Raw genomic sequence first — 57,671 nt, forward strand, 5'->3', positions numbered from 1 at the left:
TCACATGAGCAAAACCCCTGGACTATCCACGATGTCCTGAGACACACTGTCCACGATGTCCTGAGACATAAATGTCCAAAATGTCTTGAGACTTCACACTCCCATCTCGGTACCCAACGTTAGTTATGTGACAGGTCGAGAGTGCTGCGAGTGACGTCTGCCAAACCGGCAGCGTGCGCAGAGTTCGAACCAGCGTCCAAACTGCCGCCGGCTGGAAGCTGGCCTCCGGCCTGTCCGGAATAGCTGGCAGAAGTCCGAACTGGCGTGGCACGTGACAAATGTGCCCCCAGGCAGATTCGAACTGCCGCCCCTGCCTCCGGAGGGCAGTGCTCTATCCCCTGAGCTATGGGGGCCCAGGAACCTCTAGGTTAGCATCCCTGAGCAGACGCTAATGCGCCAGCGACCCACTCGCCTAACCGTCCGGAACATCTGAGGGCTAGAACGGGGGAGCGCTATCGATCTCGGGCGGCGGAGTGGGGTTCGGGACTTCAGCCGGGCGCTTTTCTACCGTAGTTGGCTGTTGTGGAGGCGAGACCTCGGTTCGCACGGATGTGCCGCCGATGGGGTTGGCGGGTTCGCGAGTGTAGGTCTTGCCGCCGGGGCTGGTCCAGGTGAGCGCACCGGTCGGGGTTTGCCGGGTGCTGAAGCTGGATTGGTGTTTCAACCGGTGGCACGCCTTGCAGAGATGTACGAGGTTTCCGACGGCGGTCGGCCCGCCCTTGTTCCACGGCACGGTGTGGTCGATTTCACTGTGGGTGGCTTTGCGGTTGCAGCCGATGCCCTGACAGGTTTGATCCCGAATCTCGGTGTACCGCTTCATATCCGTCGGCGGGCTGTAGGAGTCCCGGCCGACGGAGAGCATGCACCCGGTCTCGGGGTGGGTGAGGATCCGGTCCCAACTGGGTGCGGTGCCCGCCAGCCGGCGGGCCGTTTCCGGGTCGATCGGCCCGTACCCTTCCAACATGCCGGGCTCGAAACTCTTCCCCATCAAGGTGAGGACGGGAACGGTGACGTGCACGGTGCCGCGGATGCCCCGGCCCATGCCGCCGGCGCACTCACCGTCCAGCAGCAAGTCCCGGAAGGCGTCTGCGCGGCGTTGATCCATCGTGCGCAGCACCACCTCGCCTCCGCCCTCTGCCCCGTCCGCGGGCTGATCGGTCGTGTCGGCGTCGTTGAGGCTTTTCGCGATTCGGGTCAAACGGTCATACCCGGCCTGGGCTTCATCGGCTTTGAGGTACGCGTTCAGCCAGGCCATCCCGTCCACATCGGGCTGCAGCACCACCCGCCGCAAGGATGCGCCGACGTCGGCGCGCTCCTGCAACGACACGGGATGCAACCGCTCCAGTTCCCGGGCGGCAACCCTGCCGAACTGGGTCGCCGTCAGCTTCTCCGCCTTCGGCAGCACAGCCGCTTCCAGGGCGGGCAGTACCTCGGCGGGGGCGCCGGTGACGACGTCCTGCATTCGCAGCACGTGTGCCCAGCTGATCCGGCCCTGCGCCAACGCCTTCTGAAAGCCGGGCAGTTTCTCAACCAGGTGGGCGGCGTTGAAGATCATCATCCGCGCCGTCGTGGAGTGCAACCGGAGCGCCCCGGCGACTTCGGTCGCGAGGGTGCGCTCGGCCAGTTCCACGTCGCCCCACGCCGGGCCGTGTGCCTGGGTGTCCGGGTCGTCGGCGCCGGTCTCGACGGGGTCACCACGCAGCCCGGCGATGATCCGGGGTTGCTGGCCGAGCCGGTGCAGTTCGGCCAGCAGCCGGGCCCGTTCGGCATGGATCGCGGACATCTGCCGGGCGTTCTCGGTCAGCGGATCGATGATCGCGGCGATCGCTGCGGAGGTGGCATCGACGCCCTCGGGTCGAGCCGAGACGGGCTCGTCTGGGGCGTCTTCGGGCGTGGCGTTTGAGGTGGCCATGGCTCTATAGAACCACCCACCACTGACACTGCCGATCCCAGTAAATCAGCGGTGGACAAGCCCGCAAGCATGCGGACTGTGGAGGAGCGGCACACCCGAAAATCGGGCCGTGCGCCGAACCCCTTAGAGGTTGGCGAGCACCGTGCTCATGACGCGCTCGGCGTCGCCGGGCTCGATCATGTCGGGGGAGCTGACGGCTACCCAGTAACCATTGGCGAACACCTGGGCGGTGCCGGTTCCGGGGCTGAAGTAACCCTCGACCTCGGGGGCGGTGCCGTAGGTGGGCACGATGTCGCCATTTGCGAGGGCAGCATCCTTGAGGTTGTTGGCGAGCGAGTCGTTAGGCATGGCGAGTGATACCTCGATGACCTCTCCGCTGGACTGGTTGATCCAGCCGCAGGAGATTCCGCTGTAGGTGGTCGCTGTGACCGCGGTGTCGCTCGTGGCGGCATAGCCCGGGTCGACGCTGAAGTTCGGGTTGAGCGCGTAGACATCGTCTGCCGTGAGCACCTGATCGCAGGACTTGTCCACTGCGGTTCCCTCTGGGGCAGGTGCCGGTGTTGCCGTCGCGGTGGGCTCGGCGGTGGCCGTTGCCGTGGCAGTGGGCTCCGCGGTCGCCCCGCTGCTCGCGGTGGGCGAAGCGGTCGGCTCCGTGCCGCCCTCCGGTGCGCATCCCGCCAAGGCAAACAGTGCGAGCGCCGCGCCGGTGAGAGCGAGTGCAGAGCGCAGTCGGCGGGGAGTGGTGAACGAAGACGAGCTGGAGAGGGTCACGCGTTGACCTTACCAACTGGGGCGACGGGTAGGATTGTTCGCCGTGACCCCTGCCGAACTTTCCCAGTCCCTGCTCGACCTCGTCAACTCCCTGGTCGAGCGCCGACGTGGCGAAGGCGCAGAGATCGCCGACCTCAATCTCACCCTCGCCGACGTGTCGCTTGAACGGCCGCGTAACCGCGACCACGGAGACTGGGCATCCAGCGTTGCGATGAAGATCGCCAAGCCGCTCGGTACCAACCCGCGCGCCGTCGCGGCAGAGCTCGCCACCGGCCTCGAAGCCATGCCCGAGATCGCCTCAGTGGAGATCGCCGGACCCGGTTTCATCAACATCCGACTCGAGGCATCCGCCGCCGGCGCCCTGGCGCAGACCATCGTCAACGCCGGCGAGGTCTACGGCACCGGCCACATGTACGACGGCATCAAGATCAACCTCGAATTCGTCTCGGCTAACCCCACCGGTCCCATCCATATGGGTGGCGTGCGCTGGGCGGCCGTGGGCGACAGCCTCGCCCGCGTGCTCAAAGCCGAAGGCGCGGATGTGACGCGCGAGTACTACTTCAATGACCACGGCTCGCAGATCGATCGGTTCGCCCGCAGTGTGCTGGCCGCCTACCTCGGTGAGCCCACCCCCGACGACGGCTACGGCGGAGCGTACATCGGTGACATCGCCGACAAGGTCGTCGAGATCTACTCCGGCGACATCGCCGCCCTGCCCCGCGACGAGCAGCAGGAGATCTTCCGCTCGATCGGTGTCGATCTCATGTTCACCGAGATCAAGGAGAAGCTGCACGGCTTCGGCGTGGACTTCGACGTCTTCTTCCACGAAGACTCCCTGCACGAATCCGGCGCCGTCAACCGCGCCATCGAGCGCCTGCGCGAGCTCGGCCACATCTTCGAAGCGGATGGCGCCATCTGGCTGCGCACCACCACCTTCGGCGACGACCGCGACCGGGTGATCATCCGCTCGAACGGTGAACCCGCGTACATCTCCGGCGACCTGGGCTACTACCTCGACAAGCGCGAGCGTGGCTTCGACCAGAACCTGATCATGCTCGGCGCCGACCACCACGGCTACATCGGCCGCATGATGGCCATGGTGCAGGCGTTCGGCGACGAACCCGGCGTGAACCTGCAGATCTTGATCGGCCAGATGGTCAACCTGCTCAAGGGTGGCGAGCCCGTGCGGATGAGCAAGCGCGCCGGCACGATCGTCACCCTCGACGACCTGGTCGACGCGGTGGGCGTCGACGCCGGCCGGTACTCGCTGGTGCGTTCCTCCAGCGACTCGCAGCTCGACATCGACCTCGACCTGCTCGGCAAGCGCACTAACGAGAACCCGGTGTTCTACGTGCAGTACGCCCACGCGCGCACCGCCTCGGTCGGCCGCAACGCCGCCGACTCTGGTGTCGACCGCAGCGCGTTCGCGCCGGAGCTACTCACCCACGACAGCGAATCCGCCCTGCTCGGTGTGCTGCAGGAGTACCCGCGGGTGGTGGCCCAGGCCGCCGAATTGCGGGAACCGCACCGCATCGCCCGCTACATCGAAGAGGTCGCCGGCTACTACCACCGCTGGTACGACAACTGCCGCGTCATCCCGCTGGGTGAAGAGCCCGTCACCGACCTGCACCGCACCCGGCTGTGGCTGAACGACGCCACCGGCCAGGTCATCCGTAACGGTCTCGGCCTGCTCGGCGTCTCGGCGCCCGAGCGTATGTAGCCATGAGTGAGACCGGCAGGTCCGGCCTGAGTCGCTTGAGCCGCCGCCTTCTCCTGACGCTGGTGGCTGTCGTGGTGCTCGTCGGTGCCTTCGTTGTGGCCGACGTTGTCCTCCGCGGCTACGCGCAGAACCGCATCGCCAGCGAGATCGACGCCGGCCTGCCGGAGAACGTCACGGGTGACGTCGACGTGGCCATCGGCGGCACCTCAGTGATCTTCCAGTTCCTCACCGGCAGCTTCGACCGGGTGGCGCTGACCGCGCCCGCCCTCACGGTCGACGGGGTGCCGGCATCCGTATCGATCGTCGCCACCGGCGTGCCCACTGACACCAGCAAGCCCATCGGCCACGTCACCGGTGCCATCGAGCTCGACCAGCCCGCACTCAACGCGTTGCTGCAGACCGCACTGGCCGAAGTGAATGCCGCCCCGGCCGCGCGCGACGCCGAAGTCACCCTCGGCACCAACGAGGTGACCTATGCCGGCGAGCTCAGCGGGTTCGGCCTCACCATCGGCTACCAGGCCACCGCCACCCCGAGCGTCACCGCCCAAGACCTGGTGCTCACACCCATCGACGCGCAGGTCACCTCCGGCGCCGGCAGCCTCGATGTGAGCGGCCTGATCGACCTGGTGCTCGGCGACGAGCCCATCAGCGTGTGCGTGGCCGGCTACCTGCCCCAGGGCGTCACACTGCGCGATGTGCAAACCACACCGGAGCGCGCACGCATTACGCTGGAGTCGAGCACATTGACGCTCACCGAACAGTCACTCACCACCCTGGGTACCTGTTCCACCGCTTGATTCGGCGTGCGCAACTCGCAGTCGCTAGAATTCCGGTAGATTCCCGCGCCCTTCGGCGCGTCTCTTCGCTGGCTTCAGGGACCAATCCGGGTTCGCTCGCCACTTCGTGAGACACCCACTTGACTCCTGTGAGGTTTTCACCCGTGGCCCATAATCCACTCGCCCCCGAGTGGCTCAGCTCCCCAGCTGACGCCAACACGCTCGCTTCCGGCCTCTGGCCTGCCTCGGCGCACCGCTCCGACGCCGGCGCCATCACCATCGGCGGCATCAGCGCCCCCGACCTGGCGGCTCGATTCGGCACCCCGCTCTACGTCGTCGACGAGACGGATGCCCGCACACGCGCCGCCGAACTGCGCGCCGCGTTCGACACCGAGTTCGCCCGCATCGGCACCACCGTCAAGGTGTACTACGCCGCCAAGGCCTTCCTCTCTACCGAGATCGCCCGCTGGATGGTCGACGCCGGCCTCAACATCGACGTCTGCAGCGGCGGCGAACTCGCCGTGGCCCTGGCCGCGGGGGTCGCACCCGCGCGCATCGGCTTCCACGGCAACAACAAGTCCCGCACCGAGATCGACGAGGCCACCCGGGTGGGCGTGGGCACGATCATCCTCGACAGCCCGATCGAGATCGTGCGCGTCGCAGAGGCTGCGCGCCGGCACAACACCGTGCAGAACGTACGGCTACGGGTGAACAGCGGCGTGCACGCCCACACCCACGAGTTCCTGGCCACCTCGCACGAGGACCAGAAATTCGGCGTGGTCTTCGAGGACGCCCCGTCGCTCGTCGCCGCGATCCGCGCCGAGTCGAGCCTCAACTTCCTCGGCCTGCACTGCCACATCGGCTCACAGATCTTCGGTGTCGACGGTTTCGCCGAGTCCGCCTCCCGGCTGCTCAGCCTGCACGCCGAGCTGTTGACCGGCGGACCCGTGCCCGAGCTCAACCTCGGCGGCGGCTTCGGCATCGCCTACACCAGCGTCGACGACCCCAGCCCGGTGGCTGACCTGGCCGCGGGCCTGGCCGACATCGTGGCCGCCGAGTGCGCGCGCCGCGGCATCCCGCTGCCCGTGATCGCCATCGAACCCGGCCGGGTCATCATCGGACCCGCCGGCGTCACGCTGTATGAGGTGGGCACCATCAAGCCCGTGCGCGTCGGCGACAACACCCGCCTCTACGTGAGCGTCGACGGCGGCATGAGTGACAACGCCCGCCCCGCGCTCTACGGTGCCGAGTTCTCGGTGCGCCTGGCCGACCGGGTGACGGATGCGCCGCCCGCGCTGGTGCGCCTCGCCGGCAAGCACTGCGAGAGCGGCGACATCGTGGTGGATGCCGACTACCTGCCCGGGGATGTGGCGCCGGGGGACCTCGTGATGGTTCCGGCCACCGGGGCGTACTGCTGGTCGCTGGCGAGTAACTACAACTATCTGGGGCGGCCGGCGGTTGTGGCCGTGGCCGATGGGGAGGCGAGGGTGATCGTTCGGGGGGAGACGATTGAGGATCTGCTCGCCAGGGATACGGGGGTCTCGACAAGCTCGACCAGCGGGGTGGGTTCGACCAGCGAGGTCTCGACAAGCTCGACCAGCGGGGTCTCGACAACCTCGACCAACGATGATGTGAAGGAAACCACCCGATGATCGAATACCGCAATTTGCGCGTCGCCCTACTCGGCGGCGGTTCGGTCGGCGCCCAGGTGGCCCGCCTGCTGCTCGAGCACGGCGACGAACTCGCCAGCCGGGTGGGCGCGGGCCTTGAACTCGTCGGCATCCTGGTGCGCGACCTCGACGCGCCGCGTTCGGCCGACCTGCCCCGGGAGCTGCTCACCACCGACGCTGACTCGCTCATCCTCGGCGCCGACATCGTGATCGAGCTCATGGGCGGCATCGAACCGGCCCGCAGTTACATCCTCTCGGCGATCAACTCCGGCGCCGACGTCGTGACCGCCAACAAGGCACTGCTCGCCCAGCACGGCGCCGAACTCTTCGAGGCCGCCGACCAGGTGGGCGCCCAGCTCAACTACGAGGCGGCCGTCGCCGGAGCTATCCCGATCGTTCGCCCGCTGCGCGACAGCCTCGCCGGTGACAAGGTCAACCGCATCCTCGGCATCGTTAACGGCACCACCAACTTCATCCTCGACCGCATGGATGTGGCCGGCGACACCCTCGAAGAGGCCCTCGCCACCGCCACCGACCTCGGCTATGCCGAAGCCGACCCCACTGCCGACATCGGCGGCTACGACGCCGCGCAGAAGGCGGCCTTGCTCGCCAGCCTCGCCTTCCACACCACGGTTCCGCTGGAGAAGGTCTACCGCGAGGGCATCACCGCGGTCACCCAGCAGCAGATCGAGTCCGCCCGCAAGGCCGGCTACGTGGTGAAGCTGCTCGCGATCTGCGAACGCCTGGTCGACCCCGAGACCGGCCTCGAAGGCGTCTCGGCCCGCGTCTACCCGGCCATGGTGCCGGTCAGCCACCCGCTCGCCTCTGTGCACGGCGCGAACAACGCCGTCTTCGTCGAAGCCGAAGCCGCCGGCCCGCTGATGTTCTACGGCGCGGGTGCCGGGGGAGTGCAGACCGCATCCGCCGTTCTCGGCGACCTGGTCTCGATCGCCCGTCGCCACGTGGTCGGCGGCCCGGGCTTCGCCGCCTCCAGCCATGCCGACCTTCCGGTGCTCGACATCGGCAAGGTCACTACCCGGTACGCCGTCACCCTCGAGGTCACCGACGAACCCGGCGTGCTGGCCACCATCGCCGGCGTGTTCAGCAAGAACCAGGTCTCCCTGGCGCTCGTCGAACAGTCGATGACCCCCGCGCAACCCGTGACGAACAGTCACGCCGCCGTGTCGGGCACAGCTACCCTAGTCATTGGAACGCACGAGGCCACGGAGGCTGCGCTTGCCGCGACCGTGATCGACCTTGCCGCCAACAGTGTCGTCACCAATGTCGCATCCGTATTAAGAGTTGAAGGAGTCTGATGTCCAGCGAACGAGAGACCGGTCAGCAGCAGTTGGTCAAGACCCAGTCCCGTCAGTGGCGCGGTGTGCTGCGCGAATACGCCGACCGGCTGAACGTCACCGACGCCACCCCGATCATCACCCTGGGTGAGGGCGGCACCCCGCTGATCCCCGCCGCCGCGCTCTCCGCGCGCACCGGCGCCAAGGTCTGGGTCAAGTACGAGGGAATGAACCCCACCGGGTCGTTCAAGGACCGCGGCATGACGATGGCGATCTCCAAGGCCGTCGAAGACGGTGCCAAGGCCGTCATCTGCGCCTCCACCGGCAACACTTCGGCGTCCGCCGCCGCCTACGCCACCCACGCCGGCATCAAGGCCGTCGTGCTGGTGCCAGAGGGCAAGATCGCCATGGGCAAGCTCAGCCAGGCCATCGCGCACAACGCGCAGCTGCTGCAGGTGCAGGGCAACTTCGACGACTGCCTCGACATCGCCCGTGACCTCGCCAAGAACTACCCGGTGCACCTGGTCAACTCCGTCAACCCCGACCGCATCGAGGGCCAGAAGACCGCTGCCTTCGAGGTCGTCGAGGTGCTCGAAGACGCCCCCGACATCCACATCGTGCCCGTCGGCAACGCCGGCAACTACACCGCTTACTTCCGCGGTTACAGCGAAGAGCTCGCCCGTGGCGCCACCACCAAACTGCCCCGGATGTTCGGCTTCCAGGCCGCCGGCAGCGCCCCGATCGTGCTCGGCCACCGGGTTGAGCACCCCGAGACCATCGCCAGCGCCATCCGCATCGGCAACCCGGCCTCATGGGACCTCGCGCTGAACGCCCGCGAGGTGAGCGACGGCTACTTCGGTGCCATCAGCGACGAGAAGATCCTCGAGGCCTACCGCATCCTCTCCGCCGAAGTGGGCATCTTCGTTGAGCCCGCGTCCGCGATCAGCGTTGCGGGCCTGCTCGAGCGCGCCGACGCCGGCAAGATCCCCGCCGGCGCCACCGTGGTGCTCACCGTCACCGGCCACGGCCTGAAGGACCCGCAGTGGGCCCTCCGCACCGCCGACGGCAGCGACGTCAAGCCCACCATCGTTCCCGTCGACACCGCGGCCATCGCCGAGCTGCTCGGCCTGGGCCAGAAATGACCAACGTGCTCCCCGTCGAAGAGCGCGACCTGCTGGCCGGCCGTTCGGTCGTCGTCAAGGTTCCGGCCACCACCGCGAACCTCGGCCCCGGGTTCGACACCCTGGGCCTCGCACTCGCGCACTACGACCACCTGCAGGTGGAAGTGACGGAGGAGCCCGGCGTATTCGTCGAGGTGCACGGCGTCGGCGCCGGCGAAGTGCCCACCGATGAATCGAACCTGGTGGTGCGCGCGATCGCGCACACCTTCGCCGCCTACGGCATCCCCCTGCCCGGGCTCAAGCTGATCGCCGAGAACGTGATCCCGCACGGCCGCGGCATGGGGTCATCCGGCGCCGCCATCGTCTCGGGCATCATGGCCGCCAAGGGCCTCCTCGAGGGCATCGTCGACATCGACTCCGACGCGCTGCTCGTGCTCGCCACCGAGATGGAAGGGCACCCGGACAACGTGGCGCCCGCCCTGTTCGGCGGACTCACCATCGCCTGGATGACTCCCGAAGGCCCCCGGCACAAGAAGCTGATGGTGCACCGCGGGGTGTCACCGCTGGTGCTCGTGCCGCAGCACGCCATGTCGACGGCGCTGGCCCGCAGCCTGCAGCCGGAATCGGTGCCGCACGAAGACGCCGTCTTCAACCTGTCCCGCTCCGCACTGCTCATCGCCGCGCTGATCCAGAGCCCGGAGCTGCTGCTCGCGGCCACCGAAGACAAACTGCACCAGAGCTACCGTGCCGCGGCCATGCCCGAGACCAGCCGCCTGATCACCATGCTGCGCGAGAACGGCCACCCCGCCGTTGTTTCCGGCGCCGGGCCGTCGATCCTCGTTCTGGCCAGCGACCCCGGCCAGCGCCTGGTGGCTGCCGAGCTCGTGGCCGAGCGGAGCGAGACGCCCTGGCAGTCGCTCATGCTGGCCGTCGACTTCAAGGGCGCTACGGTCATCCGCACCGACGCCACTGACACCGCGGCCTGAGAACCGAATCAGCTGAAGAGCCCCATCCCCTTGCGGGACGGGGCTCTTCTCTGTGTGGCGATGAAGTAGCGCTCCCTGAACCTGCTAGAGTGGTTGGGCACCCGATAGAAACCGCCACTCGCGGATCTGTTCTCTGGTGTATTCCCTGTAACTCACTGCTATCGCGTCTTTGTGCGTGGCTGTGTGTGTTCACTCCAATCCGCCACTGCGTGGGACTGGATCACCCGCAGCCCACCGGCGCTGCAATCTTCTCTGGCCAATTCGTAAGAGCCAGGGGAAAGGACAAAACTTCGTGACCGACGTCAACATCCACGCCAACGGCGTGGACATCTCTCGCCTCTCCACCCTTCGTGTCGCCGAGCTTCAGGCTCTGGCGGGCGAACTGGGTATCCAGGGCGCATCCAAGCTTCGTAAGGGGGAGCTCGTGGACGCAATCACCGCGAACCAGTCCTCCACCACCGAACCTCCCGCCGCCGACGCCATCGTGCTCGACGCCCCCGTCGAGGTCGCAGCCGTCGAGACTGCTCCGGCCCAGACCGCTCCCGTCGCGGATGCTCCCGCCGAGACCGCGCCGAAGAAGCGCGTCTCCCGCCGGGTCACCACCGCTGCCGCGGCTCCCGCCGTCGCCCACGTCAACGCCGACGGCGACCTGGGCCTCGGCCTGATCATCCCCGAGACCGCTGCGCGCAAGACCACCGCGCCCACCACCTACGCCGGTGCCGGCGCCACCGACGGCATCGTCGCTGACGCTCCCGTCGTGGAGAAGCCTGTTCGCCAGGCACGCAAGCGCGCCAGCACCGCCACCATCACCGAGGCCGCCATCAGCGAGGCCGTCGCCGCCGCGAAGACCGCCGAGGCAGCCGCCCCAGTCGTCGAAGCATCCGCGCCCGTCGCCGAGCCGGCCGCCGTTGAGACCACCGAGCAGGCCGGCACCGGCCGCAACCGTCGCGGCAACAACCGTGGCGAGGCTCGCAACAACGAGAACCGCAACGAGTCGCGCGGCGACGGTCGCAACAACAACAACCGTGGTGGCAACCGCAACAACAACGCCTCCACCGCGCGCAACGCCTTCGACGCCCGTGCGCTGATCGAAGCCCAGAACGCCGAAGACGGCTACGAGGCTCCCGCCGACGACACCTCGGCCGCCCCGGCCGAGGTCGAGACCGTCGACGCCGAGAGCACCGAGTCCCGCATCCAGCGTCCAGAGGGCGTCGTCCGTGCCGAGCGCAACGAACGCGGCGGCCGCCAGCGCAACCAGCGCGGCGCCCGCGCCGAGCAGGCCGAGCAGACTGAAACGGTCGAGCAGGCCGACACAGTCGAGACCACCGACACCACCACGGATGCCGAGCAGACCGACGAGCAGACCGAGCAGACCGAACAGTCCTCCGACCAGCCCCGTCAGGGCCGCAGCCGCAACCGCAGCCGCGGCGGCGACCGCAACCAGGGCGACCGTCAGCAGGGTGACCGCAACCAGAACGACCGCAACCAGGGTGACCGCGCGCCGCAGGCCGCGGATGACCGTGGTGACGACCGCCAGCCCAACCAGCGCCAGCAGAATAACCGCGGCCAGGGCCAGCAGGACCGCCAGAACGACCGCCAGCAGAGCGACCGCGCCCAGCAGGAGCGTCAGGGCCAGGACCGCAACCAGGGCCTGGACCGCAACTCCGGCCCCGAGGACGAATTGAACGGCCGCAACAACCGCAGCCGTTTCCGTGACCGCAAGCGTCGCGGCGCCACCACCAATGATGACTTCGAGCCCGAGCTGACCGACGATGACGTGCTCATCCCGGTCGCCGGCATCCTCGACGTGCTCGACAACTACGCGTTCGTGCGCACCTCCGGCTACCTGCCCGGTGCCAGCGACGTCTACGTCTCGCTCGGCCAGGTCAAGAAGTACAACCTGCGCAAGGGTGACGCCGTTGTCGGCTCGATCCGTCAGCCGCACGAGGGCGACCAGAGCGGCCGCCAGAAGTACAACGCGATCGTCAAGGTCGACTCCATCAACGGCCTGACCGTTGAGGAAGCCGCCACCCGCGTCGAGTTCCAGAAGCTCACCCCGCTCTACCCGCAGGAGCGCCTGCGCCTCGAGACCGAGCCGGGCAAGCTGACCCAGCGCATCATCGACCTCGTCGCCCCGATCGGCAAGGGCCAGCGCGGCCTGATCGTCGCGCCGCCCAAGGCCGGCAAGACCATCGTCATGCAGCAGATCGCCAACGCCATCGCCACGAACAACCCCGAGGTCCACCTCATGGTCGTCCTGGTCGACGAGCGCCCCGAAGAGGTCACCGACATGCAGCGCACGGTGAAGGGTGAGGTCATCGCCTCCACCTTCGACCGCCCCGCCGAGGACCACACCACGGTCGCCGAGCTCGCCATCGAGCGTGCCAAGCGCCTGGTGGAGCTGGGCCACGACGTCGTCGTGCTGCTCGACTCGATCACCCGCCTCGGCCGCGCCTACAACCTGACGGCCCCGCCGTCGGGTCGTATCCTCTCCGGCGGTGTCGACGCATCCGCGCTGTACCCGCCCAAGCGCTTCTTCGGCGCCGCCCGCAACATCGAGAACGGTGGCTCGCTCACCATCCTCGCCTCCGCTCTGGTGGAGACCGGGTCCAAGATGGACGAGGTCATCTTCGAGGAGTTCAAGGGCACCGGCAACATGGAGCTTCGCCTGTCGCGCCACCTGGCCGACAAGCGCATCTTCCCGGCCGTCGACGTCAACGCATCCGGCACCCGCCGCGAAGAAATGCTGATGAGCGCCGATGAGGTCAAGATCACCTGGAAGCTGCGCCGCGCCCTCGCCGGACTCGAGCAGCAGCAGGCGCTCGAGGTCATCCTGGGCCGGCTGAAGGAGACCTCGTCCAACGTCGAGTTTCTGATGCAGGTTCAGAAGTCGATGCCGACCCCGAACGGGTCAGACAAGGATCACTGATGTTCGAGTCTGTCCTGACTCTGCAGGCTGAGCACGACGAGCTGCAGTCCCAGTTGGCGGACCCGGAGTTGCACGCCAACCCCGCCCGTTCCAAGAAGGTCAACCGTCGGTACGCCGAGCTCAGCCGCATCATCGCCGCGTGGAACGAGTGGAAAGAGATTGGCGACAATCTCGAAGCCGCTCGTGAACTCGCCGACGAGGATGAGTCGTTCGCGGAAGAGATTCCGGGGCTCGTAGACCAGCTGGAGGCTGCAGCCGAAAAGCTACGCCGCCTGCTGATCCCGCGCGACCCGCTGGACGCCCGCGACGTGATCATGGAGATCAAGATGGGGGAGGGCGGTGCGGAATCCGCACTGTTCGCCGCCGACCTCCTGCGCATGTACCTGCACTACGCGGAGTCCAAGCGCTGGAAGACCGAGATCATCGAGCAGACCACGAGCGACCTCGGCGGCATCAAGGACATCCAGTTGGCCATCAAGGGCAACTCGGCTGACCCCGCCGAGGGCGTCTGGGCTCACCTCAAGTACGAGGGTGGTGTGCACCGCGTTCAGCGGGTGCCGGCCACCGAGTCGCAGGGACGCATCCACACCTCGGCGGCGGGCGTTCTCGTCTTCCCCGAAGTCGATGAGCCCGAAGAGGTCGAGCTGCACCCGAACGACCTCAAGATCGACGTGTACCGCTCCAGCGGCCCCGGCGGCCAGTCGGTGAACACCACCGACTCCGCCGTGCGCATCACCCACCTTCCCACCGGGATCGTGGTGGCGATGCAGAACGAGAAGAGCCAGCTGCAGAACAAGGAAGCGGGTATGCGGGTCCTCCGCGCCCGCGTTCTCGCCCGGCAGCAGGAAGAGATCGATGAGGCCGCCTCGCTGGTGCGCAAGGGCCAGATCCGCACCATGGACCGGTCAGAGCGCATCCGCACGTACAATTTCCCGGAGAACCGGATCGCGGACCACCGCACCGGCTACAAGGCGTACAACCTGGACACCGTGATGAACGGTGCCCTGGATGCCGTCATCGACTCGTGCATCACCGCCGACGAGGCCACCCGCCTCGCCGAGATCGGTGACCACGACTAGCTCCTGGTTCTGACAGGGCGCCCCGGCTTCGGCCGGGGCGCCCTTTCCCATTTCCCAGACGATCGCTGGTTGAGCTTGTCGAAACCTGGTGACCAGTCCTGCGGATGTCGTGGCAGAGTTCCCGAGTTCGGCCCACGGGGTCTCGACAGGCTCGACCAGCGGATGGCTGCGGTGGGACGCGCCCCGGTCGTTGGTTGAGCTTGTCGAAACGTGGTGACCCGGCCTACATGTGCCGCGGCAGGGTTCCCGAGTTCGGCCCACGGGGTCTCGACAGGCTCGACCAGCAGATGGCCGCGGTGGGACGCGCCCCGGTCGGTGGTTGAGCTTGTCGAAACCTGGTGACCCGTCCTGCGGATGTCGTGGCGGGGTTCCCGAGTTCGGCCCACGGGGTCTCGACAGGCTCGACCGGCATGTGGTGCGGCTCCGGGCTGACTCGCGACCGGCGAGGGGCGGCGGTCCAACTAGGCTCTTGGTTATGCCCGGGCTCACCTTTGTCACCACCGACCCGGGCTCGCCCGCTGCCGCCGCCCTGCTGCGGGAGTATTACAACGACATCGTCGGCCGGTACTGGGGCCGGGCCGCGCTGCCCGCCGAGGTCGACTCTGCGATGGCGGATGAGCCCAGCGACGACCTGCGAGGCGACACCGGCGTGCTTGTGGTCGGGCTGCTGCACGGCGCACCCCTGGCCTGCGGAGGGGTGCGGTTCGTCGGTGGCGGCATTGGCGAGCTGACTCGCGTCTACGTGGCCGCCGAGGCCCGGGGGACAGGCGCCGCCACCGGGCTGCTCGCCCACCTGGACAGCCTCGCCGTGGCAGCCGGACTCAACACTCTTCGCCTGACGGTGCGCAGCGATCTTGTCGAGGCCCGCCGCCTGTACGCCCGGTCCGGCTACGCCGAGGTCGACCCGTTCAACACCGAACCGTATGCCGAGCACTGGCTCGCGAAGGAGCTGCCCTGACCATGGTCACGTTACCCGCCGTCCTCGGCATGGCCCTGGTCGCCCTCGGCATGGTGCTCACCCCGGGCCCCAACATGATCTACCTGGTCTCCCGCAGCATCGGGCAGGGCTGGCGCGCCGGCATGGTCTCGCTGGCCGGCACCCTGGTGGGATTCCTGGTTTATATGACCATGGCCAATGTGGGGCTCGCCGCGGTGTTCCTGTTGGTGCCGTGGCTCTACACGGCGGTCAAGATCGCGGGGGCGGCCTACCTGCTCTACCTGGCCTGGAAGACCCTCAAGCCCGGCGGGATGTCGCTGTTCGAAGCCAGAGACCTGCCCGGTGACTCCCGGGCAAAACTGTTCCGCATGGGGCTGGTCACGAACCTGCTCAATCCCAAGGCGGCAATCATGTACCTCGCCCTGATCCCGCAGTTTGTGACCCCGTCCACCGGCAACGTCATGCTGCAGGGCTTCATCCTGGGCGGGGTGCAGATCACGGTGAGCATGCTGGTGAACGCCGCGATCGTGTTGGCCGCCGGCGCCATCGCGGTGTTCCTGCGCAGCCGGCCCACCTGGCTGGTCGTGCAGCGCTGGATCACCGGCACGCTGCTGGGCGCGGTGGGCGTCAAGCTCGCGCTCGACGCCCCCGCACCCGCAGCCTGATCCCTACTTGAGCAGGTCGGCGTGGTGGATCGCCGCCACGTCGGGGTGCGCGCGCATGCGGCTCTTGAGCGAGTTCTCGCCGTAGGTGGCGAAGATCGGGTTCTCGGGGTCCACCGTGATTCCGGGAGCGTGGAGCTCCTCTGGCAGGGTGAGCACCGGGATGGTGGCGTCCAGCGCCGGGCTGTAGAAGAACGGGATCGAGATGCGGTCGGTGCCGATCAACGGGGAGATCACGCGGTGCACGGTGGCCTTGAGGTAACCATCCGTCGCCACCTCGAGCAGTTCGCCGATGTTCACCACGAACGCGCCGTCGAGCGGGGGAGCGTCGATCCACTCGCCGTCCTTCTCCACCTGCAGGCCGCCCTTGCCGGGCTCGACGAAGAGCAGGGTGAGCACGCCGGAGTCCTTGTGCGCGCCGACGCCCTGCTTGGGCGTGGGGTCGGACTTGCCGGGGTAGCGCACGATCTTGATCAGGGTCGACGGCTTCAGGGCGAAGGCCTCGTCGAAGACATGCTGGTCGGCGCCGAGCGACAGCGCCCACGCCTGCATCAGGCGGAGGGCCACGCTGTTGAGCTCTTCGCGCCATTCGGTGATGACCTCTTCGAGCTCCGGCAGCGCGGTGGGCCACTGGTTGGGCCCCTCGAGGCGCAGGTAGTCGGCGTCGTCGGCGGTGAGGTCGAGCGCGGCGCGCTCCGGTCCGATGTCGATCTGCTCGCGCCAGTCCACCACACCCTGGGTGAGTTCGCCGCCCACTCGGGTGTAACCGCGGAAGTGCGGGCTCTTGAGGTTCTCGATGGCCATCTTGTCGGCCTCCGGCAGGTTGAAGAACGCCCGCGAGGTGGTCATCACCCGCTCGATCAGGTCGGCGGGAACGCCGTGACCGGTGAGGTAGAAGAAGCCATAGTCGTGGGTGACCTCGCGGAGCTCCGTGCGGAACGCCTCGGCCTCCTCCGGTCCGGCGTCGAGCCTGGACAGATCGAGCACCGGGAGGGAAGCAGCGGACGTTGCGGCGGCGGCAGCGGGGGAGGTTGTCATGACAACTATTCTGTCAAACGTCGGCGTGAATCCCGCTGTGTTACACCGGATTGCCGGGTTCGAAGATGCTGCGGATCAGCGGCCCCATGATGCCCTCGCGTCGCAGAAAACGGCGCCTGTCGCTCTCAGAGTTCGGATTTCAACAGACCGCGTGCGGCTTTGATCTCCTCGGCCGTGCCCGGCTGCATCCGCGCTGGCACTCCGAGCAGGATCGAGCGGGCCGGGGCATCCTTGGTGACGACGGCATTGGCCCCAACGGTGCTCCAGGCTCCCAGGGTGACCGGGCCTAGGATCTTGGCGCCGGCGCCCACGGTGACACCGTCGTGCAGGGTCGGATGCCGCTGGGCGCCGGGCACCAGACCGTGCCGGCTCTTTCCACCGAGGGTGACCCCGTGGTACAGCATCACGTCGTCGCCGACCACCGCGGTCTCACCGATCACCACACCCATGCCGTGATCGATGAACAGGCGACGCCCGATGCTGGCACCGGGGTGGATTTCCACCCCGGTGAGAAACCGCGCGAACTGGGAGAGCAGACGCGCGGGCAGACGGTATCCGCCGAGCCAGAGCTTGTGCGTGACCCGGTACGCCCAGACCGCGTGCACCCCGCTGTAACCGAGGAGCACCTCGGCCTTGCTGTGCGCGGCAGGGTCGTGCGTGCGCGCCATCGCAATGTCTTCGCGAATGCGGGCAAACACTCCCATGCCGGGCACCTGTCTGTTGTGGTTGGTAGTGGAACGAAACTCTAGACGAGGTCTTCGTAGAGCACGGTGCTGATGTACCGCTCGCCGAAGCCGGGCACGATCACGACGATGGTCTTGCCGGCGTTCTCGGGCAGCTTTGCCTGCTCGAGCGCTGCCCAGACCGCGGCGCCGCCGGAGATGCCGGCCAGGATGCCTTCCTGGGTGCCGAGCGCGCGGGCGGTGGCGATGGCGTCGGCCAGGGTCACATCGGTGACCTCGTCGTAGATCTCGGTGTCGAGCACGCTCGGCACGAAGTTGGCACCGATGCCCTGGATCTTGTGCGGGCCGGGGGCGCCGCCGTTGAGGATGGGGGAGTCCTTGGGCTCGACACCCACGATGTGCACGGACGGCTTGCGCTCCTTGAGCAGCTGGCCGGCACCGGTGATGGTGCCGCCGGTGCCGATGCCGGCGACCAGGAGGTCGACCGCTCCGTCGGTGTCGTCCCAGATCTCCACGCCGGTCGTGGCCTTGTGGATGGCCGGGTTGGCCGGGTTGTCGAACTGGCGGGCCCAGATAGCTCCGGGAGTCTCCGCGGCGATCTCCTTGGCCTTCTCGACCGCTCCGCGCATGCCGTCGGCACCGGGGGTGAGCACCAGCTCGGCGCCATACGCGCGCAGCAGGATCTTCCGCTCCTTGCTCATGGTCTCCGGCATCGCCAGGATCACCTTGTAGCCGCGGGCCGCGCCGACCAGGGCGAGCGCGATGCCGGTGTTGCCGCTGGTGCCCTCGACAATGGTGCCGCCGGGAAGCAGCTCGCCGGCCTTCTCCGCGGCATCGACGATGGCCACGCCGATGCGGTCCTTGACGCTGCTGGACGGGTTGTAGAACTCAAGCTTGGCGAGCACCGTGGCAGTGGAGTCGCCGGGCAGTCGGTTCAGTTTCACCAGCGGGGTGCCGCCGACGGTTTCGGTAATGTCTGAGTAAATCCGTGCGGACATCGATAGACCTTTCCTGTGGGCTCACCAGGGAGCCTGTGTGTTTCTGCGGACGGGCCGCTGGGGTGGGTGTCGCCGTGACGAGGTGCTCTGCGGAATGCCTCGTTCAGCCTAGAGCCCTGACGATACTCAGGGAGGTGCGTAAGATTTCACTTTGTGACAGCTCCCAGCAACACCCCAGCTACGCCGATCGGCGAACCCAGCACAGTCGACCGGATTCGCGCCCAGGCAGCGGCCGCACTCGGCCGAGCGGGCATCGACGACGCCGAAGTGGATGCCGACCTCCTGATCGGCCACGTGCTGGGGCAGAGCCGCGGCCAGGTGCAGGCTGCCGCGATCATGCGCAGCCCGCTCACCGCGGCCGACGCCGCCGCGATCACCGCACTGGTCGAGCGCCGGGAGAAGCGTGAACCCCTGCAGCACATCACCGGCCGCGCCCCGTTCCGCTCGCTCGAACTGAACGTCGGGCCCGGCGTCTTCGTGCCGCGCCCCGAGACCGAGGGTGTCGCCCAGATCGCCATCGATGCCCTGCGCTCCATGGCGGACCCCGAGCCCATCGGGGTCGACCTCGGCACCGGCAGCGGCGCCATCGCCCTGGCCATGGCCACCGAAGTGCCGCACGCCCGCGTGTTCGCCTGCGAGAACTCGCCGGATGCGTTCCCGTGGACCAGCCGCAACTTCGCCGAGATCGGCGCCGACAACGCCACCCTCGTCTTCGCGGACCTCGCCGAAGCGTTCCCCGAGCTTGACGGCACAGTCTCCGTGGTGGTGTCGAACCCGCCCTACATCCCGGCCGACGCCATCCCGCGCGACATCGAGGTTCGCCTCTTCGACCCGGCCCACGCCCTCTATGGGGGAGCGGACGGCCTGGATGTCGTTCGCCTGGTCTCCCAGACCGGCCTGCGACTGCTGCGCACCGGGGGAGTGCTGGCCATCGAGCACGGCGAACTGCAGGGCGCCGAGATCCGCGCGCTGCTCGAAACCGACGGCTGGCGGGCCACCGCCACCCACCGCGACCTCACCACGAGGGACCGCACCACCACGGCGCTGCGCCCGTGACGACTGCGCCCGTGCCCGTGACGGGCGCCCTCCGTCCTCTCGATGAGGCGGAACTCGCCGCCTGGCTGATCGTCAGCGTCGCGGACTACACCGACGACCTCGAGGCCTCCGGACTCAGCCGGGCTGCGGCCGAGAACAAGGCTGCCGACGCGATCCGGCGGGAGTTCCCCGGCGGGCGGCCCGCCGCGGGGCAGCATGTCTACGCCGTCACCGTCGCCGGCGAGCACGTCGGTGTGCTCTGGCTGGCCGCCGGGCCGGCCGACGACCCCACCAATTGGTGGATCCTGGACATCCTGGTCTTCGAACAGTTCCGGGGCCGCGGCCATGGCCGCCGGGCGATGCTGCTGGCCGAGACCGAGGCCGCCCGGCTCGGCGCGGCCAAGCTCACCCTGAACGTCTTCGCCCGCAACGCGCCCGCCCGCGCCCTGTACGCGTCCCTCGCCTACGAGCCCACCAAGATCGTGATGGAAAAAACCCTCACCCTTCCCGCGAGCTGAGAGTAAAGCACTCAAAAACCGCCCGAAGTGGGGCTTAGCTCACGGTTCGCGAGGTCGCGGGTGCATTCCGGGCCTCCCAGGGAGGCTGCACTAGAATTGGCCCCGATGACACGTATCTATGACTGCTCGGTCGACGAGGAATACGCGACCGGCATGCGCCTGGCACGCTCGGCAATCGGCCGCGGAGCGCTCGTTGTCATCCCCACCGACACCGTCTATGGCGTCGCCGCCGACGCGTTCAACGCCGAGGCCGTGCAGAAGCTGCTGGATGCCAAGGGCCGCGACCGGCAGTCACCGCCACCCGTGCTCATCCCCGGCATCCCCACCCTCGACGCCCTCGCCCAAGACATCCCCGAACCCGTTCGGGCGCTGGTCGCCGCGTTCTGGCCCGGCGGCCTGACCGTGGTGCTCACCGCGCAGCCGTCGCTGGTCTGGGACCTCGGCGAGACCCGGGGCACCGTCGCCCTGCGGATGCCGCGCAACCAGGTGGCTCTCGACCTTCTCTCCGAAACCGGCCCGCTCGCCGTCTCCAGCGCCAACATCAGCGGTCAGCCGTCGGCGATCGACGCTGCCGGGGCAGAAGACATGCTCGGCGGCAGCGTCTCGGTCTACCTCGACGGGGGAGTGGCGGGCCTCGACTACGACGCCATCGGCGACCGCCCGGGCGATACCTCGTCCACCATCGTGGATGCCACCGGCTTCGCGACCAACGGCGGCAAAATCGCGATCGTGCGCAATGGCGTGATCTCCCGGGCCGAGATCGAAGCCGTGATCGGCGATGCCCTCGCCCCGGAGATCGACCGATGACCCTGTTCGTACTGCTGGCCCTGGTGTCGGCGGTCGTCACCTTCCTGATGTCGATCGTGGTGCTCAAACTCACCCACAAGTACCGGCTCTACCCCAAGATCCGCGAACGCGACGTGCACACCCGGCCCACTCCGCGGCTCGGCGGAATCGCCATGTTCATCGGCATCCTGGTGGCCTTCGGGGTCTCCTACCTGGTGGCCTCGCAGTTCGCGCCGTTACGGCTGATCTTCGCCGATCCGCAACAGATCATGGCGATCCTCGGTGCCGCGCTGCTGATCGTCGCGCTCGGCGTGGCCGACGACATCTGGGACCTCGACTGGATGACCAAGCTGCTCGGCCAGTTCATCGCGGCCGGCCTGGTGGCCTGGCAGGGGGTGCAGGTCTTCTCGCTGCCCATCGGCGGTCTCACCGTCGGGTCGTCGTGGATGTCGATCGTGATCACCGTGATGGCGATCGTGATCGTGATGAACATGATCAACTTCATCGACGGGCTCGACGGTCTCGTCGCCGGAGTGGCCCTGATCGCCAACGGCGTGTTCTTCATCTACAGCTACCTGCTGGTGCGTGACACCTCACCCACCAACTACTTCAACCTCGCCTCACTGATCGCCGCGATCCTGGTCGGCGCCTGTATCGGGTTCCTGCCGCTGAACTGGCACCCGGCCAAGATGTTCATGGGCGACGCCGGCGCACTGCTGGTGGGCCTCTTGATGGCCACCTCCGCCATCGCCATCACCGGCCAAGTCGACCCCACCGCGGTCAACCGCTCCCAGCTGTTCCCGGCGTTCATCCCGCTGATCCTGCCGGTGGCGATCCTGATCATCCCGTTGCTCGACTTCGGCCTGGCCGTGTTCAGGCGGGTTCGGGCAGGCAAGTCCCCGTTCAGCGCCGACCGCAAGCACCTGCACCATCGATTGCTCGACATGGGGCACTCACACCTGCACGCCGTGCTGATCTTCTACGGCTGGACCGCCGCCGCCTCCGTGGGCTGCCTTCTCTACTACCTTCTGCCGGTGTTCTTCGGCCTGCCCACATGGTGGGCCACGATCTTCCTGGTCACGGCCCTGATCATCTGCACCATCGTGACGCTCGCCCCGCTCAGCCGCCGCAAGGCGATCGAGGCCGCCAGCCAGCTGGCGCCTCCCACCGCCGTCATCGGCACCGAACCCAGTGCCGTGCTCGACCCCCTCGACGAAGCGTCAGACAACGCCAAGGAGCCCGTATGACCACCCAGCACGCCCAGCCCACCTCCATCCCGGTCTTCCGGAAGGTGCTCGTCTTCGGCGGCTTCCTGGCCCTGGGCATCGCCATCGTCGGAATGGTGGTCGGCGGGCTCGTCGCCGGCGGCACCGGGGTGCTCAGCGCCCTGATCGGCACCGTGATGGCCGTGGTCTTCATGGGCATCACCGCCGCCAGCATCCTGCTCGCCAACCGCTACGCGGGGCGGGAGTCGGCCATCGGCGCGTTCTTCGGCATTGTCATGGGGGGCTGGCTGCTCAAGTTCGTGGTCTTCCTCGTGCTGCTGGTGCTGCTCAAGGACCAGCCCTGGATCAACACCATCGTGCTGTTCCTGAGCATCATCGCGGGCGTGCTCGGCTCCCTCGTCGTCGACGCGATCGTGCTCTTCAAGAGCCGGATGCCGTATGCCAGCGATGTCGTGCTGCCGCCGGCACCGCACGACGACTGAGGTTCGCCTAACCCACGACTCGCCGCAGGGCCCAATCCATGACTGGGATAGCCTGTCTCGATTCGTAAGGACGCCTCGTTTATTGCTAGGGTTATGAACGATTCACCCCGGACCGACGTTGCCCATGCTGGCACGACGCCCGGCATCTATATTCGTCGTTGCGAGAGCAGAGCTCCACGCCCCGAACCAGGAGAAAGCGCTGCTAGAAACCGCCGTAAACCTGCTCGTTCCGTTTGCGTCCGACGACGGTGAATTCCACGGTCCGACGATCAACGAGTTCTTCCCGCCCGCGATCTTCTTCCCGGACACTCCGTTCGAGATGAACCGCATCATCCTCATCCGCTTCATCGCGGTCGCGGTGATGATGCTGCTCTTCTGGGCCGGTACCCGTCGCATGCAGATCGTCCCGACCCGCCTTCAGAGCCTGGTCGAAATGGGCCTGGACCTCGTGCGCGTCAACATCGCGGAGGACCTGCTGGGCAAGAAGGACGGCAAGCGCTTCCTTCCGCTGATCACCACCATCTTCTTCATGGTTCTGTTCATGAACCTCACCGGTGTGATCCCGTTCCTCAACATCGCGGGAACGTCGGTCATCGGTGTCCCGCTGGTGCTCGCTCTGGTCGCCTACGCTGCGTTCCTCTACGCCGGCATCAAGAAGCACCCCGGCAAGTTCTTCCGCAACTCGCTCTTCCCGCCCGGCGTGCCCCCGGTGCTGTACATCATTGTGACGCCGATCGAGTTCGTCTCCACGTTCCTGATCCGCCCCGTCACCTTGACCCTGCGGCTCCTGATGAACATGGTCGTCGGTCACCTTCTGCTGGTGCTGTTCTTCGCGGCCACGCAGTTCTTCTTCTTCACCGCTGACGGCGGCTTCAAGCTGTTCGGTGTCGGTACCCTCGCGTTCGGCTTCGTGTTCACGCTGTTCGAACTCTTGGTGGCGACGCTCCAGGCGTACGTCTTCGCATTGCTCACCGCTGTCTACATCCAGCTCGCGCTGGCTGACGAGCACTAACCTCGCATTCGGCACTCGCCGGATACGTCACTACGGAAGGAAACACACGTGGACGCAGTTACCGTTCTCGCGGAAATCAACGGCAACATTGCCACCGTCGGCTACGGCCTCGCGGCTATCGGCCCGGCAATCGGCGTTGGTATCGTCGTGGGCAAGACCATTGAGGGCGTCGCACGTCAGCCTGAGCTGGCCGGCCGTCTCCAGGTGCTGATGTACATCGGTATCGCATTCACCGAGGCGCTCGCGTTCATCGGTATTGCCACGTACTTCATCTTCGTTTAGTCCTCTTTTCTACAACTAGTTAGGAGGCACGATGCTTCACTCAGTGATTGCAGCCGCCGCAGAAGCGGAAGAGGCGGTCAACCCGCTTATTCCCGCGATCTACGACATCATTTGGTCGTCCTTCGTCTTCGTCATCATTCTGTTGTTCTTCTGGAAGCTCGTTCTTCCTCGGATGCAGAAGCTGCTCGACGACCGCGCAGAGGCCATTGAAGGAAACATCGCGAAGGCCGACGACGCCCAGCGCAAGGCGGAAGCTGCTCTCGAGCAGTACACCGCCCAGCTCGCTGCGGCGCGTGTCGAAGCCGGCCAGATCCGCGAGCAGGCTCGTGCAGACGGTCAGCAGATCGTTTCCGAGCTCCGCGAGCAGGCGTCCTCGGACGCCGCCCGGATCCTGGCCACCGCCAAGACCCAGATCGAGGCAGAACACCAGGCCGCCATCACCTCGCTTCGCAGCGAGGTCGGCACCCTGGCACTCGACCTGGCCTCCGGTGTCATCGGGGAGAGCCTGAACGACGACGCTCGTGCGAGCGCCATCGTTGACCGCTTCCTCGCCGACATCGAGTCCTCCGAGAACTCGGCCCCGTCGGCCGGAAAGCACTAGACACATGGGAAGCGCCACCAGAGAAGCCTTGGCCTCGTCGCGGACGGCCCTGGCCGCCCACGCCGACTCGGCCGATCTGGCGACGGGTGAAAGCCTGTTCGACGCCGGCCGGGTCATCGGCAACTCCTCCCAGCTGCTGGCCGCCATCGGCGACGCCTCGGCTGACGAGAAGGCCAAGACCGCCCTCGTCAAGGCGGTATTCGCACCGACCCTGACGCCAGTGGCCCTCGAATTGCTGCAGTCCGCTGCCGCCGCCCGTTGGTCCAGCCAGCAGGACCTGCTGGCCGGCATCGAGGAACTCGCCCTGCGCGTGACCGCCGCATCCGCCCCGGCGGACGTGTCGATCGACACCGAGCTGTTCACCTTCGGTGCCGCGGTGTCGTCTGACGCCGACCTCGAGTTGGCGCTGACCAGCAAGCTCACCGCCCCCGCGGCAAAGGTGAGCCTCGTTGACGCCCTGCTGAAAGGCAAGGCATCTGCCCAGACCCTCGTCATCGTGCGCCACCTCGTGCAGCAGCCTCGCGGCCGTCGCATCGGTGAGCTGCTCGGGGATGCTGCCGCGATCGTCGCCGACCAGGCCGACACCATGATCGCGACAGTCATCTCGGCGACCCGGTTGACCTCCACCCAGCTGGACCGCCTCGCGAAGACCCTGTCGGCGCGATACGGACGCAACCTCACCATCAACCAGGTGATCGACCCGTCCGTGGTCGGTGGCCTGAAGGTACAGATCGGCGATGACGTCATTGACGGCAGCATCGCCACCCGTCTCAAGGACTTGAGACTGCAGCTTGCTGGGTAACCTTCGGGTTCCCAGATCACACAAACCTCGAGACGGTAACGTGTCGAAAAGACAAAGCCTGTACTGCTGTACAGAAAAGGGAAGATGATGGCAGAACTAACGATCAGCCCCGATGAGATCCGTGATGCTCTCCAGGACTTCGTCAAGTCCTACGAGCCGAACAAGACCGCAACGACCGAGGTCGGCTACGTCACCACCGCGGGCGATGGCATCGCCCACGTTGAGGGTCTCCCCGGCGTCATGGCCAACGAGCTCATCAAGTTCGCCGACGGCACCCTGGGCCTCGCGCTGAACCTCGACGAAGACGAGATCGGTGTTGTCGTCCTCGGCGAGTTCGCCGGCATCGTCGAAGGCATGGAGGTGTACCGCACCGGCGAGGTGCTCTCCGTTCCCGTCGGTGACGGCTACCTCGGCCGTGTCGTCGACCCGCTCGGCGCCCCGATCGACGGTCTCGGCGAGATCAAGACGGATGGCCGTCGCGCGCTCGAGCTGCAGGCTCCCGGCGTCATGCACCGCAAGAGCGTGCACGAGCCGATGCAGACCGGCATCAAGGCCATCGACGCGATGATCCCGATCGGCCGTGGCCAGCGCCAGCTGATCATCGGTGACCGCCAGACGGGCAAGACCGCCATCGCGGTGGACACCATCATCAACCAGAAGGCCAACTGGGAGTCCGGCGACACCAACAAGCAGGTTCGCTGCATCTACGTCGCCATCGGCCAGAAGGGCTCCACCATCGCTTCGGTGAAGGGTGCGCTCGAGGATGCCGGAGCGATGGAGTACACGACCATCGTCGCCGCCCCCGCCTCTGACCCGGCCGGCTTCAAGTACCTCGCACCGTACACCGGCTCGGCCATCGGCCAGCACTGGATGTACGCCGGCAAGCACGTTCTGATCATCTTCGACGACCTGTCCAAGCAGGCCGAGGCCTACCGTGCGGTATCGCTGCTGCTGCGTCGCCCGCCGGGACGCGAAGCGTACCCCGGCGACGTGTTCTACCTGCACTCCCGTCTGCTCGAGCGTTGTGCCAAGCTCTCCGACGAGCTGGGCGCCGGCTCCATGACCGGCCTGCCGATCATCGAGACCAAGGCCAACGACGTTGCTGCCTACATTCCGACCAACGTGATCTCGATCACCGACGGCCAGATCTTCCTGCAGTCCGACCTCTTCAACGCCAACCAGCGCCCCGCTGTCGACGTGGGAATCTCGGTCTCCCGAGTCGGTGGTGACGCCCAGGTCAAGTCGATCAAGAAGGTCTCCGGTACCCTCAAGCTCGAACTGGCCCAGTACCGCTCGCTCGAGGCATTCTCGATGTTCGCATCGGACCTCGACCCGGCCAGCCGTCGCCAGCTTGCTCGTGGCGCCCGCCTGACCGAGCTGCTCAAGCAGCCGCAGTACTCCCCGTACCCGGTCGAAGACCAGGTCGTCTCGATCTGGGCCGGCACCAACGGCAAGCTCGATGAGGTTCCCCTCGAAGACATCCTGCGTTTCGAGCGTGAACTGCTCGACTACCTGGGCCGCAACACGGGCATCCTCACCACCCTGCGCGAGACCAACGTGCTCTCTGACGACACCGTCGCCGAGCTCACCACGGCCGTCGACACCTTCAAGCGCGAATTCCAGACCGGTGAGGGCAAGGCACTCGCCTCCGTCGGCCGGGAAGAATTCGTCGCCACCAAGGCGGAAGACGTCAACCAGGAAAAGATCGTCAAGCACAAGCGCTAGCTGCTTGCCGGTCCGCGCCTCCTCAGGGCGGCGCGGACCGGATTGCTCGACACCCACCGACACGACAGACAAGTAAGCACAGGAGACACATGGGAGCGCAACTTCGGGTCTACCGGCAGAAGATCAAATCTGCCCAGACGACCAAGAAGATCACTCGGGCCATGGAGCTGATCTCCGCCTCGCGCATCCAGAAGGCGCAGGCGAGGGTTGCTGCGTCCACCCCGTATTCGCGTGCGATCACGCGGGCCGTTTCCGCCGTCGCCACGTACTCGAACATCGAGCACGTGCTGACCACGGAACCCGAGGTCATCAACCGCGCCGCGGTCGTCATCTTCGCCTCCGACCGGGGCCTGGCCGGAGCGTTCAGCTCCCAGGTGCTCCGCGAAGCCGAGCAGCTCACCGAGCTGCTCCGCAGCCAGGGCAAGGACGTCGTCTACTACCTGGTCGGCCGTAAGGCGCTCGCGTACTTCAGCTTCCGCCGCCGCGTCTCGGAGCGATCCTGGACCGGGGCCACCGACCAGCCGCAGTTCGACACCGCCCAGGAAATCGGCGAGGCCCTCCTCGAAGCGTTCCTCCGCGAATCCGACGACGGTGGCGTCGACGAGATCCACGTGGTCTACAACCGCTTCGTCAGCATGGTCACCCAGGTGCCAGAGGTCGTTCGGTTGCTGCCCCTCGAGGTCGTCGAAGGCGAAGCCACCGACGCCGCATCCGTGCTGCCGCTCTACGAATTCGAGCCTGAGGCCGAGACCGTTCTCGACGCCCTGCTGCCGGTGTACATCGAAAGCCGCATCTTCAACGCCATGTTGCAGTCGGCCGCTTCGGAGCACGCCAGCCGCCAGAAGGCGATGAAGTCGGCCAGCGACAACGCCGACAAGCTCATCAAGGACTTCACTCGCCTGTCGAACAACGCGCGCCAGACCGAGATCACGCAGCAGATTTCCGAGATCGTGGGTGGAGCCGATGCGCTCTCATCCGCCAAGAACTAACCCAGAGAAGAGAGAGCAATGACTGACACCGCAATCGCGCCAGTCCTCGCAGAGGACACAGCCGGCGCTGTGGGCCGGATCGCACGCGTTACGGGACCCGTCGTGGACATTGAGTTCCCGCACGACTCGATCCCTGGTATGTACAACGCGCTCAAGACGACCATCGTCATTGGCGACGAGTCGACCGAGATCACCCTCGAGGTCGCACTGCACCTCGGCGACGACCTCGTTCGCGCCATCGCCCTGAACCCGACCGACGGACTCGTCCGCGGCCAGGAGGTCCGGGACACCGGCTCTCCCATCATGGTTCCGGTCGGCAACGTCACCAAGGGCCGCGTCTTCAACGTCATCGGCGAGGTGCTCAACGCCAAGCCGGGCGAGAAGATCGAGATCACCGAGCGCTGGCCCATCCACCGCAAGCCGCCGCCCTTCGACCAGCTGGAGTCCAAGACCCAGCTGTTCGAGACCGGCATCAAGGTCATCGACCTTCTCACCCCGTACGTTCTCGGTGGAAAGATCGGCCTCTTCGGTGGTGCAGGCGTCGGCAAGACCGTGCTCATCCAGGAAATGATCCAGCGCGTTGCGCAGGACCACGGTGGTGTGTCGGTGTTCGCCGGTGTCGGCGAGCGTACCCGTGAGGGCAACGACCTCATCGGCGAAATGGAAGAAGCCGGCGTCTTCGACAAGACCGCCCTCGTATTCGGCCAGATGGACGAGCCGCCGGGAACGCGACTGCGCGTCGCGCTCTCCGCGCTGACCATGGCCGAGTACTTCCGTGACGTCGCCAAGCAGGACGTGTTGCTCTTCATCGACAACATCTTCCGCTTCACCCAGGCCGGTTCTGAGGTGTCGACCCTGCTGGGCCGCATGCCGTCCGCCGTGGGTTACCAGCCGAACCTGGCCGACGAGATGGGCATCCTGCAGGAGCGCATCACGTCGACCCGTGGCCACTCGATCACCTCGCTGCAGGCCATCTACGTGCCTGCTGACGACTACACCGACCCGGCCCCGGCGACCACGTTCGCCCACCTCGACGCCACGACGGAACTGTCGCGCGAGATCGCGTCGAAGGGCCTCTACCCGGCCGTCGACCCGCTCACCTCGTCCAGCCGTATCCTCGACCCCCGCTACCTGGGCGCCGATCACTACAACACGGCCGTTCGCGTCAAGGCGATCCTGCAGAAGAACAAGGAACTCCAGGAGATCATCGCGATCCTCGGTGTTGACGAGCTCTCTGAAGAAGACAAGGTGACCGTGGCCCGCGCCCGGCGCATCCAGCAGTTCCTGTCGCAGAACACCTACATGGCGAAGAAGTTCACCGGCGTCGAGGGTTCGACGGTGTCGCTCAAGGACACCATCGAGTCGTTCACCGCCATCGCCAACGGTGACTTCGACCACGTGTCGGAGCAGGCCTTCTTCAACGTCGGCGGCATCGGCGACGTGGAAGAGAAGTGGGCACAGATTCAGAAGGAGAACGGCTAAGCATGGCTTCGGCTCCGCTTTCCGTGAGTGTTGTCTCGGCGGACCAGCAGGTCTGGTCCGGCGAGGCCACCATGGTCGTGGCGCGCACCGTGGAAGGCGAGATCGGTATTCTCGCCGGCCACGAGCCGTTGCTGGCCATCCTCTCCAGTGGTGAGGTACGTCTCACCCTGCCCGACGGTTCCAAGGTTGTCGCGGAGGCGGCCGACGGATTCCTCTCGGTCGAGAACGACACCATCACCATCGTTGCTCGCAAGGCTGCACTCGTTTAGGACTCTTTTTGTTTGTATTGCTACCGCCGTCGGAGACGAAACGCTCCGGCGGCGGTTTTGCGTCCCTGGACATCGACTCGCTGTCCTTTCCCGCGCTGAACCGCCGTCGCCGCACCGTCGTGCGCGCGTTGAAGACGCTGGCGAAGGACGAAGACGCCACTGTGCGCGCCCTCAAGCTCGGTCGCACCCAGCTGGCCGAGGTACACCGGAACGCCACCCTCGTCACCTCCCCGACCACGCCGGTCATCGACCGCTACACCGGGGTGCTCTACGACGCCCTGGCCGCCGACACCCTCTCGACCGACGCCCGCGCCTTCGCGGGGGAGCATCTGCTGGTGCACTCCGCCCTGCTCGGCCCGGTGGGCGGACTCGACCTGGTGCCGGCGTACCGGCTCTCCCATGACTCCAGGCTGCCGGAGCTCTCGCTGAAGAAGCACTGGGCCGGCGACGTGTCCCTGGTGCTCGAGAAGGTCGGCGGGCTGTTGCTCGACCTGCGCTCGGAGGGCTACGTGGCGCTCGGGGCGGCGGCCGGGCATCCCCAACGCTTCTTCCTGCGGGTGGTGACCGAGGGCACCGAAGGTCAGACGCGCGCGCTGAACCACTTCAACAAGAAGTCCAAGGGCGAGTTCACCCGGGCTCTGCTCGAGAACGGCCAGGACTTCGGCACCGTCGAAGACCTGCTGGCGTGGGCGGCGACGGCGGGACTCACCCTGCGCCCCGGCGCTGCCAGCGAACTGGAACTGGTCGTGACCGGGCACTGAACCGCGCGTATCCGGTGCGGAGGCAGCCTGCCAGCCTAGGATGAAGGCGTGCAGAGACAACGAGTAAACGTCACCGTCACCGGCGCCGGAGGCAACATCGGCTACGCCCTGATGTTCCGCATCGCCTCAGGCCAGCTGCTCGGGCCGAACGTGCCCGTCGCACTGCGCCTGCTGGAAATCCCGACCGGCCTGCAGGCCGCGGAGGGCAGCGCCTTCGAGCTGCAGGACAGCGCGTTCCCGCTGCTGCGGGACGTGCGGGTGACGGATGACCCGGCCCAGGCGTTCGAGGGCAGCAACATCGCCATCCTGGTCGGCTCCAGGCCCCGCGGGCCCGGTCAGCAGCGCGCCGACCTGCTCGAGGGCAACGCCCGGATCTTCGGGCCTCAGGGCGCCGCGATCAACGCCGGCGCGGCCGACGACATCCGGGTCGTCGTGGTGGGCAACCCGGCCAACACCAACACCCTGGTGACCGCCAGCCACGCCCCCGATGTTCCGGCTGACCGGTTCACCGCGCTCACCCGGCTCGATCACAACCGGGCCGTCGCCCAACTGGCCGCCCACCTCTCGGTGCCGGTGACGTCGGTGCGGGGCGTCGCCATCTGGGGAAACCACTCCGTCAAGCAGTATCCCGACGTGACGCACGCCACCGTCGACGGCCGCCCGGTGCGGGAACTGGTGGATGAGGCCTGGCTGGTGAACGAGTTCATTCCACGGGTGGCCAATCGCGGTGCTGAGATCATCGCCGTGCGTGGAGCCTCCTCGATGGGATCGGCGGCCAGTGCGACCGTCGACCACGTCTACGACTGGGTGAACGGCACCGGCGACGACTGGACCAGTGCCGGGGTGATCTCCGACGGCTCCTACGGGGTGACGGCGGGCCTCGTGTCGTCGTACCCGGTGCGGTCCCTCGGCGGCAACTGGTCGATCGAGCCCGGCCTGGAGATCGACGCCTTCTCCCGCGCCCGGATCGACGCCTCCGTGGCCGACCTCCAGTCCGAGCGCGACACCGTGAGCGCGCTGGGGCTGCTCGGCCCGCGCTAGTTCTCGCGAGGTCGGCCGGGGCTTACGCGGGCGCGGGCGCGCGGTGGCAGCCTGCCACGTGGTCGTTTACCAGGCCGCTGGACTGCATCAGGGCGTACATCGTGGTGGGCCCGACGAACCTGTAGCCGCGGGAGCGGAGTTCCTTGCTCAGGGCGGTGGATTCAGGCGTGATGGCCGGCACCTCGGCCAGGGTGCGAAGAGGCGCGGGGCGCGGTGCCGGTGCGAAACCCCAGATCAGGTCGGCCAGGCTCTCGCCCAGGGCCAGGGTGGTGCGGGCATTGCCGATGGTCGCGGTGATCTTGCCCCGGTGCCGGATGATGCGCTCGTCGGCCAGCAGACGCTCCACGTCGGCGTCGGTGAACGCTGCGACGGTGGCGATATCGAACCCGGCGAATGCGGCCCGGAACGCCGGCCGGCGACGCAGGATGGTTATCCAGGACAGGCCGGCCTGGAAGCCTTCCAGGCTGAGCTTCTCGAACAGGGCCCGCTCATCGTGCAACGGCCGGCCCCACTCCTCGTCGTGATAGCGCAGGTACTCGGCGTCACTCGTGGCCCAGCCACAGCGGGCCAGCCCGTCGTCGCCGACGAGCACCGAGGGCCGGGGCGGCGGTGCCGAAGCGTGCGCCGCCGCGTCGATGGTCATCCGACGTACTCGATGCCCTCGTGCCGCAGCAACCACTGCTTGGTGGGGATGCCCTCACCGGCGCTGAATCCGGTGATGCGACCGTTCGAGGCCAGCACCCGGTGGCAGCCGACCAGGATCGGTGCCGGGTTTGCCCCGACGGCTCCGCCGATGGCTCGGCCGGCCCCGCTCTTGCCGATCGACCGGCCCAGCTCGCCGTAGGAGAGGTGGTCGCCGAACGGGATGGCGGCCAGCCCCTGCCAGACGCTCCGCTGGAACTCGGTACCGACGGAGAGCCGAACGGGCACGTCAAAGGTGACCCTGTCGCCGGCGAAGTACTCGGTGAGCTCCCGCGTTGCCTGGTCGAGCAGGGCGTTGGGGGACTCCGGCAGGCCTTCGAGAGGCAAGTGGCCCTGCCTGATGATGGCCAGGGACCACACTTCGGAGTCGTCGCCGGTGAGCTCGAGGTCGCCGAGCGGACTGGACAGCCGAATCAGGTTCGGCGGGATCAGGTTGGGTGAGAGGGGGGCTGGGCTGCTCATACTGCGACTGTAGTCGGCGGCGCTGACCGGAACCGGCGGGTTTCGGACACTGGAATCTTCGGCGAGAACCCGGCCTGTGGAGGAGGGGACGTTGGTCGCAAAACGGTCGTCAATCGTGCCGGGCGGAGGCATAGCATTATGCAATGGCTCAGATCGACTATCGCACTCTCGGCAACTCCGGCCTGATCGTCTCCACGATCGGACTCGGTTGCAACAACTTCGGCCGTACCGGCACGAGCACCGAAGGTCAGGCCGGTACCTCCCTGGTGATCGACGCCGCCATCGACACCGGCGTCACCCTCTTCGACACCGCCGATATCTACGGTGCCGAGCGCGGACTCAGTGAGACCCTGATGGGGCATGCCCTGCGCGGCAAGCGCGACCAGGTCGTGCTCGCCACCAAGTTCGGCATGGACATGGCGGGCAGAAACGGGCCGGACTGGAACACCCGCGGCTCGCGCCGGTACATCCGGCTGGCCGTTGAGGCGTCGCTGCGCCGGTTGCAGACCGACTGGATCGACCTCTACCAGTTGCACCAGCCCGACCCGAACACGCCCATCGAGGAGACCCTCGCCGTGCTGGACGACCTCATCACCGAGGGCAAGGTGCGCTACATCGGGCACTCGAACCTGGCCGGCTGGCAGATCGCCGAGGCCGAATTCACCGCCAGGATGAACGGTCATCCCGCGTTCATCTCGTCGCAGAACGAGTACAGCCTGCTCGTGCGCGACGCCGAGGACGAGGTGTTGCCGGCCGTGAACGCATACGGTCTGGGTTTCCTGCCGTTCTTCCCGCTCTACAACGGCTTGTTCACCGGCAAGTTCAACCGCGAGGGCGGCCCGGCGGACAGCCGCATCATGATGATCCGCCGGCACCTGCTCGACGACGCCCCCTGGGACACCATCGAGCGTTACCAGCAGTTCTGCGACGACCGCAACGTGACCATGCTCGCCGCCACCCTCGCCTGGCTGTTGGCGCAGCCCGGGCTGACCAGCGTGATCGCCGGCGCGACCAAGCCGGAGCAGATCGTGCAGAACGCCGAAGCTGCCACGGCGTGGCGACCGACCGCTGAGGACGTCGCCTACATCTCCGCTCTTTTCGTCTGACCATCACCTCCGCACCCCACTCGACCCCCGACAGTCACACCCAAGGACAACGAATGCTCTGGAAATTGCTCGTGCGCTACCTACGCCCGCATTGGCGGCTGTTGGTCGGTGTCGTCATCTTCCAATTGGCGCAGTCGATCGCGTCTCTCTACCTGCCCGCACTGAACGCAGACATCATCGATGAGGGCGTGGCCACGGGGGATACGGGCTACATCCTCCGCGTCGGCGGGGTGATGCTGCTGATCACCCTCGGCCAGATCATCTGCGCCATCATCGCGGTTTACTTCGGTGCGAAGGTGGCCATGGCCGTCGGTCGCGACCTGCGCGGCGCCGTGTTCACCCGGGTGGGCGAATTCTCTGAGCAGGAGGTCAGCAAGTTCGGTGCGCCGTCGTTGATCACCCGCTCCACCAACGATGTGCAACAGGTGCAGATGCTCGTGCTCACCACCTGCACGCTGCTGGTGAGCGCACCCATCCTCTGCATCGGTGGGGTGATCATGGCGATGCGGCAGGACCTCGAACTGTCCTGGCTGATCGCCGTGAGCGTGCCGGTGCTGCTCGTAGCCGTCGGCCTCATCATCGTGCGTATGGTGCCGCTGTTCCGGGTGATGCAGGCCCGCATCGACACCGTCAACCGGGTGCTGCGTGAACAGCTCACCGGCATCCGGGTGGTGCGCGCGTTCGTGCGCGAAGACGTCGAAACCCGCCGGTTCGCCAAGGCGAACGCCGAGGTCACCGACACCGCCCTGCAGGCCGGCAACCTGATGGCGTTGATGTTCCCCGTCGTGATGCTGGTGCTGAATGTCTCCAGCGTCGCCGTGATCTGGTTCGGCGCGTTCCGCATCGAAGACGGCTCGATGCAGGTGGGAACCCTGATCGCCTTCCTCAGCTACCTGATGCAGATCCTGATGGCCGTGATGATGGCCACCTTCATGGCCGTCATGATCCCGCGCGCCACAGTTTCGGCCGACCGCATCGGCGAGGTGCTCGACACCGCGTCGAGTGTGCGCCCGCCGCTGAACCCCGTGACCGCGACCATCGGGCACGGCGAGCTCGAATTACGCGGAGTGGGCTTCGCCTACCCCGGGGCGGAGCAGCCCGTGCTCAGCGATATCAGCTTCGTCGCCAGGCCCGGTTTCACCACCGCGATCATCGGCAGCACCGGCTCGGGCAAGACCACCTTGGTCAACCTGCTGCCGCGCCTGTTCGACGCCACCAGCGGCACCGTGCTCTTCGACGGCGTCGACGTGCGCGAGATCAGCCCCGACCTGCTCTGGGGGCACATCGGGCTGGTGCCGCAGAAGCCCTACCTGTTCTCCGGCACGGTGCGCAGCAATCTGCAATACGGCAAACCGGATGCGACGGAGGAGGAGATCTGGCAGGCGCTGGACACCGCCCAGGCCCGGGACTTCGTGGAGCGGCTCGAGGGCGGGCTCGACGCCCCGATCGCCCAGGGCGGCACCAACGTGTCCGGCGGCCAGCGGCAGCGGTTGGCCATCGCCAGGGCGCTGGTGAAGCGGCCGGAGCTCTACATCTTCGACGACTCGTTCTCGGCCCTCGACCTCGCCACGGATGCCCGCCTGCGGGCGGCGCTGGCCGAGGACGTCGCGGACGCGACCATGATCATCGTCGCCCAGCGGGTGTCGACCATCGTTGATGCCGACCAGATCCTCGTCGTCGAAGACGGCCGGATCGTGGCCAGCGGCTCTCATGAGGAACTGCTGGCGACGTCGACGACCTATCAGGAAATTGCGGCATCCCAGCTGGCAGCGGAGGCCACCAAGTGAGCGACACCACCGAAGAAACCCCGGACGACAAGGTCCGGGCCCGGCCTCCCCGCGGCGGCGGCCCGTTCGGCGGCATGAACATGCCGGCCGAGAAGGCCATGAACTTCGGACCGAGCGCCAAGCGGCTGATCGGCAAGCTGCGCCCGGAACGCATCTGGCTCATGCTCGTGCTGGTTCTCGCCGTGATCAGCGTCACCTTCTCGGTGATCGGCCCGCGCCTGCTCGGCGAGGGCACCAACCTGATCTTCTCCGGCATCGTGTCGAAGACCCTGCCCGCCGGGCTCAGCCAGGCCGACGTGATTGCCGGGCTCGAGGCATCCGGCGACACGACCAAGGCCGACATGCTTCGGGCCATGACCCTGACACCGGGCCAGGGCATCGACTTCGCCGCCCTGTCTAGCGTGCTGTTCTGGGTGCTGGCGCTCTACATCTTCGCCTCGGTGTTCAGCTGGCTGCAGGCCCTGGTGCTCAACGCGGTCGTGCAGCGCACCATGTTTCGGTTGCGCGAAGAGATCGAAGCCAAGATCAACCGGCTGCCGCTGGGCTACTTCGACACCGTCAAGCGCGGCGAACTGCTCAGCCGGGTGACCAACGACGTCGACAACATCTCGCAGAGCCTCCAGCAATCGCTCAGCCAGGTGGTCACGTCACTGCTCACCGTGATCGGCGTGATCGTGATGATGCTCCTGCTGTCGCCACTGCTCGCGGTGATCGCACTCGTCACCGTGCCGCTCACCCTGGTGACCACGGTGCTGATCGCCAAGCGTTCGCAGAAGCTGTTCGTCTCCCAGTGGGCACACACCGGTGAGCTGAACGGCCAAATCGAAGAGACCTTCTCCGGGCACGCCCTGGTCAAGGTCTTCGGCCGGCAGAAGGAGGTCGACGAGCGCTTCGCTGCCAAGAACGACGAACTCTTCCAGGCCAGCTTCGGGGCCCAGTTCATCAGCGGCATGATCATGCCGGCGATGACCTTCATCGGCAACCTGGTCTATGTGGCCATCGCCGTCGTCGGCGGGCTGCAGGTGGCCTCCGGGGCGATGCAGCTCGGTGACGTGCAGGCGTTCATCCAGTACTCCCGGCAGTTCACCCAGCCGCTGGCCCAGCTGGGCTCGATGGCCAACCTGCTGCAGTCCGGTGTGGCCAGCGCCGAGCGGGTCTTCGAACTGCTGGATGCCGACGAGCAGACCCCGGATGCCGACCCGGCCGAGACCCCCGCCGAGACCCGCGGGCGGTTGGTGTTCGAGAAGGTGTCGTTCAGCTACAGCGCCGACAAGCCGTTGATCGAGAACCTGAGCATGGTGGCCGAACCCGGCCAGACCGTGGCGATCGTCGGCCCGACGGGTGCGGGCAAGACCACACTGGTGAACCTGATGATGCGCTTCTACGAGCTCGACAGCGGCCGGATCACCCTGGACGGCGTGGACATCGCAGAGATCACCCGCAACGACCTGCGCGGCCGGATGGGCATGGTGCTGCAGGACACCTGGCTGTTCGGCGGAACCATCCGTGACAACATCGCCTACGGCCGCCCGGATGCCACCGAGGAGCAGATCCTCGAGGCGGCGAAGGCCACCTACGTTGACAGGTTCGTGCACTCGCTGCCCGACGGCTACGACACCGTGCTCGACGACGAAGGCGGCAACGTGAGCGCCGGCGAGAAGCAGCTGCTCACCATCGCCAGGGCGTTCCTGGCCCGGCCGAGCGTACTGATCCTCGACGAGGCCACCAGCTCGGTGGACACCCGCACCGAGGTGCTCGTCCAACACGCCATGAGCGCGCTGCGGGCCGATCGTACGAGCTTCGTGATCGCGCACCGGCTGTCGACGATCCGGGACGCCGACCTGATCCTGGTGATGGAGGCCGGCCGGATCGTGGAGCAGGGCAACCACGAGCAGCTGCTGCTGGCGGACGGCGCCTACCGTGCCCTCTACGACAGCCAGTTCGCGGCGGCCATCGAGTAGCCCCAGGCTCGCGGGAGGGGGAGGGGTGGGTTACTTGGACGGCCAGACGGGAAGCACGGCGCGGCCGGCGGTGGAGTTGAAGACCACGGCGAACGAGCCGTACCAGGCCAACAGGGCCGTGAGGATGCCGAACCAGCCACCGAGCTGGTGGATGGCGGTGATGCCGGTGTACGCACCGATGGCAAGGAAGAGGAACGTGATCGTGAGGGCGACGAAGACGGCGAAGATCGAGCCGTTGGTCTTCTTGGCTGCCACGGTCATGTAGAGCGTGAAGATCGTCCAGGCCAGCAGGAAGGTGCCCATGCCGGCGGCTCCGGCCTCGACGTTGCCGCCGGTGCTCTCGAGGTACCAGAACGACAACCAGAACGCGCCGAACGAGGTGAACGCCGTGGCGCCGAACGTGTTGCGGTTGTAGAACTCCCAGAGGCCCGCGAGCACCTGGGCGATTCCACCGTAGAACAGGGCGAGGCCGAGCACCGCGGCGCTGGAGGGCACGATGCCGGTGTTCGACATGCTGAGCACGAAAGTGGTGAGCGCGAATGCGGCCAGGCCGAGGGAGCCGGGGTCGGCGAGGGCGCCGTGGGACGGAGCTGCTGCAACGGGTGCTGACGCGGTTGGGGCTGAAGCCGCGGGGGCTTGCGGAATAGTCGTATTAATCTGGTTCATTTGTTCTGAGATTATCAGCCGCGCAGGGCGGCCCTCGGGCCGAACGGCCCGGGTACCGGTGGGGATTCGGCCGCTGTGCACAGGCCGCCGGCCGATCGGGTTCTGCACAGGCGCCCGCCAGTCCGGTCGTCGCGGTCTCCCACGGCGCAGGGTGATCCCCATGCAGAAGACAATCGTGAAGACCCCGACTCCCCAGGACTTTCTCGCCCTCGTGCCCCAACTGGTGGGTTTCCTGCCCCAACAGAGCCTGGTGCTGGTCGCATTCCGCGGCAATCATACCTGCGGCGCCCTGCGCTTCAACCTGCCCCGCGACGGGGCCGGGGCGGCGGAGCTGCGCCGCATCGCCGGGACTCTGCTCGGCACCCTGTGCAAGATCCCCGGCGTGGACGCCCTCGTTCCGGTGGTCTATACCGAACAGGAGATCGGCGATGAGCAGGCCGGAGCCGCGACCGATCTCCCGCAGGGCGCATTCCTGCGGGCCATCCAGGCCCGGGCGGGGGAGTCCGGGTTCCTGGTGCGGGACGCGCTCTGCGTGGCGGCGGACGGCTGGGCCAGCTACCTCGACCTCGACCCCGGCCCGGGCCGGGGTCGACCGGGTCGGGCGCCCGATGGTGCGGCCAGGCGGGCGGTGCGGCATCCGCTCAGCGACATCGCCGCGTCGAGCGTTGCCGAGGACATCCCGGCGGGGTCCCGCCGCCAGATCGCGACGCTGCAGACCGGCGCAGAGCTGCCCAAGGTGGACCTGGCCACCCGGGAGCGGTGCGCGCGGCGGCTGGCGCGGTACCAGCGCCTCGGCCCCGACCTGGGGCCGATTCCGGAACTGATCGAGATGGTCGGCGACATGCTCGACCCCGTCGGCACCGCCGAAACCGTGCTCGGCCTGAACCCCGCCGAGCTCAGCATCAACGAGGTCGCCGCGCTGCTCTTCCTGATGCAGGGGCCGGCTACCCGCGACCAGATGATGCTGCAATTCGCCTTCGGCGAAGAAGAGGGCCGTCGCAGTCACGACCTCAACCGGCACTACGCCAGACGGCAACGGGAAACCGGGCTCGACATGGACGCACTGGTGGAGGCGGACATGGCCGCCGGGCGCGCCTGGGAGCAGACCACGCCCACCACTGGTGACCTGATGCTCGGCCTGAGCCCCCAGCGGCCGGATCCCGAGCGCGTGCTGCGCGGCATCCGGCTGCTCAAACTGCTCGTGGCCATGGCGCCACGGGCGGCCCGGCCGGCACCGCTGTGCATGCTGGCGTGGTTGAGCTGGACGCTCGGCCAGGGCTCCGTCGCCGGCATCTACATCGACACCGCGCTCGACATCGACCCGGAATACGGCATGGCGCTGCTGTTGCTGCAGGTCCTGGGCAGCGGGCACCTGCCAGAGTGGGCATTCGAGGTGCCCGTTGACGAGGCGGCGACTGACTAGACGGCTGCGACTGGTCTGCAGCGAGCAGACGGCTACAGGTGCTTGGGCGCCTCCGACAACACACCGTGCAGGATGTCGCCGATCTCCCGGATCTCCGCCGGTCCGATGGTCAGCGGCGGGGCCAGCTGCACCACGGGGTCGCCACGGTCATCCGCCCGGCAGTACAGGCCGGCCTCGAACAGTGCGCCGGACAGGTAGCCGCGCAACAGGCGCTCGGACTCGGCGTCGTTGAAGGTCTCCTTGGTGGCCTTGTCCTTGACCAGTTCGATACCGAAGAAATAGCCCTCTCCGCGCACGTCGCCCACAATCGGCAGGTCGAGCAGCTTCTCCAGCTCGGCCCGGAAGACGGGGGAGTTCTCCCGTACGTTCTCGTTCAGCTTCTCCTCCTCGAAAATGTCGAGGTTGGCCAGCGCCACCGCCGCCGAGACCGGATGGCCGCCGAAGGTATAGCCGTGGTAGAACGCCGTGTCGCCGTGTTTGAACGGCTCGTAGATGCGGTCACTCACGATGGTGGCCCCGATCGGCGAGTACCCGCTGGTCATGCCCTTGGCGCAGGTGATCATGTCGGGTTCGATGCCGAACGTGGTCGAGGCGAACATGTTGCCGATGCGGCCGAACGCGGTGATGACCTCGTCGGCCACCAGCAGAACGTCGTACTTGTCGCAGATCTCCCGCACCCGCTTGAAGTAGCCGGGCGGCGGCGGGAAGCAGCCGCCGGAGTTCTGCACCGGCTCCAGGAACACGGCGGCCACGGTTTCCGGGCCCTCGAATTGGATCATCTCCTCGATCCGGTTCGCCGCCCACAGGCCGAAAGCCTCGACGTCGTCGCCGTGGCCGGAGCCCATCTCGTCTGCGCGATAGAAGTTGGTGTTCGGCACCCGGAATCCACCGGGGGTGACCGGCTCGAACATCTCCTTGAGCGCGGGGATGCCCGTGATGGCCAGCGCGCCCTGGGTGGTGCCGTGGTACGCGACCGAGCGGGAGATGACCTTGTGCTTGGTCGGCCGGCCCTGCAGCCGCCAGTAGTACTTGGCCAGCTTGAACGCCGTCTCGACGGCCTCGCCGCCGCCGGTGGAGAAGAACACCCGGTTCAGGTCGCCGGGGGCGTGCTCGGCCAGCCTGTCGGCGAGTTCGATCGCACTCGGGTGGGCATAGGACCAGAGCGGGAAGAACGCCAGTTCCTCGGCCTGCTTCGCCGCGGCCTGCGCGAGCCGGGTGCGGCCGTGCCCGGCATTCACGACGAACAACCCACTCAGGCCATCGATGTAGCGCTTGCCGGTGGAGTCCCAGATGTGGTGGCCCTGCCCCTTGGTGATGATGGGAACGCCGGCCCCAGACTCCATCACCGACTGTCGGGCGAAGTGCATCCAGAGGTGATCTTTCGCCTTCTGCTGCAGGTCGGCGTTCTCGGCGTCGGTGTAGACGCGAGGTGTGCTGGTCTGTTCGGTCGTAGTCATCGTGAGTTACCGTGTTCCCCAGTTGTACAGCTGTTTGTGGAGCTTGAGATAGACGAAGGTCTCGGTCGACGAGACCCCCTCAAGGTTGCGGATCTGTGAGTTGAGCAGGGCGATCAGTTCGTCGTCGTTCTCGCAGACCACCTCGGCGAGGATGTCGAACGAGCCGGCCGTGAGCACGACGTAGTCGACGGCCGGTATCGCCGCGAGCTGGTCGGCGAGCACCCGGGTGTCGCCGGTGGCACGGATGCCGATCATCGCCTGACGGTAGAAACCCAGCTGCATCGGGTCGGTGACCGCGACGACCTGCATGACACCGGCCTCGGTGAGCTTCTGCACCCGTTGCCGCACCGCTGCCTCTGAGAGCCCAACGGCCTTGCCGATCTCCGCGTAGGAGCGCCGACCGTCGACCTGCAGTTGCTCGATGATCTTCTTGGACACCTCATCCAGTTGCGCCGATTTGCCTGCGCTGCCGCGTCCGTTACTGCTCATCACCCGATTGTGGCAGCGAAGGTGCCAAGCGGCAAGCGAATCAGTCGTGAAACAAGAGTTTCACAACGGATTCCCACGGTGCATCCCTAGATTGTGCAGAGGGCTGGCAGCTAGGCTGGCGCCCATGAGCGCGCTACGCAACTTCATCAACGGCGAACACGTCGAGTCCACCGCCGAGTCCACCATCGATCTCATCGACCCGGCCACCGAGCAGAGTTACGGCACCAGCCCGGTGTCGAACGCCGCCGACGTCGACACCGCCTACCGCGCGGCGGCGGCGGCCTTCGAGGGCTGGGGAGAGTCGACGCCGGCCGAACGTCAACTCGCACTGTTCCGCATCGCCGACGCCATCGAAGCTCGCGCCGAGGAATTCGCCGACGCCGAGTCCCAGGACACCGGCAAGCCGCGCGGCACCCTCGTCGACGATGAGATCCTGGTCTCGGTCGACCAGATCCGGTTCTTCGCCGGAGCCGCCCGGGTGCTCGAGGGCCGAAGCGGTGGCGAGTATATGAAGGACCACACCTCGTTCATCCGTCGCGAGCCGATAGGCGTCGTCGGCCAGGTGACGCCGTGGAACTACCCGCTGAACATGGCGGTCTGGAAGTTCGCACCGGCGCTCGCCGCGGGCAACACCACCGTGCTGAAACCCTCCGACACCACCCCGAGCGCCACCCTGTTGCTCGCCGAAGTGGCCGCGGAATTCCTGCCGCCGGGCGTGCTGAACGTGGTGATGGGCGACCGGAGCACCGGGGCCGCGATGATCGACCACGCCACCCCGCAGCTGGTGTCGATCACCGGGTCGGTGCGGGCCGGCATGGAGGTCGCCAAGGCCGCTGCCACCGACCTCAAGCGAGTGCACCTCGAACTCGGTGGCAAGGCCCCCGTGATCGTCTTCGACGATGCCGACATCGCCCAGGCCGTGGAGGGCATCAGCGCCGCCGGTTTCTTCAACGCCGGCCAGGACTGCACCGCTGCCACCCGGGTACTCGTGCAGGAGGGCATCCACGATGAGTTCGTGGCGGCGCTGGCCGCGCACGCCGCCCAGAACGCCCGCACGGGCGCACCCGCGGACGAGGGCATCCTGTTCGGCCCGGTGAACAACAAGCAGCAGCTGGCCCAGGTGACCGGGTTCATCGACCGGTTGCCCGACCACGCCGTGGTCGAACTGGGCGGCCACCGCCAGGGCAGCACCGGCTACTTTCATGAGGCCACCGTGGTGAGCGGCCTGCGGCAGGCCGACGAGGCCGTGCAGCGCGAGATCTTCGGCCCGGTGATCACCGTGCAGCGTTTCAGCGACGAATCCCAGGCGCTGGCCTGGGCCAACGACGTGCAGTACGGGTTGGCGTCGTCGGTATGGACCACCAACCACGGCCGCGCCATGCGGATGGCCAAGCGGCTCGATTTCGGCTGCGTCTGGATCAACACCCACATTCCGATCGTCGCGGAAATGCCGCACGGCGGTTTCAAGCACTCCGGCTATGGGAAGGACCTGTCGATGTACGGGTTCGAGGACTACACCAGGATCAAGCACGTGATGAGCTACATCGGCTGAGGTTTTTCCGGACCGGCTTCCCGACGGGTCTAGCATCGAAGAAACGAGAAGGAGCCGGATGCAGCTGGGACGGATCGGGTGCGACACAGCGCCGGGGGAGATCGCGGAGTGGTCCTTCGTCATCGGCCGCGGCTTTCTGGCCGTCGTGCCCGTCGGCACAGGTACGCCCGTCATCGCCGCCCTGCACGCGCTTGCCGCCGAGCCTGTCGTCGAGATCGAGACGCTCGTCGCCCTGATCCCGCTGGGCGGCGCTGACGATGTGCATTCCTTCGCGGTCATCGTTCCCGGCAGCACGGTCGTGGCCACCGGCACCGACCCGGCACCGCACGACGGGATCCCGGTGCATGCCGTGGTGCGCGGAGCCATCGCCGTCGACGTCTTCTCCATCGGCGGGTCGCGCCGGTTCACCGACCGCAACATCCGGCCGTGGCTCCTGGCCGAATTCCAGGCCGTGACCGGGCTCATGATCGGGTCGCCGCTGGCCAGCGTTCCCCGCGCCGACCGGCTGGGCTCCGGTCGCCTGCTCGGCACCGGGATCGACACCGGAGACACCCTGTACTGGTCTGTTGCGGGGCAGAGCACAGAAGACACAGTCCTTCGGCCGCGCCGGATCGTTGACGACACCGTGATGCTGGACCGCCAACCGCACCGCACCGGGGCCGCGGAGATGGTGGCCACAGCCGTCATCGAACCGCTCGACGATCCCGTCGTCGTGGCCGGCGCTGTCTCGCTCCCCGAACCGGTCGACGAATTCGTCGATGAAACAGTCCGGCTGTCGGCTGGAGATGCCGGGCGGTGCGGCTTCCGCCTGGCCACCGGCGAGGACCTCACCCTCGACAGGGTCTACCGGATCGGCCGCAGTCCGCGCCCCCGGCGCATCCCCGAGGGCGAGACGCTCGAACTTCTCACCGTGGCATCGCCGAGCGCGATAGTCTCGGCCAACCACCTCGAGATTCGCCAGGATGGCGACGCCGTCGTGCTCACGGATCTCGGCTCGACCAACGGAACCCTGGTGCGTTTTGCCCTCGGTCGCACCCAAAGGCTCCGCTCCGGCGCCTCACTGACGGTGTTGCCCGGTACAACTGTGGACATCGGGGACGGTAACCTGATCGAGATACTGCCAGCGGGCTGACCGTCGCTCGCTGCCTGCCGCGTTTGCTTTCGGAAGGCACCACCCGTGACCCAATTAGGTCAAGGCTCACCCAGCCACACGATCGCGCTCCCCTCGGTGAAGAAATCCGTCACCCTGGCCTGGGCCGCGCTCACCGACACCGGCCACCGCCGCGAAGTCAATGAAGACAGCCTGGTGACCACTTCGCCCATCTTCGCTGTCGCGGACGGCATGGGCGGCCACTCTGCCGGCGATGTCGCCAGCAAGGCCGTCGTCACCAGACTCGCCGAGATCGCCGAGCTGACCGCCGCCGAGGGCGCAGAGGGCGTGACCACCGCCGAAACCATCAACCGTGCCTTGTCCCTGGCCGTTGACGACATGAAGGCCGGAGAAGGCGTCACCGATCTCGGCACCGGCACCACCGTCACCGGTGTCGCCCTGGCCGTCGTGTCCGGGGGCCCCCAGCTCATTGCCTACAACATCGGTGATTCCCGGGTCTACCAGCTCACCGGCGGTGTGCTCGAGCAGGTCACGATCGACCACTCCGTGGTACAGGAACTCGTGGACGCCGGACGCATCACCCGGGAAGAAGCCGATGTGCACCCGCACGGCAACGTGATCACCCGGGCCGTCGGCTTCCACGAGCCGCCGGTGCCCGACTACCGCATCCTGCCGATCACGCCCGGCTTGCGGGTGCTGGTGTGCTCTGACGGACTCACCAAGGAACTCACCGCGTACGGCATCCGGCATTTCCTGATGTCCAACCCGCGAGCCGAGGACGCCGTGTCGGCCCTCGTCACCGCCGCGCTCGACAACGGCGGCCGCGACAACGTGACCGCCATCGTTCTCGACGTGCTGAGCGTCGACGACCTGGGCGACGCGGCCGACGTCGCTGCCTCGGCCTGAACCAACCCAGACATAGAATCGGGTGGGGTCGGCGTAACCCGTGACGGTGCCCCCACACCGCAACAACCAGGCAGAGCGCTGAACCCCGGCAGGCCCGACCCAGGCTGTCGGGTCGGCGCGACCCGCACCGAGCAGAGACGACACGGGAGGCGACATGGCTGCACGACTGCCATCACCGCCCCCGGCGCTGCCGGGGTTCTCCTACCTGCGGCCGCTCGGCTCCGGCGGTTTCGCCGACGTGTTCCTCTACGAACAGAACCTGCCGCGCCGCCAGGTGGCCGTGAAGGTGCTGCTGGCCGAAATGGTCACGGATCCGGTGCGCCGGCTGTTCCAGGCCGAGGCCAACCTGATGGCCCAGCTGAGCTCGCACCCGTCGGTGCTCACGGTGTACCAAGCCGGGGTGTCCGCCGATGGTCGCCCCTATCTGGTGATGGAGTACTGCTCCGATTCCCTGGACGCGCGCTACCGCTCCGGCAGGCTGCCGGTGTCCGAGCTGCTGCGCATCGGCGTGACGATCGCCAGCGCCGTGGAGACCGCGCATCGGCAGGGGGTGCTGCACCGGGACATCAAACCGTCGAACATCCTGATGACCGCGTACGGGCATCCTGTGCTCGCCGACTTCGGTATCGCCGCGACGCTCGGTGAGGTGGAGGAGAGCGACCAGGTGGGGCTGTCGATTCCCTGGTCTGCACCCGAAATCCTGCTCGACGAATCCGCCGGGTCTGTGGCCGCAGAGGTCTGGGCCCTCGGCGCGACCCTGTATACGCTGCTCGCCGGCCGGTCACCGTTCGAGCTGCCCGGTGACGTCAACGCCCCGGCCCAGTTGATCGCCCGGATCGGAAAATCGGCCCTGCCGGCCGTCGGTCGGCCCGATGTGCCCGCCCGCCTCGAACTGGTGCTGGAACGGGCGATGTCCAAACGGCCGGAGCGCCGCCAGGGCAGTGCGCTGGAACTGATCCGGGAGCTGCAGGCCGTCGAAGCCGAACTCGGCCTCGCCCAGACCCCGGTCGAACTGGCCACGGCGGAATGGGAAGCCCAGGCCGTCGGCGACGCCGCCGACCAGACCCGGATCACCGGGCTGGTCACGGTGGATGCCCAACCGGCCCGGCGGCAACGCCGGCCGGCGGCCGCGGGCGCCAGGGCCCGCCCGGGCGCGACCGGCCCGGCCCCGCGGGCGAATAGACCCGGCCGCACCCGCCGTCGCACCGGGGGAGCCCTCCTGGCCTGCGGCCTGCTCCTGGTCGGCGTGGCGGTGGGCGCCCTGCTGGTGGGACCGATACTCGGCTCGTCGTCCACGACCCCGGCGGAGCGCGCCCTGCCGCGGGTGAGTGACGTGTCGGGTCGCGCCGAATCGGGTACCGTCGTGTTCAGCTGGACCGACCCGGGGATCGCCGCCGGAGACAACTACGTGGTCACCCCGCACGGTGGCGCGAGCAGCATGCAGCGCGAGACCGAGTTCACGGTGCAGACCGGCGCGGACGGCGATGCCCCGGTGTGCATCACCGTGAGCGTCAACCGGGACGGCCGCACCGGCGTCGCCAGCACCGAGAAATGTGTCGACCCGGCCCCGGGCACCCCATGATCCGCCGGTTCCTGGCCTCCCATCGCTCGGCCGTCGTGTCGATCACGAGCGGCACCCTGGTCACCATTCTCGTCGTCACCCTCGCCGTGGTCTCCGGCGGCTACACCGCCCAGAAAGTGGACCTCGGCGACGCCGCCGTCTGGGTGGCCAGCGAAACCCGGCAGCTGGTCGGCCGGGTGAACACCCAGCTCAGCGAGCTCAACACGATCGTGCCGGTGGACTCCGGCACCGCGACGCTCGTGCAGGACGGCGCCACCGTGCTCGTGGTCGACAGCGGCACCCTGGACATCCTCGACCCCGCTACGGCGGCCCTCACCGACAGCGTCGCCCTACCGCCCGACGCCGCGGAGGTGAGCCTGGCCGGCGACCTCACCACGATCGCCGCCGACGGAGACCTCTGGACGACACCGACCAGCGCCCTGGCCGACTTCGACAGCAGCACGGACCCCGCCCTCGCTCTGGGCTCAGGCACCCTGTTCAGCGTCGAGGCCGGCGGGACCATTTTCGCCTTCACTCCGGCCACCCAGACCCTCAGCCGAGTCGACTCCGCTACCTCCGACGCCGTGGCCGAGAGCACCGACATCGAGGCGGGCGACCCCGACGACGCCTACCAACTCAGCCAGGTGAACGGCAGCTGGGCGGTGCTCAACGTCACCAGCGGCATCCTGCACCTGCCCGGCGGCGCCGTCGACCTTTCGGCCGACCTCGCCGCCGACGCCCAGCCCCGGCTGCAGGCGCCGGCCGCCACGGGCGACAGGGTGCTGATCGCCCACAGCTCCGGCCTGATCGCCGTGCCGGTCACAGGTGGCGCCGCCACCGAACTCCTGGCGGGTGTCGCCCCGGCCGGCGCCCCGGCGATACCCACCACGACCGGCCTGTGCAGTTATGCCGCCTGGGCGGACGGCACCAGCTGGCAGGCCTGCGGCATCGGCTCGCCGGCGGGCAGCACGGCCGCCCTCGCCGGACTCGCCGGGGACGCCAGGCTCGAATTCCGGCAGAACGGCAGCCGGCTGCTGCTGAACGACGCCCGCAACGGAACCACCTGGAACGTGCAAAAGGACAACCGGGCGATCGACAACTGGGACGACCTCATCGACCCGGTCTCCGACGAGCAGCAGGTGACGGAAGCCACCGCCGACACCCCGCCCGTCTACGACGACACCCAGGCGCCGCCCGTCGCCGTCGACGATGAATTCGGCGCCAGGCCCGGCCGTGCCGTGATCCTGCCGGTGCTGCTGAACGACTACGACCCGAACAATGACGTGCTGGTCATCGACAGCGTCACGCAGCCGGCCGCCGGCCAGGGCCGAGTCGACCTCGTCGCCGCCAACCAGCAGCTGCAGCTCACCCTTCCCGGCGACGCCGCCGGCACCGTCACCGTCGACTACTCGATCAGCGACGGCCGCGGCGGTACCGCGACAGCGCGGGTCACCGTGGCCGTGCGCACCGCGGAGGAGAACTCGGCGCCGGCGCAAGTGCGGCAGACCCGGGCCACCGTCGCCGCGGGAGGCAGGGTCGACAGCCAGGTGCTCGGCGACTGGGTCGACCCGGACGGGGACCCGATCTACCTCACAGCCGCCACCGCGGTGGCGCCGGATGCCGTCACCTCCACGCCGGCCGGCAGCGTGCACTTCACCGACTCCGGCGACGGCGCAGCCGAGAAACAGGTGGGCCTCGTCGTCTCCGACGGCACCCTGACCGGCACGGGCACGCTCGCCATCGACGTGCGACCGGCCGGCTCCGTGCCCATCGTCGCCGACGGCTTCGCCGTGCAGGCCACTGCGGGCAGCGACATCACGGTGTCGCCGCTCGACCACGCCAGGGGCGGCTCCGGCCCGCTCCGCTTGGGCGCGGTTCCCGCTCCACCCCAGGTCACCATCACGACGGATGCGGCCGCCGGCACGTTCCGCTTCGTCAGCGACGCCGTCGGCGTGCACTACCTCGACTACACGGTCACCGACGGTGTCAGCACCGTGACCGGCGTGATCCGGGTGGACGTGGCCCCGGCCACAGACAGTCCCGGCCGGCCCATCACCGTGCCGCACACGGTCTTCCTCCGCGCCCAGCAGGCCACCGTCGTCGACGTTCTCGCCACCGACATCGACCCGGCCGGGGGAGTGCTGCTGGTCACCGGCAGTCGGAACGTGCCCGCCGACCTCACGGTGGAGGTGCTCGACCAGCACCTGCTGCGCGTCACCCTCGCCCGGCCACTCGAGTCCGGCTCGAGCAGCTTCGACTACACGGTCAGCAACGGCCTGGCAGAGGCCACCGGCACCGTCACCGTGATCGAGATCCCGGCCACCACCACCCGGCAGCCGCCCGTCGCGTCACCGGACACGGTGTCGGTGCGCATCGGCGACGCCATCGACATCCCGGTGCTGGCCAACGACGTGCACCCGGATGGTGACACCCTCACCCTCGATCCCACGCTCGCCACCGCCCTGCCGGAGGGCGCAGGGCTGCTGTTCGCCTCCGGCCGGGTGCTGCGCTACCTCGCCCCTGCCAGCCCCGGAAACTTCACCGCGGTGTACCGGGTGAACGCGCCTGACGGCCAGTTCGCCAACGCCGAGGTGCACATCTCGGTGCGCGAAGCCGACCCGGCCACCAACAACCCGCCCCAACCCCTCACGGTGACCGCCAGGGTACTGGCCGGCGACACCGTGCGCATCCCGATCCCGCGCACCGGCATCGACCCGGACGGTGACTCCGTGCAACTGCTCGGCCAGGAAACCAACCCGCAGAAAGGCGCCGTCACAGCCGTCGACGCCGACTCGCTCAGCTACCGGGCCGGCGACTACTCCGCCGGCACCGACACCTTCACCTACGCCGTCATCGACGCCCTCGGCGCCCGCGCCGTCGGAACCGTGCGGGTGGGCATCAGCGCACGCCCGGACGGCGCACGCAACCCCGTCGCCCTGCCCGACGAGGTGACGGCGCGGCCGGGATCGCGGGTGGCTGTGCGGGTGCTCGGCAACGACTCCGACCCCGACGGCGGCACCCTCACCCTCACCGCCGTCGAGAGCGCGGCCGGCACGACCGGCACCGCGCTGGCCGCCGCCGCCGCCATCGACGGTGACCTCATCGTCGTCACCATCGGTGACGTGTCCGGCCGGTACGGTTTCGTCTACGAGATCCGCAACGAGCGCGGCGGCACCAGCTCGGCGTTCCTCACCGTCGCCGTGTCGACGGATGCGCCCCTGGCCCACCCCGAAGCGTCCGACACCCGGCTGGCCCTGTCCGCCGTCCTCGGCCGGGACACCGTCGACGTCGATGTTCTCGCCCGGGTGTTCTTCGCCGAGGGGCCCGCCAGTTCCCTCACCCTCGCGGTGCTGCCCGGCACCGGACCGGCCGGCTCCGCGACCGTGACCGCCGACAAACGCATCCGGGTCACCGTGACCGCGTCGAGCCAGATCATCCCGTTCAGCGTCAGCCATCCGGACGACCCCGGCATCGTCTCGTACGCCTTCATCTGGGTGCCGGGAACCGACGATGCGCTGCCACAGCTGCGCGCCGGCGCCCCGAAGCTCACCGTGCCCAGCGAAGCCACGCTCAGCATCGATATCAACGACTACGTTGTGGCCGTCGGGGGCAAGAGCGTGCAGCTGACCGACCGGAACACCGTGCGCGCCACCCACGCCAACGACGCCCCGCTCAGTACCGGAGCGGGCACGCTCTCGTTCACCAGTGCGGACCAGTATTTCGGGCCCGCCTCCATCTCGTTCGAGGTGACGGACGGCGCCAGCCCCACCGGCCCGGCCGGCCGCACCGCCACGATTGTGCTCCCGATCGACGTCACTCCGCGCGAGAACCAACCACCGGCCTTCGACGGGGCGCTGATCGACTTCGAACCCGACCAGACCCGGGTGATCGACCTGTCCCTGCTCACCGCCTACCCGTACCCCGACGATCGGGACGAGCTGGCCTACACGGTGCTCGACCCGCAGCCCACCGGATTCGACTACACTCTGGCCGGCAGCCTCCTCACCGTGCACGCCCATGAGGGCACGGCCAAGGGCAGCACCAGTGCGGTCACCATCGGCGTGCGGGACGACCTCAGCGCCGGCAAGGCCGGCCGGATCGACCTGCGCGTGGTGGCGTCCAGCCGGCCGTTGGCCATCCCGGCCACGGATGCCGCCATCGCGCCCCGGGGGCGCAGCACCGTCATCGACGTACTCGCCAACGACGGCGCTACCAACCCGTTCCCCGCCGTGCCCTTGCGCGTCGTCGCCGTGCGCGGCCTCGACTCGGCCGCCCTGCCGGCCGGGCTGACGATCACCCCCAGCGCCGACAACAGCCGGCTCACCGTGCAGGTGGCCGCCGAGGCCGCACCCACCGACACCACCCTGCAGTACCAGGTCGCCGACGCCACCGATGATCCGGACCGCTACACCTGGGGAACCGTGCGGATCTCGGTACAGGACGTGCCCGACCCGGTCACCGCCCTGACCGTCACCGGTTTCGCCGACCGCGCGATCACCGTGGCCTTCAACCCCGGCGCCGCCAACAATTCGCCGCTGACCGGTTATCAGGTCACCACCATCGATGCGGCATCCGGGCGGGCGCTCAGCAGCACCGGCTGCGCCTCCACCACCTGCACCCTGGCGACCCCCGGCAACGGCCAGGCCAACGCAGTGCGCGTCGCCGTGACCGCGCAGAACGCCGTCGGCGCCTCCGAGAGCACCACCCTGGCCGCAACGGCGTGGTCAGATGTCATCCCAGCCGCTCCGACCGGCTTGACCGCCGCGCCCCGAGACGGCGGGCTGACGCTGCGTTGGAAGACCGTGCCGGCGTCGGGCCGCGGCACCGACATCCGCGGCTACCAGGTCAGTGTCGCCGGCGTCGCCCAGCCGGAGGTCAGCGCCACCGGGCCCAACTGCGACGAGGAGAGCTGCAGCCTGAAGGTGGACGGACTGGAGAACGGCTCCACCGTGGCCTTCACCGTGAGCGCCCGGAACGACGCCTACCCGGCGTTGTCGAGCTGGAACACCGCCACCGCCAGCGGGCAGCCGTACGGCCCGGCGGTGGCCGGCGGCATCACGGCGACGGCCACGGATGCCAGTGGCGCCGTGACCGTGGCGTGGGATGGTTTCGCCGACCGCGGCGACGCCATCGGCGGCTACTACGTGCAACGCATCAGCGGAAACACCGTGCCCACCGGTGCGCAGGCCTGCTCAGTGTCCGGCCCGGCACCGGGCACCCTCACCGCACCCAGGACCGGCGGCGTCGTGCTCGACCAACAGGGCGTGCCGGCCGGCACCCGGAGCGCCGTGTTCGACGGCCTGCTCGCCGACGACGGCACCTACTCGTTCGTGGTCTGGGGCTACAACCGGGCCGGCTGCGCTGCGACGGCCGTCGCCACCGTGCTGGTGCGCCCGGCGCCCGGTGCCGTCACCGAGGTGACCGGGGCGATGGAACAGCGCGGTGATACCTGGGACTACCACCTCACCGCGGTACAGCCATCGGCCGGGATCGACCACTACAACCTGCGCGCCCCCGGCAGCGGAACCGTGCAGGCCTTCACCGACAGCGCCTGGCCCCGTGACCTGCTCGGCCAGCCGTTTGGTCGCCCGGTCGCATTCCAACTGCAGGCCTGCACCGTGTGGGGCTCGTGCGGACCGTGGTCGGAGACGACCACCGCGCCCGAAGCATCCGTGACCTTCACGGTGACCGGGCTCGACTACGACAGTGCGGCCGGACGGTTCGCCTGGACCGATGGCCCCGCCAACGGTGCCCTGACGGCGAGCTTCGCCTGCCGCATCGACGGGTCTGCCGCCCTGCCGACCCCCGCCGACAGCGCCACCACCTGCACCCTGCCCGGCCCGCCCGGCTCTGGAACCGGCGAGCGCACCGTGCTGCTCACCGTGACCGTGGCCGGTCACAGCTTCGACTACTCCCGCCCGATCCCGACGAAAGCGATCACGCCATGACCCACACCCCCGATCGTGTGCACCCTGGCCAGCCGGATGCGTTGCGTGCGCCCGAGCTGATGACCGGCGAGGAAGCCGCCCAGTTCCAGGCCCTGTTCGACCGCCTGGTCCGGGGGGTCGAAGAGGTGGTGCTGGGCAAGCAGCACGTGATCCGGCTGGCCTTCACCGCCCTGTTCAGCGAGGGACACCTGTTGCTCGAGGACGTGCCTGGCACCGGAAAGACCTCACTGGCCCGCGCCATCGCCCAGAGCGTGCGCGGCACCAGTAACCGGGTGCAGTTCACGCCGGACCTGCTGCCGGGCGACATCACCGGGGTGAGCATCTACGACCAGCGCGGCGGCACGTTCGAATTCCACCGCGGGCCGGTGTTCGCCAACATCGTGCTCGCCGACGAGATCAACCGGGCCAGCCCGAAGACCCAGTCGGCGCTGCTCGAGGTGATGGAGGAGGGCCAGGTCACCGCCGACGGGGTGACCCACCAGGTGACCGGGCCGTTCATGGTCATCGCCACCCAGAACCCGATCGAGCAGGCCGGCACCTACCGGTTGCCAGAGGCCCAACTGGACAGGTTCCTGATGAAGGCCTCGATCGGCTACCCGGACCACGCCGCCACCGTGCGCATCCTCGAGGGCGCCGCCCGGCGGGCGCACGACGTGCGCGTCGCACCGGTGCTGTCGGCCGAGTCGGTAGTGGAGGTGGCCGCGCTGGCCCGCACGGTGTTCGTGGACCCGACCATCAACGACTACGTGGCCAGGCTGGTGGACGCCACCCGCACCAGCCCTGAGGTTCGCCTGGGCGCGAGCGTGCGCGGCGCCCTGGCCCTCATCCGCACCGCCAAGACCTACGCCGCCTCGCAGGGCAGGCACTACGTGACCCCCGACGACGTCAAGGCCCTCGCCGAACCCGTGCTCGCGCATCGGTTGCTGCTCGACCCCGAAGCCGAGTTCGACGGGGTCAGCCCGTCCAGAGTGATCGGGCGCATCCTGGTCGAGACGGTGCCGCCCCGCAGCGGGGAGGACTCGCGGGCGGATGCTCTCTAGACTGCAGGGGCCCCGGGCGGTGACGCCGCTCGGCTGGACCGTCGCCGCGGCCGCGGTGGCGGCCCTGGCGGCGGGCTACGGCCTGGGCTGGGCCGAACTGGTGGTGGTCGGCTGGGCCGCGACTGTGCTCACCCTCGTTGCCCTGGCGCACCTGCTCGGCCGGAGCGCGCACGATGTGCGCCTGAGCGTGCCGGTAAGCCGGGTCGTGGCGGGGGAGCGGGTGCCGGGCCAGGTGGATGTGCGGAACCCGACCGGTCGGCGGCTGGCCGCCGTCACGGTGCAGGTTCCGGTGGGCGCCGGGCTGGTCGAGTTCCCCATTCGGAGCCTGGCTGCCGGCGCGGAGGTCGGTGACGTCTTCGTGGTGCCCGCGGTGCGGCGCGGCATCATCCCGATCGGGCCCGTGCACACCGTGCGAGCCGACCCGGTGGGGCTCGTGCGGCACGAGACCGTGCTCGCCCAGCGGATCGACCTATTCGTGCACCCGCGCACCATCGCCATCCCAAGCATGAGCCAGGGCTTCGTGCGCGACCTCGAAGGCGCCCCCACCCGTGACCTCACCGCGAGCGACGTGGCCTTCCACGCGCTGCGCGAATACCAGCCGGGTGACGACCGGCGCAGTATCCACTGGAAGAGCACGGCGAAAACCGGCCGGTTCATGGTGCGCCAGTACGAGCAGACCCGGCGCAGCCACCTGCTCGTGGCATTGAGCCTCGCCCCGGCCGACTTCGCCGACGATGACGAATTCGAACTCGCCGTGAGCGTGGCCGGGTCGCTGGGCATCCGGGCGATCCGGGACGCCCGCACCCTGTCCATCCTGGTCAGTTCCGGTTCGCTCACCGTGATCACCCCCACCCGGTTGCTCGACGACCTCAGCCGCATCGACCTGGCCGCCGGTGCCGCCGACCTGCACGCGCTGGCCCGTCAGGCCGCCTCGTCGATGAACGGACTGTCCGTGGCGTTCCTGGTCTGCGGCTCTGCGACACCGCTGGCCGTGCTGCGGGCCGCTGCAGCGGCGTTCCCGGTCGGGGTGGAGGCCGTCGCCGTGCTCTGCGAGCCCGGCGCCCAACCGGGGTTCCGCCGGGCCGGCGGCCTGAGCGTTCTCACCATCGGCTATCTCGACGACCTGCAGCACAGCCTCGCCCGCGGGGTGGCCGCGTGAGCGCACCAGTGGGAGCCTCGCGCCGGCTGCGGCCGGGCAACACCCTCGTCAGCACCGTGCTGCTGCTCACCGCGACGGCCGTCGCCGCGACCGCGCTGTGGCCTGTCTACCAGAGCGCCGCGTTCGTGGTGCTGGTCGTCGTCGCCGCCGTGCTCGGCGCCGGCGTCGCGGTCGCCGGCGCGCTCTGGCGCTGGCCGGCCTGGCTGGTCGGCTCGGTGGCCGTGGTGGTCTACCTGGTCGTCGGGGTGCCGCTTGCCGTGCCGGGGCAGGCGGCCTTCGGGGTGCTGCCGAGCCTGGCCGGACTGGCCGAGCTGGTGCCGGCCACCTGGTTGAGCTGGAAACAGCTGGTGACGATCGTGCTGCCCGTCGGGTCGTACCAGGCCCTGCTCGTGCCGGCGCTGATCCTGGTGCTGCTGACGAGTGTGACCGGGCTCTCCCTCGCCCTGCGCGCCCGCACCGCCGAGTTCGCCCTGCTGGCCCCGCTCGGCCTCTTCCTGGCCGGAATAGCGTTCGGTCCCGGCGCCCAGGACGACCTCGCACCGCTGGCCAGCGGTCTCGGTCTCGTCACCGTTCTGGTGCTCTGGCTGCTCTGGTCCAACCGGGAGCGGCGCCGCCAGAGGCTGCTGCCGGCGTCGACCGGCGTGTTGCCGGCAGTCGAGCGCCGGGTCGGCGCCGCCCGCTCTCTCCTTGCCGCGGCTACGGTGCTGGTGGTGGCAATCCTCGGCGGAGGCCTGGCCGCCGCCGCGCTCCCGGCGACGGCGCCCAGGGACGTGCTGCGCACCCGGGTGGTGGCGCCGTTCGACGCCCGCGCGTATCCCAGCCCGCTCAGCGCGTTCCGCAGCTACCTGCAGCCGGAGCTTGCCGATACCGTGCTGTTCGACGTGGCCGGACTGCCGGCCGGCGGGCGCATCCGCCTGGCCAGCCTGGACGAGTACGACGGGGTGGTGTACGCCGTCGGGGCGGCGGATACGGCCGGCACCGCTGACTCCGGCACCTTCTCCCGGCTGCCGTACCGCCTCGACCAGAGCGCGGTGCGCGGAGACGAGGTCAACCTCACCGTCACCATCGACGGGTATGCGGGCATCTGGGTGCCGGGGGCCGGCCAACTGCAGCAGATCGACTTCACGGGCCGTTCTGCTGCCGCGCTGCAGGAATCATTCGTCTACAACGATCTGGGCGGTACCGCTGCGGTGGTCTCCGGCCTGACCAGGGGCGACGGCTACACCAGTACCGCCGTGCTGCCGGCGGCTCCGACCGACCTCGCCGACGCCCAGCCTGGACCGGCCGTGCTGCCACCGGTGGAGGTGGTTCCGGACGGCCTCGACGACGCGTTGGCCGGGTTCTTGCGCCCCGGGCAGAGCCCCGGCGAACAGCTGCAGGCCATGCTCGACGGCCTGGCCACGACCGGATACGTCAGCCATGGTTCGGCCGGCGAACCGGTCAGCCGGTCCGGCCACGGCGCCGACCGCATCAGCGAGCTGCTCGACGACACCCCGATGCTCGGCGACGCGGAACAGTACGCGGTGACGGCGGCGCTGATGGCCAGGCAGCTGGGCTTCCCGGCTCGGGTCGTGCTGGGATTCGTTCCGGCCGACAGCAGCACGAACACCGCCGTGCCGGTGACCGGCGCGGAGGCGTCGGCCTGGATCGAAGTGCAGGTCAAGGACCGCGGTTGGGTGACGCTCGACCCCAACCCGCCGGTGCGCGATGTTCCCGAATTGCAACCGGACGACCCCACCTCGGTTGCCCGGCCGCAGACCGTGCTGCCGCCGACGGTGCCCGACACGGTCGACCAGGTCGACCCGACCCCGCCGGAGAGTACCACCGCCGACCCGCCGGCAACCGACGACCCCTTCTGGGCGGCCGTGCGGCTGGCCCTGGTCATCGCCGGGTGGACGCTGCTCGGGCTCGCGCTGCTGGTCTCGCCGTTCCTCGGAGTGCTACTCCTCAAATGGCGCCGTCGCCGCAACCGACGCCGTGCTCGCCGGCCGATCGACCGGATCCTCGGTGGCTGGCAGGAGTTCCAGGACAGCGTCACCGACTACGGCGTGGCCGTTCCAGCGCAGGCCACCAGACTCGAGCTCGCCACAGCCGTCGGTGGGGTGCGCGCGCACTGGCTGGCCACGGAGGTGGACCGCGCCGTGTTCGCGCCCGACGGTACCGCGGGAACCGACGCCGACGGCGTCTGGGTCGGCGTGCGGGAATTGCAGAACACGTTGCGCTCCAGCCATACCCGTCGAGACCGCCTACGCGCGGCAATCTCGGTGCGGTCGTTCGGTCGCTACGCTAAGAGAACGACCGGGCGGGGTCGACCGAGGCGCATGCTGGAGGGAGCGGGCGAGAGCACGAAGGGAACAGGATTGTGAACTGCCAGATCTGCGGCGCGCACCTGCCGGACGGCGCCATGTTCTGCGGAGGTTGCGGAAGCTCGACCACCGCGACCCCGATGACCCGCAAGCGGGCAGACCCCAGGCCCAGCGACACCACCATCATCCAGCCGCTCGCACCGCGGTCCACGGTGATCTCCGTGCCCCTCTGGCCGGCCGGCAGCATCCAGGCCGGTGCGGTGCCCGTACCTGCCGGCACCGACCCCGTCGAGCCCGGCGACCACGCCGCCGGTGCCCACGCCGCCGCCGCCGAGCCGCCGGCGACCGCGGAGGCGCCCCGGTACACCCTCCAGTTCAGCACCGGTGAGACCGTCTCGGTGCGGGGAACCGGCCTGATCGGCCGCCGCCCGTTGCCGCAGCCGGCCG

At 68.2% G+C, this 57,671-nt stretch carries 48 protein-coding genes and 1 tRNA gene (1 of these 49 running past the window's edge); 38 read left to right on the forward strand and 11 right to left on the reverse strand.

Features of this window, described 5'->3' with window-relative positions; all coding sequences use genetic code 11:
• Positions 1–281 precede the first annotated feature (281 nt).
• From CTB96_RS05655 to CTB96_RS05665, 3 genes are all read right to left on the reverse strand, one after another.
• Positions 282–353 (reverse strand) — tRNA-Arg (locus CTB96_RS05655).
• A gap of 83 nt (positions 354–436) precedes the next feature.
• Positions 437–1,912 carry an HNH endonuclease signature motif containing protein gene (locus CTB96_RS05660; protein WP_110125963.1) on the reverse strand — a complete coding sequence of 492 codons (1,476 nt, stop codon included), beginning with the start codon at positions 1,910–1,912 and terminating at the stop codon, positions 437–439.
• Between the two features lie 123 nt (positions 1,913–2,035).
• Positions 2,036–2,683, reverse strand: a complete 648-nt coding sequence (locus CTB96_RS05665) for an iron ABC transporter ATP-binding protein (RefSeq protein ID WP_110125964.1) — start codon at positions 2,681–2,683, stop codon at positions 2,036–2,038.
• Between the two features lie 43 nt (positions 2,684–2,726).
• Between CTB96_RS05665 and argS the strand changes: the two genes are divergently transcribed.
• From argS to CTB96_RS05715, 10 genes are all read left to right on the forward strand, one after another.
• Positions 2,727–4,403, forward strand: coding sequence for an arginine--tRNA ligase (gene argS / locus CTB96_RS05670; protein ID WP_110125965.1), 1,677 nt, complete (start codon positions 2,727–2,729; stop codon positions 4,401–4,403).
• 2 nt (positions 4,404–4,405) lie between these two features.
• Complete coding sequence (locus CTB96_RS05675) at positions 4,406–5,200, forward strand: LmeA family phospholipid-binding protein (RefSeq protein WP_110125966.1); 795 nt, start codon at positions 4,406–4,408, stop codon at positions 5,198–5,200.
• A gap of 143 nt (positions 5,201–5,343) precedes the next feature.
• Positions 5,344–6,831, forward strand: a complete 1,488-nt coding sequence (gene lysA / locus CTB96_RS05680; protein WP_110125967.1) for a diaminopimelate decarboxylase — start codon at positions 5,344–5,346, stop codon at positions 6,829–6,831.
• A complete protein-coding gene (locus CTB96_RS05685; protein WP_110125968.1) occupies positions 6,828–8,165 on the forward strand; it encodes a homoserine dehydrogenase in 1,338 nt (445 codons plus the stop codon). The genes lysA and CTB96_RS05685 overlap by 4 nt, the downstream gene beginning before the upstream one ends.
• On the forward strand, positions 8,165–9,286 hold the full coding sequence (gene thrC / locus CTB96_RS05690; protein ID WP_110125969.1) for a threonine synthase: 1,122 nt from the start codon (positions 8,165–8,167) through the stop codon (positions 9,284–9,286). Before CTB96_RS05685 ends, thrC begins: the two co-directional genes overlap by 1 nt.
• On the forward strand, positions 9,283–10,251 hold the full coding sequence (gene thrB, locus CTB96_RS05695) for a homoserine kinase (protein ID WP_110125970.1): 969 nt from the start codon (positions 9,283–9,285) through the stop codon (positions 10,249–10,251). Before thrC ends, thrB begins: the two co-directional genes overlap by 4 nt.
• A gap of 292 nt (positions 10,252–10,543) precedes the next feature.
• Positions 10,544–13,180, forward strand: coding sequence for a transcription termination factor Rho (gene rho / locus CTB96_RS05700; RefSeq protein ID WP_146215755.1), 2,637 nt, complete (start codon positions 10,544–10,546; stop codon positions 13,178–13,180).
• Positions 13,180–14,259: a peptide chain release factor 1 gene (gene prfA / locus CTB96_RS05705; protein ID WP_110125972.1), complete on the forward strand. Its 1,080-nt coding sequence runs from the start codon at positions 13,180–13,182 to the stop codon at positions 14,257–14,259. Before rho ends, prfA begins: the two co-directional genes overlap by 1 nt.
• A 475-nt stretch (positions 14,260–14,734) precedes the next feature.
• A complete protein-coding gene (locus CTB96_RS05710) occupies positions 14,735–15,217 on the forward strand; it encodes a GNAT family N-acetyltransferase (protein ID WP_110125973.1) in 483 nt (160 codons plus the stop codon).
• A gap of 2 nt (positions 15,218–15,219) precedes the next feature.
• Positions 15,220–15,861, forward strand: a complete 642-nt coding sequence (locus tag CTB96_RS05715) for a LysE family translocator (RefSeq protein WP_110125974.1) — start codon at positions 15,220–15,222, stop codon at positions 15,859–15,861.
• A 3-nt stretch (positions 15,862–15,864) separates the two neighbouring features.
• On the opposite strand, the gene CTB96_RS05720 is transcribed toward CTB96_RS05715, so the two are convergent.
• The 3 genes from CTB96_RS05720 to cysK form a co-directional block, all read right to left on the reverse strand.
• Positions 15,865–16,896 carry an isopenicillin N synthase family dioxygenase gene (locus tag CTB96_RS05720; RefSeq protein ID WP_110125975.1) on the reverse strand — a complete coding sequence of 344 codons (1,032 nt, stop codon included), beginning with the start codon at positions 16,894–16,896 and terminating at the stop codon, positions 15,865–15,867.
• Between the two features lie 125 nt (positions 16,897–17,021).
• Complete coding sequence (gene epsC, locus CTB96_RS05725; RefSeq protein ID WP_110125976.1) at positions 17,022–17,600, reverse strand: serine O-acetyltransferase EpsC; 579 nt, start codon at positions 17,598–17,600, stop codon at positions 17,022–17,024.
• Between the two features lie 41 nt (positions 17,601–17,641).
• Positions 17,642–18,577 carry a cysteine synthase A gene (gene cysK, locus CTB96_RS05730; protein ID WP_110125977.1) on the reverse strand — a complete coding sequence of 312 codons (936 nt, stop codon included), beginning with the start codon at positions 18,575–18,577 and terminating at the stop codon, positions 17,642–17,644.
• A 153-nt stretch (positions 18,578–18,730) separates the two neighbouring features.
• Here cysK and prmC point away from each other — a divergent pair, with 153 nt between their 5' ends.
• The 15 genes from prmC to CTB96_RS05805 all read left to right on the forward strand — a co-directional run bounded on the left by prmC (position 18,731) and on the right by CTB96_RS05805 (position 31,588).
• On the forward strand, positions 18,731–19,633 hold the full coding sequence (gene prmC, locus CTB96_RS05735; protein WP_427846465.1) for a peptide chain release factor N(5)-glutamine methyltransferase: 903 nt from the start codon (positions 18,731–18,733) through the stop codon (positions 19,631–19,633).
• Positions 19,630–20,130: a GNAT family N-acetyltransferase gene (locus CTB96_RS05740; protein ID WP_181397164.1), complete on the forward strand. Its 501-nt coding sequence runs from the start codon at positions 19,630–19,632 to the stop codon at positions 20,128–20,130. The genes prmC and CTB96_RS05740 overlap by 4 nt, the downstream gene beginning before the upstream one ends.
• A gap of 105 nt (positions 20,131–20,235) precedes the next feature.
• Complete coding sequence (locus CTB96_RS05745; protein ID WP_110125979.1) at positions 20,236–20,937, forward strand: L-threonylcarbamoyladenylate synthase; 702 nt, start codon at positions 20,236–20,238, stop codon at positions 20,935–20,937.
• Positions 20,934–22,163 (forward strand): MraY family glycosyltransferase, encoded by a 1,230-nt coding sequence (locus tag CTB96_RS05750; protein WP_110125980.1) that lies wholly within the window; start codon positions 20,934–20,936, stop codon positions 22,161–22,163. Before CTB96_RS05745 ends, CTB96_RS05750 begins: the two co-directional genes overlap by 4 nt.
• Positions 22,160–22,624, forward strand: coding sequence for a Cg1360 family ATP-synthase-associated protein (locus CTB96_RS05755; protein WP_110125981.1), 465 nt, complete (start codon positions 22,160–22,162; stop codon positions 22,622–22,624). The genes CTB96_RS05750 and CTB96_RS05755 overlap by 4 nt, the downstream gene beginning before the upstream one ends.
• Before the next feature lie 124 nt (positions 22,625–22,748).
• Complete coding sequence (gene atpB / locus CTB96_RS05760; protein ID WP_110125982.1) at positions 22,749–23,636, forward strand: F0F1 ATP synthase subunit A; 888 nt, start codon at positions 22,749–22,751, stop codon at positions 23,634–23,636.
• Positions 23,637–23,684: 48 nt separating this feature from the next.
• Positions 23,685–23,918: an ATP synthase F0 subunit C gene (atpE, locus tag CTB96_RS05765; RefSeq protein WP_066593671.1), complete on the forward strand. Its 234-nt coding sequence runs from the start codon at positions 23,685–23,687 to the stop codon at positions 23,916–23,918.
• 31 nt (positions 23,919–23,949) lie between these two features.
• Positions 23,950–24,519, forward strand: coding sequence for a F0F1 ATP synthase subunit B (locus CTB96_RS05770; protein ID WP_110125983.1), 570 nt, complete (start codon positions 23,950–23,952; stop codon positions 24,517–24,519).
• Between the two features lie 4 nt (positions 24,520–24,523).
• Positions 24,524–25,321 carry a F0F1 ATP synthase subunit delta gene (locus tag CTB96_RS05775; RefSeq protein WP_110125984.1) on the forward strand — a complete coding sequence of 266 codons (798 nt, stop codon included), beginning with the start codon at positions 24,524–24,526 and terminating at the stop codon, positions 25,319–25,321.
• 87 nt (positions 25,322–25,408) lie between these two features.
• A complete protein-coding gene (gene atpA, locus CTB96_RS05780) occupies positions 25,409–27,046 on the forward strand; it encodes a F0F1 ATP synthase subunit alpha (RefSeq protein ID WP_110126283.1) in 1,638 nt (545 codons plus the stop codon).
• Between the two features lie 89 nt (positions 27,047–27,135).
• The gene (locus CTB96_RS05785; protein ID WP_110125985.1) at positions 27,136–28,035 is read left to right on the forward strand and encodes a F0F1 ATP synthase subunit gamma; all 900 of its coding nucleotides are present in this window, start codon (positions 27,136–27,138) and stop codon (positions 28,033–28,035) included.
• An 18-nt stretch (positions 28,036–28,053) separates the two neighbouring features.
• Positions 28,054–29,517 (forward strand): F0F1 ATP synthase subunit beta, encoded by a 1,464-nt coding sequence (gene atpD, locus CTB96_RS05790; RefSeq protein ID WP_066593686.1) that lies wholly within the window; start codon positions 28,054–28,056, stop codon positions 29,515–29,517.
• 2 nt (positions 29,518–29,519) lie between these two features.
• Positions 29,520–29,786 (forward strand): F0F1 ATP synthase subunit epsilon, encoded by a 267-nt coding sequence (locus CTB96_RS05795; RefSeq protein WP_110125986.1) that lies wholly within the window; start codon positions 29,520–29,522, stop codon positions 29,784–29,786.
• 8 nt (positions 29,787–29,794) lie between these two features.
• On the forward strand, positions 29,795–30,547 hold the full coding sequence (locus CTB96_RS05800; RefSeq protein WP_110125987.1) for a YaaA family protein: 753 nt from the start codon (positions 29,795–29,797) through the stop codon (positions 30,545–30,547).
• Positions 30,548–30,595: 48 nt separating this feature from the next.
• Positions 30,596–31,588, forward strand: coding sequence for a malate dehydrogenase (locus CTB96_RS05805; RefSeq protein WP_110125988.1), 993 nt, complete (start codon positions 30,596–30,598; stop codon positions 31,586–31,588).
• A 22-nt stretch (positions 31,589–31,610) separates the two neighbouring features.
• Here CTB96_RS05805 and CTB96_RS05810 read toward each other — a convergent pair whose 3' ends face one another.
• Together CTB96_RS05810 and CTB96_RS05815 are read right to left on the reverse strand one after the other, a co-directional pair.
• On the reverse strand, positions 31,611–32,231 hold the full coding sequence (locus CTB96_RS05810) for a DNA-3-methyladenine glycosylase I (protein ID WP_110125989.1): 621 nt from the start codon (positions 32,229–32,231) through the stop codon (positions 31,611–31,613).
• Positions 32,228–32,752, reverse strand: a complete 525-nt coding sequence (locus CTB96_RS05815) for a methylated-DNA--[protein]-cysteine S-methyltransferase (protein ID WP_110126284.1) — start codon at positions 32,750–32,752, stop codon at positions 32,228–32,230. The genes CTB96_RS05810 and CTB96_RS05815 overlap by 4 nt, the downstream gene beginning before the upstream one ends.
• 143 nt (positions 32,753–32,895) lie before the next feature.
• Here CTB96_RS05815 and CTB96_RS05820 point away from each other — a divergent pair, with 143 nt between their 5' ends.
• From CTB96_RS05820 to CTB96_RS05830, 3 genes are all read left to right on the forward strand, one after another.
• A complete protein-coding gene (locus CTB96_RS05820) occupies positions 32,896–33,858 on the forward strand; it encodes an aldo/keto reductase (RefSeq protein ID WP_110125990.1) in 963 nt (320 codons plus the stop codon).
• A 53-nt stretch (positions 33,859–33,911) separates the two neighbouring features.
• Positions 33,912–35,645 carry an ABC transporter ATP-binding protein gene (locus tag CTB96_RS05825; RefSeq protein ID WP_110125991.1) on the forward strand — a complete coding sequence of 578 codons (1,734 nt, stop codon included), beginning with the start codon at positions 33,912–33,914 and terminating at the stop codon, positions 35,643–35,645.
• 74 nt (positions 35,646–35,719) lie between these two features.
• A complete protein-coding gene (locus CTB96_RS05830; RefSeq protein ID WP_110126285.1) occupies positions 35,720–37,606 on the forward strand; it encodes an ABC transporter ATP-binding protein in 1,887 nt (628 codons plus the stop codon).
• Positions 37,607–37,636: 30 nt separating this feature from the next.
• Here CTB96_RS05830 and CTB96_RS05835 read toward each other — a convergent pair whose 3' ends face one another.
• A complete protein-coding gene (locus CTB96_RS05835; protein ID WP_110125992.1) occupies positions 37,637–38,272 on the reverse strand; it encodes an acetate uptake transporter in 636 nt (211 codons plus the stop codon).
• A 160-nt stretch (positions 38,273–38,432) separates the two neighbouring features.
• Here CTB96_RS05835 and CTB96_RS05840 point away from each other — a divergent pair, with 160 nt between their 5' ends.
• Complete coding sequence (locus CTB96_RS05840) at positions 38,433–39,695, forward strand: DUF4192 family protein (RefSeq protein WP_110125993.1); 1,263 nt, start codon at positions 38,433–38,435, stop codon at positions 39,693–39,695.
• 32 nt (positions 39,696–39,727) lie between these two features.
• Here CTB96_RS05840 and CTB96_RS05845 read toward each other — a convergent pair whose 3' ends face one another.
• Positions 39,728–41,152 (reverse strand): aspartate aminotransferase family protein, encoded by a 1,425-nt coding sequence (locus CTB96_RS05845; protein ID WP_110125994.1) that lies wholly within the window; start codon positions 41,150–41,152, stop codon positions 39,728–39,730.
• Positions 41,153–41,158: 6 nt separating this feature from the next.
• Positions 41,159–41,641 carry an Lrp/AsnC family transcriptional regulator gene (locus CTB96_RS05850; RefSeq protein WP_110125995.1) on the reverse strand — a complete coding sequence of 161 codons (483 nt, stop codon included), beginning with the start codon at positions 41,639–41,641 and terminating at the stop codon, positions 41,159–41,161.
• A 124-nt stretch (positions 41,642–41,765) separates the two neighbouring features.
• Between CTB96_RS05850 and CTB96_RS05855 the strand changes: the two genes are divergently transcribed.
• From CTB96_RS05855 to CTB96_RS05895, 9 genes are all read left to right on the forward strand, one after another.
• Positions 41,766–43,193, forward strand: coding sequence for a gamma-aminobutyraldehyde dehydrogenase (locus CTB96_RS05855; protein ID WP_110125996.1), 1,428 nt, complete (start codon positions 41,766–41,768; stop codon positions 43,191–43,193).
• Positions 43,194–43,251: 58 nt separating this feature from the next.
• On the forward strand, positions 43,252–44,325 hold the full coding sequence (locus CTB96_RS05860; RefSeq protein WP_110125997.1) for an FHA domain-containing protein: 1,074 nt from the start codon (positions 43,252–43,254) through the stop codon (positions 44,323–44,325).
• Positions 44,326–44,370: 45 nt separating this feature from the next.
• Entirely contained in the window at positions 44,371–45,210 is an 840-nt protein-coding gene (locus tag CTB96_RS05865; protein ID WP_110125998.1) for a PP2C family protein-serine/threonine phosphatase, read from the forward strand.
• A 154-nt stretch (positions 45,211–45,364) separates the two neighbouring features.
• On the forward strand, positions 45,365–46,792 hold the full coding sequence (locus CTB96_RS05870; protein ID WP_110125999.1) for a serine/threonine-protein kinase: 1,428 nt from the start codon (positions 45,365–45,367) through the stop codon (positions 46,790–46,792).
• On the forward strand, positions 46,789–52,719 hold the full coding sequence (locus tag CTB96_RS05875) for an Ig-like domain-containing protein (protein WP_110126000.1): 5,931 nt from the start codon (positions 46,789–46,791) through the stop codon (positions 52,717–52,719). Before CTB96_RS05870 ends, CTB96_RS05875 begins: the two co-directional genes overlap by 4 nt.
• 59 nt (positions 52,720–52,778) lie before the next feature.
• Positions 52,779–53,759 (forward strand): AAA family ATPase, encoded by a 981-nt coding sequence (locus CTB96_RS05880; protein ID WP_110126286.1) that lies wholly within the window; start codon positions 52,779–52,781, stop codon positions 53,757–53,759.
• Positions 53,749–54,918 (forward strand): DUF58 domain-containing protein, encoded by a 1,170-nt coding sequence (locus CTB96_RS05885; RefSeq protein ID WP_110126001.1) that lies wholly within the window; start codon positions 53,749–53,751, stop codon positions 54,916–54,918. Before CTB96_RS05880 ends, CTB96_RS05885 begins: the two co-directional genes overlap by 11 nt.
• Complete coding sequence (locus CTB96_RS05890; RefSeq protein WP_248283239.1) at positions 54,915–57,284, forward strand: transglutaminase family protein; 2,370 nt, start codon at positions 54,915–54,917, stop codon at positions 57,282–57,284. Before CTB96_RS05885 ends, CTB96_RS05890 begins: the two co-directional genes overlap by 4 nt.
• 80 nt (positions 57,285–57,364) lie before the next feature.
• Positions 57,365–57,671 carry the 5' portion of an FHA domain-containing protein gene (locus CTB96_RS05895; RefSeq protein WP_248283240.1) on the forward strand. 233 nt of this gene lie beyond the right edge of the window, so the window shows 307 of its 540 coding nt (coding positions 1–307); its start codon is at positions 57,365–57,367; its stop codon lies off the right edge, out of view.

Source organism: Cryobacterium arcticum (assembly GCF_003185895.1).
GTDB classification, from domain to species: Bacteria; Actinomycetota; Actinomycetes; order Actinomycetales; family Microbacteriaceae; genus Cryobacterium; species Cryobacterium arcticum.

What these genes read in the sequence shown, in the direction of transcription:
- CTB96_RS05660 (WP_110125963.1), bottom strand. Translation starts at nt 1,912, where the DNA reads ATGGCCACCTCAAACGCCACGCCCGAAGACGCCCCAGACGAGCCCGTC.
- CTB96_RS05675 (WP_110125966.1), top strand. Translation starts at nt 4,406, where the DNA reads ATGAGTGAGACCGGCAGGTCCGGCCTGAGTCGCTTGAGCCGCCGCCTT.
- CTB96_RS05685 (WP_110125968.1), top strand. Translation starts at nt 6,828, where the DNA reads ATGATCGAATACCGCAATTTGCGCGTCGCCCTACTCGGCGGCGGTTCG.
- thrC (WP_110125969.1), top strand. Translation starts at nt 8,165, where the DNA reads ATGTCCAGCGAACGAGAGACCGGTCAGCAGCAGTTGGTCAAGACCCAG.
- thrB (WP_110125970.1), top strand. Translation starts at nt 9,283, where the DNA reads ATGACCAACGTGCTCCCCGTCGAAGAGCGCGACCTGCTGGCCGGCCGT.
- prfA (WP_110125972.1), top strand. Translation starts at nt 13,180, where the DNA reads ATGTTCGAGTCTGTCCTGACTCTGCAGGCTGAGCACGACGAGCTGCAG.
- CTB96_RS05710 (WP_110125973.1), top strand. Translation starts at nt 14,735, where the DNA reads ATGCCCGGGCTCACCTTTGTCACCACCGACCCGGGCTCGCCCGCTGCC.
- CTB96_RS05715 (WP_110125974.1), top strand. Translation starts at nt 15,220, where the DNA reads ATGGTCACGTTACCCGCCGTCCTCGGCATGGCCCTGGTCGCCCTCGGC.
- CTB96_RS05720 (WP_110125975.1), bottom strand. Translation starts at nt 16,896, where the DNA reads ATGACAACCTCCCCCGCTGCCGCCGCCGCAACGTCCGCTGCTTCCCTC.
- epsC (WP_110125976.1), bottom strand. Translation starts at nt 17,600, where the DNA reads ATGGGAGTGTTTGCCCGCATTCGCGAAGACATTGCGATGGCGCGCACG.
- cysK (WP_110125977.1), bottom strand. Translation starts at nt 18,577, where the DNA reads ATGTCCGCACGGATTTACTCAGACATTACCGAAACCGTCGGCGGCACC.
- CTB96_RS05745 (WP_110125979.1), top strand. Translation starts at nt 20,236, where the DNA reads ATGACACGTATCTATGACTGCTCGGTCGACGAGGAATACGCGACCGGC.
- CTB96_RS05750 (WP_110125980.1), top strand. Translation starts at nt 20,934, where the DNA reads ATGACCCTGTTCGTACTGCTGGCCCTGGTGTCGGCGGTCGTCACCTTC.
- CTB96_RS05755 (WP_110125981.1), top strand. Translation starts at nt 22,160, where the DNA reads ATGACCACCCAGCACGCCCAGCCCACCTCCATCCCGGTCTTCCGGAAG.
- atpB (WP_110125982.1), top strand. Translation starts at nt 22,749, where the DNA reads ATGCTGGCACGACGCCCGGCATCTATATTCGTCGTTGCGAGAGCAGAG.
- CTB96_RS05770 (WP_110125983.1), top strand. Translation starts at nt 23,950, where the DNA reads ATGCTTCACTCAGTGATTGCAGCCGCCGCAGAAGCGGAAGAGGCGGTC.
- CTB96_RS05775 (WP_110125984.1), top strand. Translation starts at nt 24,524, where the DNA reads ATGGGAAGCGCCACCAGAGAAGCCTTGGCCTCGTCGCGGACGGCCCTG.
- atpA (WP_110126283.1), top strand. Translation starts at nt 25,409, where the DNA reads ATGGCAGAACTAACGATCAGCCCCGATGAGATCCGTGATGCTCTCCAG.
- CTB96_RS05785 (WP_110125985.1), top strand. Translation starts at nt 27,136, where the DNA reads ATGGGAGCGCAACTTCGGGTCTACCGGCAGAAGATCAAATCTGCCCAG.
- atpD (WP_066593686.1), top strand. Translation starts at nt 28,054, where the DNA reads ATGACTGACACCGCAATCGCGCCAGTCCTCGCAGAGGACACAGCCGGC.
- CTB96_RS05795 (WP_110125986.1), top strand. Translation starts at nt 29,520, where the DNA reads ATGGCTTCGGCTCCGCTTTCCGTGAGTGTTGTCTCGGCGGACCAGCAG.
- CTB96_RS05810 (WP_110125989.1), bottom strand. Translation starts at nt 32,231, where the DNA reads ATGACCATCGACGCGGCGGCGCACGCTTCGGCACCGCCGCCCCGGCCC.
- CTB96_RS05815 (WP_110126284.1), bottom strand. Translation starts at nt 32,752, where the DNA reads ATGAGCAGCCCAGCCCCCCTCTCACCCAACCTGATCCCGCCGAACCTG.
- CTB96_RS05820 (WP_110125990.1), top strand. Translation starts at nt 32,896, where the DNA reads ATGGCTCAGATCGACTATCGCACTCTCGGCAACTCCGGCCTGATCGTC.
- CTB96_RS05825 (WP_110125991.1), top strand. Translation starts at nt 33,912, where the DNA reads ATGCTCTGGAAATTGCTCGTGCGCTACCTACGCCCGCATTGGCGGCTG.
- CTB96_RS05830 (WP_110126285.1), top strand. Translation starts at nt 35,720, where the DNA reads ATGAACATGCCGGCCGAGAAGGCCATGAACTTCGGACCGAGCGCCAAG.
- CTB96_RS05835 (WP_110125992.1), bottom strand. Translation starts at nt 38,272, where the DNA reads ATGAACCAGATTAATACGACTATTCCGCAAGCCCCCGCGGCTTCAGCC.
- CTB96_RS05840 (WP_110125993.1), top strand. Translation starts at nt 38,433, where the DNA reads ATGCAGAAGACAATCGTGAAGACCCCGACTCCCCAGGACTTTCTCGCC.
- CTB96_RS05845 (WP_110125994.1), bottom strand. Translation starts at nt 41,152, where the DNA reads ATGACTACGACCGAACAGACCAGCACACCTCGCGTCTACACCGACGCC.
- CTB96_RS05850 (WP_110125995.1), bottom strand. Translation starts at nt 41,641, where the DNA reads ATGAGCAGTAACGGACGCGGCAGCGCAGGCAAATCGGCGCAACTGGAT.
- CTB96_RS05855 (WP_110125996.1), top strand. Translation starts at nt 41,766, where the DNA reads ATGAGCGCGCTACGCAACTTCATCAACGGCGAACACGTCGAGTCCACC.
- CTB96_RS05860 (WP_110125997.1), top strand. Translation starts at nt 43,252, where the DNA reads ATGCAGCTGGGACGGATCGGGTGCGACACAGCGCCGGGGGAGATCGCG.
- CTB96_RS05870 (WP_110125999.1), top strand. Translation starts at nt 45,365, where the DNA reads ATGGCTGCACGACTGCCATCACCGCCCCCGGCGCTGCCGGGGTTCTCC.
- CTB96_RS05875 (WP_110126000.1), top strand. Translation starts at nt 46,789, where the DNA reads ATGATCCGCCGGTTCCTGGCCTCCCATCGCTCGGCCGTCGTGTCGATC.
- CTB96_RS05880 (WP_110126286.1), top strand. Translation starts at nt 52,779, where the DNA reads ATGACCGGCGAGGAAGCCGCCCAGTTCCAGGCCCTGTTCGACCGCCTG.
- CTB96_RS05885 (WP_110126001.1), top strand. Translation starts at nt 53,749, where the DNA reads ATGCTCTCTAGACTGCAGGGGCCCCGGGCGGTGACGCCGCTCGGCTGG.